General features: G+C 72.0%; 57 protein-coding genes and 1 pseudogene (2 of these 58 cut by a window edge). 24 read left to right on the top strand and 34 right to left on the bottom strand.

Annotated features, from left to right (window positions below):
- Positions 1 to 75: the 5' end (the start) of a DUF3099 domain-containing protein gene (locus HA073_RS00500; protein WP_013284780.1), read on the bottom strand. The gene continues 282 nt to the left of window position 1, outside the view; only the first 75 of its 357 coding nucleotides appear in the window; the start codon lies at positions 73 to 75; its stop codon lies beyond the left edge, outside the window.
- A gap of 107 nt (positions 76 to 182) precedes the next feature.
- Between HA073_RS00500 and HA073_RS00505 the strand changes: the two genes are divergently transcribed.
- The gene (locus HA073_RS00505) at positions 183 to 494 is read left to right on the top strand and encodes a hypothetical protein (protein WP_043325691.1); all 312 of its coding nucleotides are present in this window, start codon (positions 183 to 185) and stop codon (positions 492 to 494) included.
- Positions 484 to 795, top strand: coding sequence for a hypothetical protein (locus HA073_RS00510; protein ID WP_030502972.1), 312 nt, complete (start codon positions 484 to 486; stop codon positions 793 to 795). Before HA073_RS00505 ends, HA073_RS00510 begins: the two co-directional genes overlap by 11 nt.
- Before the next feature lie 4 nt (positions 796 to 799).
- Here HA073_RS00510 and HA073_RS00515 read toward each other — a convergent pair whose 3' ends face one another.
- Both HA073_RS00515 and HA073_RS00520 read right to left on the bottom strand, forming a co-directional pair.
- A complete protein-coding gene (locus tag HA073_RS00515) occupies positions 800 to 2,032 on the bottom strand; it encodes a low temperature requirement protein A (RefSeq protein ID WP_064447136.1) in 1,233 nt (410 codons plus the stop codon).
- 72 nt (positions 2,033 to 2,104) lie between these two features.
- The gene (locus HA073_RS00520; protein WP_043325693.1) at positions 2,105 to 2,689 is read right to left on the bottom strand and encodes an HhH-GPD-type base excision DNA repair protein; all 585 of its coding nucleotides are present in this window, start codon (positions 2,687 to 2,689) and stop codon (positions 2,105 to 2,107) included.
- Positions 2,690 to 2,790: 101 nt separating this feature from the next.
- Here HA073_RS00520 and HA073_RS31065 point away from each other — a divergent pair, with 101 nt between their 5' ends.
- From HA073_RS31065 to HA073_RS00535, 3 genes are all read left to right on the top strand, one after another.
- A complete protein-coding gene (locus HA073_RS31065) occupies positions 2,791 to 4,140 on the top strand; it encodes a DUF2716 domain-containing protein (protein WP_166455469.1) in 1,350 nt (449 codons plus the stop codon).
- Positions 4,141 to 4,271: 131 nt separating this feature from the next.
- Entirely contained in the window at positions 4,272 to 5,855 is a 1,584-nt protein-coding gene (locus tag HA073_RS00530; RefSeq protein WP_069089363.1) for a DUF262 domain-containing protein, read from the top strand.
- A gap of 1 nt (position 5,856) precedes the next feature.
- On the top strand, positions 5,857 to 7,056 hold the full coding sequence (locus tag HA073_RS00535) for a type II toxin-antitoxin system HipA family toxin (RefSeq protein WP_043325695.1): 1,200 nt from the start codon (positions 5,857 to 5,859) through the stop codon (positions 7,054 to 7,056).
- A gap of 74 nt (positions 7,057 to 7,130) precedes the next feature.
- Here the strand turns inward: HA073_RS00535 and HA073_RS00540 are convergent, their stop codons facing one another.
- Entirely contained in the window at positions 7,131 to 8,351 is a 1,221-nt protein-coding gene (locus tag HA073_RS00540) for a S8 family peptidase (RefSeq protein WP_043325696.1), read from the bottom strand.
- A gap of 180 nt (positions 8,352 to 8,531) precedes the next feature.
- Between HA073_RS00540 and HA073_RS00545 the strand changes: the two genes are divergently transcribed.
- On the top strand, positions 8,532 to 10,016 hold the full coding sequence (locus tag HA073_RS00545; protein ID WP_281604929.1) for a methyltransferase: 1,485 nt from the start codon (positions 8,532 to 8,534) through the stop codon (positions 10,014 to 10,016).
- Positions 10,016 to 10,438, top strand: a complete 423-nt coding sequence (gene dtd / locus HA073_RS00550; RefSeq protein ID WP_069089362.1) for a D-aminoacyl-tRNA deacylase — start codon at positions 10,016 to 10,018, stop codon at positions 10,436 to 10,438. The genes HA073_RS00545 and dtd overlap by 1 nt, the downstream gene beginning before the upstream one ends.
- On the opposite strand, the gene HA073_RS00555 is transcribed toward dtd, so the two are convergent.
- Positions 10,435 to 11,223 carry a sporulation protein gene (locus HA073_RS00555; protein WP_043330535.1) on the bottom strand — a complete coding sequence of 263 codons (789 nt, stop codon included), beginning with the start codon at positions 11,221 to 11,223 and terminating at the stop codon, positions 10,435 to 10,437. The two genes, dtd and HA073_RS00555, sit on opposite strands and share 4 nt — an antisense overlap.
- A 220-nt stretch (positions 11,224 to 11,443) precedes the next feature.
- Here HA073_RS00555 and sigB point away from each other — a divergent pair, with 220 nt between their 5' ends.
- From sigB to HA073_RS00575, 4 genes are all read left to right on the top strand, one after another.
- Complete coding sequence (sigB, locus tag HA073_RS00560) at positions 11,444 to 12,430, top strand: RNA polymerase sigma factor SigB (protein WP_043325701.1); 987 nt, start codon at positions 11,444 to 11,446, stop codon at positions 12,428 to 12,430.
- 104 nt (positions 12,431 to 12,534) lie between these two features.
- A complete protein-coding gene (locus tag HA073_RS00565) occupies positions 12,535 to 12,876 on the top strand; it encodes a helix-turn-helix transcriptional regulator (RefSeq protein ID WP_197494908.1) in 342 nt (113 codons plus the stop codon).
- The gene (locus tag HA073_RS00570; protein ID WP_064447132.1) at positions 12,873 to 13,364 is read left to right on the top strand and encodes an SRPBCC family protein; all 492 of its coding nucleotides are present in this window, start codon (positions 12,873 to 12,875) and stop codon (positions 13,362 to 13,364) included. The genes HA073_RS00565 and HA073_RS00570 overlap by 4 nt, the downstream gene beginning before the upstream one ends.
- Positions 13,361 to 13,768: a VOC family protein gene (locus tag HA073_RS00575; RefSeq protein ID WP_043325703.1), complete on the top strand. Its 408-nt coding sequence runs from the start codon at positions 13,361 to 13,363 to the stop codon at positions 13,766 to 13,768. The genes HA073_RS00570 and HA073_RS00575 overlap by 4 nt, the downstream gene beginning before the upstream one ends.
- Positions 13,769 to 13,898: 130 nt before the next feature.
- Here HA073_RS00575 and HA073_RS00580 read toward each other — a convergent pair whose 3' ends face one another.
- The 3 genes from HA073_RS00580 to HA073_RS00590 are packed head-to-tail and all read right to left on the bottom strand — an operon-like array spanning position 13,899 to position 18,565.
- Positions 13,899 to 16,454, bottom strand: a complete 2,556-nt coding sequence (locus tag HA073_RS00580; RefSeq protein WP_140946186.1) for a bifunctional GNAT family N-acetyltransferase/acetate--CoA ligase family protein — start codon at positions 16,452 to 16,454, stop codon at positions 13,899 to 13,901.
- Positions 16,455 to 16,478: 24 nt separating this feature from the next.
- Positions 16,479 to 17,660 (bottom strand): acetoin utilization protein AcuC, encoded by a 1,182-nt coding sequence (locus tag HA073_RS00585; RefSeq protein WP_166455470.1) that lies wholly within the window; start codon positions 17,658 to 17,660, stop codon positions 16,479 to 16,481.
- Between the two features lie 47 nt (positions 17,661 to 17,707).
- Positions 17,708 to 18,565 (bottom strand): sulfurtransferase, encoded by an 858-nt coding sequence (locus HA073_RS00590; protein ID WP_113971748.1) that lies wholly within the window; start codon positions 18,563 to 18,565, stop codon positions 17,708 to 17,710.
- A gap of 98 nt (positions 18,566 to 18,663) precedes the next feature.
- Between HA073_RS00590 and HA073_RS00595 the strand changes: the two genes are divergently transcribed.
- The gene (locus HA073_RS00595) at positions 18,664 to 19,350 is read left to right on the top strand and encodes a metal-dependent transcriptional regulator (RefSeq protein ID WP_030502956.1); all 687 of its coding nucleotides are present in this window, start codon (positions 18,664 to 18,666) and stop codon (positions 19,348 to 19,350) included.
- 6 nt (positions 19,351 to 19,356) lie between these two features.
- On the opposite strand, the gene HA073_RS00600 is transcribed toward HA073_RS00595, so the two are convergent.
- The 7 genes from HA073_RS00600 to HA073_RS00635 all read right to left on the bottom strand — a co-directional run bounded on the left by HA073_RS00600 (position 19,357) and on the right by HA073_RS00635 (position 22,772).
- Complete coding sequence (locus HA073_RS00600; RefSeq protein ID WP_064447128.1) at positions 19,357 to 19,905, bottom strand: hypothetical protein; 549 nt, start codon at positions 19,903 to 19,905, stop codon at positions 19,357 to 19,359.
- Positions 19,906 to 19,991: 86 nt separating this feature from the next.
- Positions 19,992 to 20,225: a DUF5522 domain-containing protein gene (locus HA073_RS00605; protein WP_069089357.1), complete on the bottom strand. Its 234-nt coding sequence runs from the start codon at positions 20,223 to 20,225 to the stop codon at positions 19,992 to 19,994.
- Between the two features lie 58 nt (positions 20,226 to 20,283).
- Entirely contained in the window at positions 20,284 to 20,934 is a 651-nt protein-coding gene (locus tag HA073_RS00610) for a class I SAM-dependent methyltransferase (RefSeq protein WP_064447126.1), read from the bottom strand.
- Between the two features lie 73 nt (positions 20,935 to 21,007).
- Complete coding sequence (locus HA073_RS00615) at positions 21,008 to 21,967, bottom strand: DUF2332 domain-containing protein (RefSeq protein WP_166455471.1); 960 nt, start codon at positions 21,965 to 21,967, stop codon at positions 21,008 to 21,010.
- A 49-nt stretch (positions 21,968 to 22,016) separates the two neighbouring features.
- On the bottom strand, positions 22,017 to 22,196 hold the full coding sequence (locus tag HA073_RS00620) for a hypothetical protein (RefSeq protein ID WP_064447124.1): 180 nt from the start codon (positions 22,194 to 22,196) through the stop codon (positions 22,017 to 22,019).
- 211 nt (positions 22,197 to 22,407) lie between these two features.
- On the bottom strand, positions 22,408 to 22,587 hold the full coding sequence (locus tag HA073_RS00630; protein ID WP_069089355.1) for a hypothetical protein: 180 nt from the start codon (positions 22,585 to 22,587) through the stop codon (positions 22,408 to 22,410).
- A complete protein-coding gene (locus tag HA073_RS00635) occupies positions 22,584 to 22,772 on the bottom strand; it encodes a hypothetical protein (RefSeq protein WP_064447123.1) in 189 nt (62 codons plus the stop codon). The genes HA073_RS00630 and HA073_RS00635 overlap by 4 nt, the downstream gene beginning before the upstream one ends.
- Before the next feature lie 129 nt (positions 22,773 to 22,901).
- Here HA073_RS00635 and HA073_RS00640 point away from each other — a divergent pair, with 129 nt between their 5' ends.
- The 3 genes from HA073_RS00640 to HA073_RS00650 are packed head-to-tail and all read left to right on the top strand — an operon-like array spanning position 22,902 to position 24,156.
- Positions 22,902 to 23,744 (top strand): helix-turn-helix transcriptional regulator, encoded by an 843-nt coding sequence (locus HA073_RS00640; protein ID WP_047891729.1) that lies wholly within the window; start codon positions 22,902 to 22,904, stop codon positions 23,742 to 23,744.
- A 9-nt stretch (positions 23,745 to 23,753) separates the two neighbouring features.
- Positions 23,754 to 23,921, top strand: coding sequence for a DUF397 domain-containing protein (locus HA073_RS00645; protein WP_082931024.1), 168 nt, complete (start codon positions 23,754 to 23,756; stop codon positions 23,919 to 23,921).
- A 52-nt stretch (positions 23,922 to 23,973) separates the two neighbouring features.
- Positions 23,974 to 24,156: a DUF397 domain-containing protein gene (locus tag HA073_RS00650; protein WP_082931023.1), complete on the top strand. Its 183-nt coding sequence runs from the start codon at positions 23,974 to 23,976 to the stop codon at positions 24,154 to 24,156.
- A gap of 70 nt (positions 24,157 to 24,226) precedes the next feature.
- Here HA073_RS00650 and HA073_RS00655 read toward each other — a convergent pair whose 3' ends face one another.
- Both HA073_RS00655 and nrdR read right to left on the bottom strand, forming a co-directional pair.
- Positions 24,227 to 27,124 (bottom strand): vitamin B12-dependent ribonucleotide reductase, encoded by a 2,898-nt coding sequence (locus tag HA073_RS00655; RefSeq protein WP_043325710.1) that lies wholly within the window; start codon positions 27,122 to 27,124, stop codon positions 24,227 to 24,229.
- A 34-nt stretch (positions 27,125 to 27,158) separates the two neighbouring features.
- The gene (nrdR, locus tag HA073_RS00660; RefSeq protein ID WP_013284751.1) at positions 27,159 to 27,659 is read right to left on the bottom strand and encodes a transcriptional regulator NrdR; all 501 of its coding nucleotides are present in this window, start codon (positions 27,657 to 27,659) and stop codon (positions 27,159 to 27,161) included.
- 489 nt (positions 27,660 to 28,148) lie between these two features.
- Here nrdR and lexA point away from each other — a divergent pair, with 489 nt between their 5' ends.
- Positions 28,149 to 28,931 carry a transcriptional repressor LexA gene (gene lexA, locus HA073_RS00665; protein ID WP_043325711.1) on the top strand — a complete coding sequence of 261 codons (783 nt, stop codon included), beginning with the start codon at positions 28,149 to 28,151 and terminating at the stop codon, positions 28,929 to 28,931.
- Between the two features lie 58 nt (positions 28,932 to 28,989).
- Here lexA and HA073_RS00670 read toward each other — a convergent pair whose 3' ends face one another.
- Complete coding sequence (locus tag HA073_RS00670; protein ID WP_166455472.1) at positions 28,990 to 30,693, bottom strand: hypothetical protein; 1,704 nt, start codon at positions 30,691 to 30,693, stop codon at positions 28,990 to 28,992.
- 50 nt (positions 30,694 to 30,743) lie between these two features.
- On the bottom strand, positions 30,744 to 32,234 hold the full coding sequence (gene hflX / locus HA073_RS00675) for a GTPase HflX (protein WP_231915529.1): 1,491 nt from the start codon (positions 32,232 to 32,234) through the stop codon (positions 30,744 to 30,746).
- A 169-nt stretch (positions 32,235 to 32,403) separates the two neighbouring features.
- On the opposite strand from hflX, the gene HA073_RS00680 reads away from it, so the two are divergent.
- Positions 32,404 to 33,876, top strand: coding sequence for an NAD-dependent malic enzyme (locus HA073_RS00680; protein ID WP_013284747.1), 1,473 nt, complete (start codon positions 32,404 to 32,406; stop codon positions 33,874 to 33,876).
- Between the two features lie 794 nt (positions 33,877 to 34,670).
- Here the strand turns inward: HA073_RS00680 and dapF are convergent.
- From dapF to HA073_RS00695, 3 genes are read right to left on the bottom strand one after another with little or no spacing between them, the layout of a single operon-like run.
- On the bottom strand, positions 34,671 to 35,570 hold the full coding sequence (dapF, locus tag HA073_RS00685; RefSeq protein WP_166455473.1) for a diaminopimelate epimerase: 900 nt from the start codon (positions 35,568 to 35,570) through the stop codon (positions 34,671 to 34,673).
- Positions 35,571 to 35,577: 7 nt separating this feature from the next.
- Complete coding sequence (miaA, locus tag HA073_RS00690) at positions 35,578 to 36,483, bottom strand: tRNA (adenosine(37)-N6)-dimethylallyltransferase MiaA (protein ID WP_104114425.1); 906 nt, start codon at positions 36,481 to 36,483, stop codon at positions 35,578 to 35,580.
- Positions 36,480 to 37,199 carry a hypothetical protein gene (locus tag HA073_RS00695; RefSeq protein WP_166455474.1) on the bottom strand — a complete coding sequence of 240 codons (720 nt, stop codon included), beginning with the start codon at positions 37,197 to 37,199 and terminating at the stop codon, positions 36,480 to 36,482. Before HA073_RS00695 ends, miaA begins: the two co-directional genes overlap by 4 nt.
- 205 nt (positions 37,200 to 37,404) lie before the next feature.
- Between HA073_RS00695 and HA073_RS00700 the strand changes: the two genes are divergently transcribed.
- Positions 37,405 to 38,613: a DUF349 domain-containing protein gene (locus HA073_RS00700; protein ID WP_064447113.1), complete on the top strand. Its 1,209-nt coding sequence runs from the start codon at positions 37,405 to 37,407 to the stop codon at positions 38,611 to 38,613.
- 332 nt (positions 38,614 to 38,945) lie between these two features.
- Positions 38,946 to 40,568, top strand: coding sequence for a cellulase family glycosylhydrolase (locus HA073_RS00705; RefSeq protein ID WP_166455475.1), 1,623 nt, complete (start codon positions 38,946 to 38,948; stop codon positions 40,566 to 40,568).
- Positions 40,569 to 40,659: 91 nt separating this feature from the next.
- On the opposite strand, the gene miaB is transcribed toward HA073_RS00705, so the two are convergent.
- Positions 40,660 to 42,159: a tRNA (N6-isopentenyl adenosine(37)-C2)-methylthiotransferase MiaB gene (miaB, locus tag HA073_RS00710; protein ID WP_166455476.1), complete on the bottom strand. Its 1,500-nt coding sequence runs from the start codon at positions 42,157 to 42,159 to the stop codon at positions 40,660 to 40,662.
- A gap of 52 nt (positions 42,160 to 42,211) precedes the next feature.
- On the opposite strand from miaB, the gene HA073_RS00715 reads away from it, so the two are divergent.
- Entirely contained in the window at positions 42,212 to 42,439 is a 228-nt protein-coding gene (locus tag HA073_RS00715; protein ID WP_043325723.1) for a DUF2277 family protein, read from the top strand.
- A gap of 79 nt (positions 42,440 to 42,518) precedes the next feature.
- Here HA073_RS00715 and HA073_RS00720 read toward each other — a convergent pair whose 3' ends face one another.
- On the bottom strand, positions 42,519 to 42,998 hold the full coding sequence (locus tag HA073_RS00720) for a hypothetical protein (protein ID WP_043325725.1): 480 nt from the start codon (positions 42,996 to 42,998) through the stop codon (positions 42,519 to 42,521).
- A gap of 213 nt (positions 42,999 to 43,211) precedes the next feature.
- Positions 43,212 to 44,201 carry a selenide, water dikinase SelD gene (gene selD / locus HA073_RS00725; RefSeq protein ID WP_064447111.1) on the bottom strand — a complete coding sequence of 330 codons (990 nt, stop codon included), beginning with the start codon at positions 44,199 to 44,201 and terminating at the stop codon, positions 43,212 to 43,214.
- A gap of 198 nt (positions 44,202 to 44,399) precedes the next feature.
- Between selD and HA073_RS00730 the strand changes: the two genes are divergently transcribed.
- From HA073_RS00730 to HA073_RS00745, 4 genes are read left to right on the top strand one after another with little or no spacing between them, the layout of a single operon-like run.
- Complete coding sequence (locus tag HA073_RS00730) at positions 44,400 to 45,155, top strand: amino acid ABC transporter ATP-binding protein (protein WP_030504151.1); 756 nt, start codon at positions 44,400 to 44,402, stop codon at positions 45,153 to 45,155.
- 52 nt (positions 45,156 to 45,207) lie between these two features.
- Complete coding sequence (locus HA073_RS00735; RefSeq protein WP_043325728.1) at positions 45,208 to 46,086, top strand: glutamate ABC transporter substrate-binding protein; 879 nt, start codon at positions 45,208 to 45,210, stop codon at positions 46,084 to 46,086.
- Positions 46,087 to 46,122: 36 nt separating this feature from the next.
- A complete protein-coding gene (locus tag HA073_RS00740) occupies positions 46,123 to 46,830 on the top strand; it encodes an amino acid ABC transporter permease (RefSeq protein ID WP_043325733.1) in 708 nt (235 codons plus the stop codon).
- A complete protein-coding gene (locus HA073_RS00745; protein ID WP_166455477.1) occupies positions 46,827 to 47,795 on the top strand; it encodes an amino acid ABC transporter permease in 969 nt (322 codons plus the stop codon). Before HA073_RS00740 ends, HA073_RS00745 begins: the two co-directional genes overlap by 4 nt.
- Positions 47,796 to 47,851: 56 nt before the next feature.
- On the opposite strand, the gene rny is transcribed toward HA073_RS00745, so the two are convergent.
- From rny to HA073_RS00785, 9 genes and pseudogenes are all read right to left on the bottom strand, one after another.
- Positions 47,852 to 49,618, bottom strand: a complete 1,767-nt coding sequence (gene rny, locus HA073_RS00750) for a ribonuclease Y (protein WP_030504155.1) — start codon at positions 49,616 to 49,618, stop codon at positions 47,852 to 47,854.
- Positions 49,619 to 50,337: 719 nt separating this feature from the next.
- Complete coding sequence (locus tag HA073_RS30395) at positions 50,338 to 50,583, bottom strand: 3-keto-5-aminohexanoate cleavage protein (RefSeq protein WP_240925450.1); 246 nt, start codon at positions 50,581 to 50,583, stop codon at positions 50,338 to 50,340.
- 66 nt (positions 50,584 to 50,649) lie between these two features.
- Complete coding sequence (locus HA073_RS30400; RefSeq protein ID WP_281604940.1) at positions 50,650 to 51,042, bottom strand: 3-keto-5-aminohexanoate cleavage protein; 393 nt, start codon at positions 51,040 to 51,042, stop codon at positions 50,650 to 50,652.
- Between the two features lie 88 nt (positions 51,043 to 51,130).
- Complete coding sequence (locus HA073_RS00760; protein ID WP_166455478.1) at positions 51,131 to 51,823, bottom strand: regulatory protein RecX; 693 nt, start codon at positions 51,821 to 51,823, stop codon at positions 51,131 to 51,133.
- 11 nt (positions 51,824 to 51,834) lie between these two features.
- Positions 51,835 to 52,884 carry a recombinase RecA gene (recA, locus tag HA073_RS00765; protein ID WP_013284729.1) on the bottom strand — a complete coding sequence of 350 codons (1,050 nt, stop codon included), beginning with the start codon at positions 52,882 to 52,884 and terminating at the stop codon, positions 51,835 to 51,837.
- 185 nt (positions 52,885 to 53,069) lie between these two features.
- Complete coding sequence (locus tag HA073_RS00770) at positions 53,070 to 53,270, bottom strand: DUF3046 domain-containing protein (RefSeq protein WP_030504158.1); 201 nt, start codon at positions 53,268 to 53,270, stop codon at positions 53,070 to 53,072.
- Positions 53,261 to 54,573 (bottom strand): annotated as a pseudogene (locus HA073_RS00775) (MFS transporter). The gene HA073_RS00770 and the pseudogene HA073_RS00775 overlap by 10 nt, the downstream one beginning before the upstream one ends.
- Before the next feature lie 67 nt (positions 54,574 to 54,640).
- Positions 54,641 to 55,783, bottom strand: coding sequence for an acyl-CoA dehydrogenase family protein (locus HA073_RS00780; protein ID WP_166455480.1), 1,143 nt, complete (start codon positions 55,781 to 55,783; stop codon positions 54,641 to 54,643).
- 20 nt (positions 55,784 to 55,803) lie between these two features.
- Positions 55,804 to 55,995: the end of a hypothetical protein gene (locus HA073_RS00785; RefSeq protein ID WP_166455481.1), read on the bottom strand. 267 nt of this gene lie beyond the right edge of the window; only the last 192 of its 459 coding nucleotides appear in the window; its start codon lies beyond the right edge, outside the window; its stop codon occupies positions 55,804 to 55,806.

Genomic DNA, 55,995 nt, shown 5'->3' on the forward strand with positions numbered 1-55,995 from the left:
CCGGCTGTTGAGCTGGTCGTCCTGGCTGCGCGGGGCGTCGGTGATCAGGATCGGCTGGTACGCCTGACGCTTCACCACGGACCTCCTACGAGGGGATACGGCCCATCCTGTCACTCCGGACGGATGATCGGCGAAATTCGTGACGAGCGGTCGCGTGTTACGTGGGTGGTACGCTTCGATCCGTGGCCAACCGGTTCAGCTTCACCGACGAGGCGCTGGCGAACCTGCGGGTCTACGACGTCACACCCGGGGAAGTCTGGGAGGCCCTGCACAGCAGGCACCGGGTCATCCGGCACCTCGGTGACGACGTGATGGTGGTCTACGCCACCGAGCACCGCGGCCGGCGACTCGCCGTGCTGCTGGCCGAGGCCGACGGCACCGACAACGACTGGGACATCCTCTCCGCCCGCGAACTGAGCGACGTCGAGGCCAAGCGCTACGACGAGGCGGTGCGGAACTCACGCCGACGAGGAGGCGGTCACGATGCACCGTGACGAGGCGACCAAGCGGTTCCACGCCGGGGGCGACACGTTCGCCGACCTGATCGACGACACGTCACCGGCCCAACTGCCCACCCCCGACACCGACGTGCCGATGGTCAGCCGGTCGGTCCGGCTGCCGCTGGAGACGTACGAGCGCGTCCGCGCCGCCGCCGACGCGCGCGGCATCGGCGTGACCACGCTGATGCGGCAGTGGATCGAGGCCGGCCTGGCCGACCTGGACGACTCGGCCACCGTCTCGCTGGCCGACGTACGCCGCGCGCTGGCCTCGCTCTCCCGCCCGACCGCCGCCTGACAACTCACGCCTCGGGGCCACCCTCGCCGAGCGCCTCCCGCCCGATCGGCGAGGCGGAGGACTCCGGCGGCCGGTGCCAGGCCCGGCGGGCGTCGGCGAACGCGACGAGCGCCAGCAGGACGGCCACCGCGCCGAGCGCGAACATCGCCGGCACGGCCACCAGCGCGGGCAGGAGCAGCACCAGGGCCAGCAGCCCGGCCAGCCGGGGGCGGGACACCCGGCCGAAGATCTCGTACTCGAACCGGGAGCGGGCGGCCAGGAACAGCGCCGGACCGCCCACCACGAAGACCAGCCAGTCGGGCCGGGCCGTGTCGTACGGGTGGGCGATGACCAACTCGTAGCCGACCGCCGCGCCGATCACCCCGAGCACCATGAAGAGGTGGGTCTGCGCCGCCGACTCGGCCAGCCGTCCCGGCGTGCCGGCCGTCCGCAGCGCCTGCGCGAGCAGGTGGCCGGCCCGGTAGAAGTAGATCCGCCAGAGCAACGCCGTGATCACGAACGAGATCGCGAACGCCACCGCGGCGTCGCCGGAGAACTCCTTGCCGCTGTAGGTCACGCCGATCACCAGGATCGACTCGCCGAGCGCGATGAGGAAGATCTGCTGGTAGCGCTCGGCGAGGTGCTCCCCGGCGACGAGCCACTGCCGGACCCGCGAGGCCCCGAGCCGGGGCAGCGGCCAGCCCAGGAGCGTGCCGAGATGGTCCACCGCCAGCGCGACGACCCACAGCGCCAGGCGCGGACCGGGCATCAGCGCGCCGGCGAGCCAGAGCGGGGCGCTGAATCCCGCCCAGGCGGCCAGCCGCAGCGGGACCATGCGGCGCGGATGCCCCCGCAGCGCCACCGCGATCAGCAGCGGCCGGCCGACCATCACCGCGACGTACGCGAGCGCGAACGGCAGCGCCCGTTCCTCCAGCGCCCGGGGCAGCGTCACCCCCAGCACCAGGCTGCCGAACATGGTGCCGACCACCACGACCTGGATGACCGTGCGCTCCGGCTCGTACCGGCTGGTCACCCAGGTGGTGAGGGTCCAGACCTGCCAGAGCACCAGGAACAGCAGCAGGGTCTTGCCCACGTCGGCGGCCACCGCACCGGCCGAGCCGTCGAGCCCGTCGATCAGGCGCTGCGAGACCCGGGTCAGCGCGAACACGAAGACCAGGTCGAAGAAGAGCTCCAGGAAGGTGGCCCGGCCGGGGCTGGACGCGGTACGCAGCAGCGCCCCGCCCCGCTGCTCGGTCATCGTCCGCCCCCGTCCCCCGTCCTGGCAACAAACGACAGGGGCGGCGGGCCGGTTGCGGCGGCGGGCGGCGGATCAGCCCTTCGCGGCCTTCGCCTCCGCCTTCATCCGCTGCTTGAACTCGCGTACCCGGCGCAGCGACTCCGGATCGGTCACGTCCGCCACCGACCGGTGGGCGTCCGCGTCGCCGTAGTCACCGGCCGCCTCGCGCCAGCCGTCCGGAGTGACTCCGAACCGCTTCCCGAGCAGCGCGACGAAGATCTGCGCCTTCTGCCGGCCGAACCCGGGCAGCTCGCCGACCCGGCGCAGCAGTTCCCGCCCGTCGGCCACGTCCGACCAGAGCCGGGCCGGGTCGCCGTCGTAGCGCTCGACGAGCATCCGGCACACCTCCTGCACGCGGGCCGCCATCGCCTTCGGGAAGCGATGCAGCGCCGGCGGCCGGGCGAAGAGCTCCACCAGCGCCTCCGGGTCGTACCCGGCCAGTTCCGCGGCGTCCGGCTCGTGGCCGAGCCGCTGCGCCAGCACGTACGGGGAGGAGAACGCTTTCTCCATCGGCACCTGCTGGTCCAGCACCATGCCGAGGAGCAGGGCCAGCGGGCTGCGCGCCAGCAGTTCGTTGGCCTGCGGGTCGATGGGCAGTGACAGCGTCATGGCGAACATGCTGTCACCCCGCATCGGCCGACGACGGGGACACGCGTACGGCACACAGGAGGAATACTTACGGATCCAGTACGGGAACGGGGGAACAGCCGGTGCCGTCCGTGGCCGATGAGTTGCTCGCCGCCTACGACACTCAGTTGCGGGCCTGGACACCGCCGGCCCTCGGCCCACTCGGAGTCGTCTTCGAGCAGGATGGACCCGTCGTACGGGCGCATTTCGGCACCCACGGCACGGTGGACCACCGTGACCTGCCCGGGGCCGGGCTGGGCGCCCTGATCCGGCGGCAGCAAGAAGCCTTCGCCGCAAGCGGCGAGCCGGTCGAGTGGAAGGTCCACGCGTACGATCCACCGCAGCTCGCCGAGCACCTCGTCGCCGCCCGATTCACCCCCGGCTGGGAACGTCACGTGCTGGTGGCTCCGATCGACTCCCTGCCCTCCGCACCGTTTCCGCTTCCCGTCGGACAGCGCGTCCGGGAGGTCACGTTCGGGGAGCACCCACTGCTGGCGCGGGTACAGGCGATGGCTGCGGCCTCCGGCCCGCACCGGACGACGCTGGCGCAGTCGGAGGCGGACGGCGACGCCATCGGCTGGTGCCGAAACCTGGCGGTGCGAGAACTCGACGGATGGGCTCTGGCAGCCGGCTGGGCCATCCTCGTCGACGGCACCGAGTTCGTCTCCATCGGCGGCATGACCTTGCCTGAGCCCGCATTCCTGCCCGGTTGGCGGGCCTGGATCGACCTGCGTACCCGGCACCCGGGGGATTCTCGTCCGCCGGATGGCTGCCGATGGCGATACGTTGTCGCGGAGGCCACCGGTGATCTCCGGGCGATGCTTCTCGGCGTGGGCTTCCATGATGTGACGACGGTCCGTTCCTACCACTGGTCTCCCCCGAACCCGCCGGCGCGGGAGCGTCCGGTGGTGCTGGTCTTCGACGATCCGCAGGGGGATGAGATCTGGGGGCGCTTCGCCTCTCAGTGGGAGTTCTCGGCCGCGACGCAGGCTCATCCTCGGCTGGTGGAGCCGCCGGAGTCGGTGGCCTGGCACCTCGCCGCGATCGAGGAGGACGAGGCAGGCATCGCGGCACTGGAGTCGATCGTCCAGCGCGGCCTGCGGGCCACCGTTCGCCCCGGCGAGCGCGTGTATGCCCTTCATCCGTTCGTCCAGGGATACCACTTCGACCCGCGACGGACCGGCGGGCCGGGGCAACCGCCTACGCCGCGCTGCGCCTTCCCGGACCGCGGCGACCACCGCCTTTTCACCACAGCCGACCTGCGGCTGGGCACGTTCGGCGACCCGTGGGGCCAATCGCTCTGCGTCTTCGGCGGTGATCTGCTCGCCGAGGTCGAGGCCGACCTCACCGCCCTGCTCGGAACCGTTCTCCGCCGTGGGGGCCGTCCCGTGGGCAACATCTGGAGTTTCGGCTCGGACGGGCACAGCGTCAGCGGCCCGTGAACGTCTCCCTGGGTTGCCGCTCTGGTCGGCGGTCGTGGGTGCCGACTCTCCGACAGGAGACATCGAGTGCCTGAACAAGCCGCGAGGAGCAGAACGGTTACCCTCGGTGCGTCGTCCCAACGGAGGTTGCCGTGCCGAGTCTGGAGAGGCCCCGCGTCGAGTACCGCACGCCCGAAGATCTGGTCCGGGACGTCACGGCAGGGCTGGTGCGGATTCCCCCCTTTCAGCGCTCCTTCAAGTGGGAGGGATCGGACATCGTCCGGCTCTTCGACAGTCTGTTGCGCGGATTTCCAATCGGGAATCTGCTTCTCTGGCAACGCCCCGCACCGGCCCAGCGGCTCCAGGTGGGGCCGCTCGACATCGAGGCTCCCGAGGTAACCGCCGCCCTCTGGGTGGTGGACGGGCAGCAGCGCATCGTGTCCATCGTCGGCGCGCTGACCATGGCTGACCAAGCTGTCGATCCACGATTTCGCATCCACCTCGATCTCGACACCGGCGAATTTCACACCGCCGGCACCCGTCAACGGCCCCCACGTACCTGGGTGCCCGTCAGCTTCCTGCTCGACACCGCGGTCCTGCTCCGCTGGATGCGCGACAACTCGTGGCTGTCAGAGAGTCAGCTAGCGCTGGCCGACCAAGCCGCCAAAGCGATCCGCGAGTACCAGATCCCGACCTACGTGGTGCACTCCGCCGATGAGCACGCGCTGCTCGAGATCTTCACGCGGATGAACTCGACCGGCAAACGCCTGACCAAGTCCGAGGTCTTCCAGGCTCTGCATGCCGGCGCCGTCGGCGACGAGTTGAGCAGCCTGCACGAACTGGGTCAGGTTCCCGCCGTCCTGGGATTTGGCGCGCTTGACGATCGGTTGACCCTCCGCTGCGTCCTGGCGTACCGAGGTGGAGACATCTTCCGGGAGGACTTCCGCCAGGAGTTCGGGCCGCGGGACGACCCGGGCGAGACGCTGCGCGAGGTCGCCGCACGACTGCGTGAGGCCGTCGAATTCCTCCGCGGTACCTGCGGCATCCCACACATCAGGCTGCTGCCCTACTCCCACGTGCTGCCGATCCTGGTCCGTTTCATCCGCTTGCACGGCGTACCGGCCGGCCGGCCGGCGACTCTGCTTCGACGCTGGGTCTGGCGGAGCGCGGTCGCTGGAACGCGGGCCCGCGCAGTGAGCGTCGCGGACATCCGCAGCCAGGTCGAGGCGGTCGGCACCTCCACCGCGCAAGCTGCGGCAACGAACCTGCTGCGGCAGGTGCAGCAGTTCCCGGATTTCGTCGCGGAACTGGACAAGGTCCACTTCAATCACGCGATGGCGAAGCTCAACACGCTCGGGTTGCTCTCTGCCGAACCTCGCGACCCGTTCCGGGGCGAGATTCTGGACGTCAGCCGCCTGCTCGACCAAGGGAGCCCGTTGAGACCACTCCTGGCCGTCAGTGGACACGCTGGCGGAACGATCGCCAACCGGTTCATCCTGCCGCCCGGGGAACGCCCGTCACCGCAGCTCCTCGCGTCGGCTGAACCGGCCGTCGCCGCCAGCCACCTGATCGACGAGCAAGCGCAGGAACGATTGGCGCGCGAAGACTGGCCAGCCTTCCTCGAGCTACGCGGCAGGTCGTGCGAGCGGACCATCACCGAGCACGTCAACCGCATGGCCGAGTGGGGCGCGCGGGACGGCCGCGCGATGGCTGACATTCTCCGACCGGTCGCCTGACATGGCAGTCGTCACTGCCGAAGTACGGCTGCACGGTAGACAGGTAGGCGAGCTGAGGTTCCGGCAGGGCGGCTCGGAGTTCAGCTACGACGACGATCTCGCCTCGCCCCGGCACCAAGTGCTGGGGCAGGTCTTCGAGGACGATCCGCGGGCGATCCGGCGGGCGAGGGTGGGCCTGCCCGCCTGGTTCGCCAACCTCCTGCCGGAGGGTGCCCTCCGCCGCCAGATCGTCCGGGAACTGGGCGGGGGGAACATCGGCGACTTCACGCTGCTGCTACGTGTGGGCGGCAACCTGCCGGGGGCGGTGACGGTTCACGCCGATGTCGAGCCGGCGGATGACGTGATCTCCAACGCGCTGGATGAAGCGAACCATCCTCTGCGGCATTCCCTGGCAGGCGTGCAGCTCAAGTATTCGATCTCCGCAGACCGCCTGGCTGTTCCCGTGAGCGGGCAGGGTTCCTGGTGGATCGTGAAGCTGCCCGACCAGGGCCTGCGAAATCTTCCCGTCAACGAGTACCTCACGATGAGTTGGCTTCGCGCGGCTGACTTCCCGGTGCCGCCGGTGGACCTGATCCGGGCGGATGCCGTGAAGGGTCTCCCCGACGGAATGATCGATCCCGGTGACCTCGTCTACCTCATCCGGCGGTTCGACCGGTCGACCACCGGGCGTATCCACGTGGAGGACTTCGCCCAGGTTGCGGACATCGGGCCGATGTTCAAGTACAGCGAGTCGGGCGCGAGCTACGACACGTTGGCCGCAGCGATCCTCCAACTCACCGGAGAGGACGGCTACCTCGACTTCATCAGCCGCTTGGTCGCGATGCTGGTGGTCGGAAACACCGACGGGCACCTGAAGAACTGGGCCCTGATCTATCCGGACGGCCGCACGCCACGCCTGGCTCCGGTCTACGACTTCCACTCACTGTCGGTCTATTCCCGTTACCGCTGGTCGCCGTTGGCGCTCAGCCTCGGTGCCGAGACCGTCCCGGCGCTCATCGACCAGGAGCACTTCCACCGACTGGCGGACGGTGCAGGCGGTGATCCGGGCCGCACACTGGAGACGGTCGCCCGGACGGTGGACCGCCTCCGCGAGGCGTGGCACAGCGGCCTGATGAACGAGACTCATGCCCGTTTTCCGGCCCTGGCCGACCACTACTCCCAGCGGCTGACGAGCCTGCCGATCTGCCAGTCCGCTCACTGACGTGACGCGGCCCGGCGGACCTCTGGGAGGTCCACCGGGCCGCGGCCCACGGTGTGGTCAGGTCACCCGTGTCGTCAGTTGACGACGAAGAGCAGCCGGTTCGGCGAGCCCGAGCCCGGGCTGGTCACCTTGCCGGTGGTGGCGTTGCTGGTCAGGTAGCTGGCCACCTGAGCCGGGGTGTAGGAGGTGTTGGCGGACAGCACGAGCGCCGCCGCGCCGGCCACGTGCGGGGACGCCATCGAGGTGCCGCTGATCGAGTTGGTGGCGGTGTCGCTGGTCCGCCACGCCGAGGTGATCGACGAACCCGGGGCGAAGATGTCCACGCAGGAGCCGTAGTTGGAGTAGGAGGCACGGGCGTCGGTGCTGGTGGTGGCGCCCACCGTGATCGCCGCGGCGACCCGGGCCGGCGACGAGTTGCAGGCGTTGGCGCTGGAGTTGCCGGCCGCGAGCGCGTACGTGATGCCGGAGTTGATCGAGTTGGCCACCGCGTTGTCCAGCGTGGTGCTGGCGCCGCCGCCGAGGCTCATGTTGGCCACGGCCGGCTTCACCGCGTTCGAGGTGACCCAGTTGACGCCGCTGATCACGCCGGCGGTGGTGCCGCTGCCGGAGCAGTTGAGCACCTTGACGGCCACCAGGCGCACGCCCTTGGCCACGCCGTACTTGGTGCCGCCGACGGTGCCGGCGACGTGGGTGCCGTGGCCGTTGCAGTCGGTGTTGTTGGTGTCGACCGTGTTGGTGCCCCAGGTGGCCCGGCCGCCGAAGTCGCTGTGCGTGGTGCGGATGCCCGTGTCGATGATGTAGGCGCGCACGTTGCTGGCGGTGTTCGGGTAGGTGAAGGTGCTGTTCAGCGGCAGGTTGCGCTGGTCGATCCGGTCCAGGCCCCAGGTGGCCCCGGTCTGGGTGCCCTGGGTGGTCATGACGCGGTCCTGCTCGACGTACGCGACCGCCGGGTCGGCGGCGAGCCGGCGCGCCTGGGCGGCGGTCATCTTCGCGCTGTAGCCGGTGAGAGCGGAGCTCCACACCGTGCCGACGTTGCCGCCGTAGCGCTTGGCCAGGCCGGCGGCCCGGTCCGGGACGGCGGTACGGGCGGCGAGGGTGTTCGCGGTGCCGACCGCGTCGCCCTTGAGCACGACCACGTAGCTGCCGCTGACGGCGTCGGCGGCACCGGCGTACCGGATCTCCCCGGTGGGCGCGGCGAGAGCGGGCGTGGAGGCGGCGGCGGCGAAGGCCGCGGCGGCGGCCGTGACGGCGAGCGCACGCAGCGCGCGGCGCCGGGGAAGGGACACGTCGGGCATCGTCTGGCTCCCTACCGGGGCAGCCCGGTTTGTGGCCGGATCACCCCATCGACGGATGTTGGCAGGAATGCTAACCAGAGATCGACAAACATGAAAGAGATAGTTGCCGATAGATACGGTCCACGTTATGGATCGGCGGGTGCGCGCCACGCCGGACGGCGCCCGAGGCAGGATGAGCACGTGGACCGTCACGACATGCTGCTCTCCCCCGCCGGGGTCGACGCGCTGCGCACCGCGCTGACACTCGCCCGCTTCACCGCCAACGGGATCGCCGACCGCCTGGGCCCGCAGGGCACCGGCGGCGTGGCCCGCAACGACTACCGGGCCGCGCTGCGCGCCACCGAGGACCGGGACCGGCTGGCCACGCTGATCCGCGTCTTCATCTGCGACCAGACCGAGCCGGAGGCGGCGGTCGCCGACGCGCTGGCCCCGCTGGCGCTGGACGAGGCGCTGGCCGGGGGCATCGTCGAGCGGCACGGCGACGGCCTTCGCGCCGCTGTCGACCTGGAGCCGTACGGCGACGACTGGTGGGTGCTCGCCGACGTGCCCGCCAGCGCCCGGCCCGGCCGTCCGCTGCACGCCGAGCACGTGCTGGGCATCGGCGGCGCGACCCAGACCCTGATCTCGGCGGCCGTACGCCCGGTCGTGGACACCGCGCTCGACCTCGGCACCGGCTCCGGCGTACAGGCGCTGCACCTGGGCACCCACGCCCGCCGGGTCACCGCCACCGACGTCTCCGAGCGGGCGCTGCGGTTCGCCGCCACCACCGCCGCCCTCAACGGACAGGACTGGGAACTGCTGCGCGGCGACATGGTCGCCCCGGTGGCCGGACGCCGCTTCGACCTGGTGGTCAGCAACCCGCCGTTCGTGGTCGGGCCGGGCACAACCACGCACGTCTACCGGGACTCCGGGCGGGTCGGCGACGCGATCGGCGCGGAACTGGCCGCCGCCGCGCCGGACCTGCTCACCGAGGGCGGCACCATGCAGTACCTGGCGAACTGGGTGCACGTCACCGGTGAGGACTGGGCCGAGCGGGTCACCGGCTGGTTCGCCGGCACCGGCCTGGACGCCTGGGTCATCCAGCGCGAGGTGGCCGACCCGATGGCGTACGTGAACCTCTGGCTGACCGACGTCGGCGAGAGCGCCGACCCGCAGCGGATGGCAGCCTGGCTGGACTGGTTCGACGCGCACAAGGTGGAGGCGATCGGTTTCGGCATCGTCTCGCTACGCCGCTCCGGCCACGCCCAGCCGGTCGTCCGGGTGGAGGACCTGCGCCAGCGGGTCGAGCCGCCGCTGGGCGACCGGATCGGCGAGTGGTTCACCAGGCAGGACTGGCTGCGCGCCCGGGACACCGAGGGCCTGCTCGCCGCCCGCTACCGCGCCGCCGAAGGGCTCCAGCTCCGGCAGGAGGCCACCATGGGCGACGACGGCTGGGCGGTGGACCGGCAGGTCCTGGCCATGCCGCGCGGGCTGCGCTGGTCGGAGGAGATCGACCCGCTGGTGCTCGCCCTGGTCGGCGGCGCGGACGGCCGGCTGCCGCTGCGCGACCAGCTCTCGCTGCTGGCCGCCGCGCACGACGTGACGCCGGACGAGCTGGCCGAGGCGGCCGGGCCGATCGTGGCGCACCTGGTCGAGCGCGGCATCATCGAGCCGGTGACCGACTGATGCGGGCGGTGGTGCAGACGGTCGGCCGGGCCCGGGTGACAGTCGACGACGAGGTGACCGGTGAGATCACCGACGGGCTGCTGGTGCTGCTCGGCGTCACCCACACCGACACCCCGCAGGTGGCCGCCACGATGGCCCGCAAGCTGCACGAGCTGCGCATCCTCGACGACGAACGCAGCGCCGCCGACGTCGGCGCGCCGCTGCTGGTGGTCAGCCAGTTCACGCTCTACGGCGACGCGCGCAAGGGCCGGCGGCCGAGCTGGACCGCGGCCGCTCCCGCCGAGGTGGCCGAACCTCTGGTGGACGCGGTGGTCGAACAGTTGCGCGCCCGGGGCGCGAAGGTGGAGACCGGCCGCTTCCGCGCCCACATGCTGGTGGAGAGCGTCAACGTCGGTCCCCGGACCCTCGTGCTCGATCTCTAGAAGAACAGCCCACGGCGGGACAGCGACTGCCGCAGCCAGCCGTCGAGCTGGGCGGCCCAGTCGGTCTGCTCCGCCGTGGCGTGGTCCACCGTGAACCGGCCGAAGGCGTCGCGGCCCTCGGTGAACAGACCGCCCCGCTTGTCCAGCTCCAGCACCACGTGCACCTGCTGCGGATCGGTGACGAAGGTGACCTCGAGCTGGTTCATCGCGCCCGCGTACTGCGGCGCCGGGTAGAACTCGATCTCCTGATAGAAGGGCAACTGCTGGCGTACGCCGTAGATGTGCCCACGCTCGACGTCGGCGCGCGCGAAGCGGAAGCCCAGCCGCAGCAGCGCCTCCAGCAGCCGCTCGTGGGCGGGCAGCGGGTGCACCGACACGGCGTCCATGTCGCCCTTGTCCACCGCCCGGGCCACCTCCAGCTCGGTACGCAGACCCATCGTCATGCCGTGCAGGTGCTGGCCGTACAGGTCGGTGAGCGGGGTCTCCCAGGGCACCTGGTAGCGGAACGGCACGTCGTAGCGCTGCCCCGGCTCCAGCCGGAACGCGCCGGTCATCTGGGCGCGGCCGAACTCCTGGTTGACGTCGTACTCCGAATCGGAACTCTCCACCTCGACCCGGGTGACCAGACCGAGCGCGACGTAGCTCACGTCCACCGGGTGGTCGCCGCCGACCACCTGGATCCGGCCCTCCAGAACGCCGCCCGGGCGACAGTTCGGGTTGGCCAGGACCGTCTCCACCGACGGTCCGCCCACACCCATCGCCTGCATGAGCCGCTTGAAGACCACCACGTTCTCCGATCATCAGTGCCGGGCCGGCCCCGACGGCCGGTCGGTGGCACGGTAACCGCGCCGGACAAGGGAATGCCGGATTCCCACGTGGATTCCTGTCGGGTCCCCGATCGCCTCACTCCCGTCTCACGCCCCGACCGCCAAGCTGTTTGTCATCGGCCCCCACCGCGTGGGCGGCACGGGACCGGTAGGCACGTCGGACACGGGGAGAACAGAGATGACCCAGCAGATGATCGAGCACCAGGACATGGACGTCACCCTCACGGACCTCGACGCCACCGACGAGCGCGGCGTCTCCACCGACCTGGTCCGGGCGTACCTGAACGGCATCGGCCGCACCAAGCTGCTCACCGCGGCGCAGGAGGTCGAGCTGAGCAAGCGGATCGAGGCCGGCCTCTTCGCCGAGGAGAAGCTGGCCACCTGCACCCCCGTCTCCGCCGAGCTGCGCGCGGACCTGGCGCTGATCGCGGCCGAGGGCCGCGCCGCCAAGGACCACCTGCTGGAGGCGAACCTGCGGCTGGTGGTGAGCATCGCCAAGCGCTACACCGGTCGCGGCATGGCCTTCCTCGACCTCATCCAGGAAGGCAACCTCGGCCTCATCCGCGCCGTCGAGAAGTTCGACTACACCAAGGGCTACAAGTTCTCCACCTACGCCACCTGGTGGATCCGCCAGGCCATCACCCGCGCCATGGCCGACCAGGCCCGCACCATCCGCATCCCCGTGCACATGGTCGAGCAGGTCAACCGGATGGTCCGGGTACGCCGTGAGCTGTCCGTGTCGCTGGGTCGCGAGCCCACCGTGAGCGAGGTGGCCGTGGCGCTGGAGATCCCCGAGTTCCAGGTGATCGAGCTGATCTCCTACGACCGGGAGCCGGTCAGCCTGGACCAGGCCGTCGGCGAGGACGGCGAGAGCGCGCTCGGCGACTTCGTCGCCGCCGTCGACCCGCGTACCGAGCCGGGCGACGCCGCCACCAACGGCGAGCTGCGCAACGAGGTCCGGATCGTGCTGGCCACGCTGTCCCAGCGGGAGCAGGCGGTGATCCGGCTGCGCTTCGGCCTGGACGACGGCCGGCAGCGCACGCTGGACGAGGTGGGCCGCGAGTTCGGGCTGTCCCGGGAGCGGATCCGGCAGATCGAGAAGGTGACGCTGCTGAAGCTGCGCGACCCGGAGCGGGCGAACCGGCTGGAGGCGTACGCCTGCTGATCCACCCCTGCCCCGACAGGCCCCGGCGGTTCGCCGGGGCCTGTCGCGCTTGACCGGGGCACCTCCCAGCGTATAGAACCGAATGGTTACACAACCAGGAGGTTATGAACGTGCCCCCGGATCTGCTCGACGCCACCTTCGCCGCGCTCGCCGACCCCACCCGGCGGGCCATCCTCGCCCGGCTGGCCGCCGGGGAGGCCACAGTCACCGAGCTGGCCGAGCCGTTCGCGATGAGCCAGCCGGCCGTCTCCAAGCACCTCAAGGTGCTCGAACGCGCCGGCCTGGTCACCCGCGGCCGGGACGCGCAGCGCCGCCCCTGCCGGCTCGACGCCCGGCCGCTGCGGGAGGCCGTGGCGTGGCTGGCGAACTACCGGGACTACTGGGCCGAGAGCTACGCGCGCCTGGACGAGGTGCTCGCCGAACTGACCGCCGAGGAGCAGCGGTGACCGGCCTGACCGTGACCCTGCACGGCGACCGGGAGATCCGGCTCAGCCGCGACTTCGCCGCTCCCCGGCATCTGGTGTTCGCCGCCTTCACCCGCCCCGAACTGCTGATGCGCTGGTGGGGCGCACGCGGCTGGCATCTCGTCGAATGCGAGGTGGACCTGCGGGTGGGCGGACGCTGGCGGTTCGTCTCCCGCGGGCCGGACGGCGACCTGATGGCCCAGGGCGGCACGTACCGGGAGATCGACCCGCCGGCGCGGCTGGTCTGCACCGAACTCTTCGACGACCAGTCCTACCCGGGCGAGACGCTGGTGCGGCACGACTTCACCGGCTCGGCGGACCGGACGACAGTCGTCACCCACCTGCGCTACGCCACCCCGCAGGGCCGCGACACCGTCCTGCGCTACCCGATGATCCGCGGCCTGAGCGAGGCGTTCGACCGGCTCACCGCCGTGCTGCACACCGACTCGACAACAGGAGCGACAACATGAACTGGACGCTGGAAGTGGTGGTCGTACCGGTCTCCGACCTGGACCGGGCCAAGGAGTTCTACGCGCAACGGCTCGGCTTCGCCGTCGACCACGACACCGATCTCGGCGGGATGGGGCGGATCGTGCAACTCACTCCCCCGGGCTCCGGCTGCTCGATCGTCCTCGGCCGGGGCGTCGTGCCGGAGATGCCGCCGGGCTCACTCAAGGGCCTGCAACTCGTCGTGGCCGACCTGGAACGGGCGCGCGCCGAACTGGTCGAGCGGGGCGTCGAGGTGAGCGAGATCCAGGTGATGGGCCAGAACCCGCACCCGGTGCCGCACCCGCTGGACAACGTCGGCTTCGTCTTCTTCCGTGACCCCGACGGCAACGGGTGGTCGGTGCAGCAGATCTCCGCCCGCGGCTGAGCGCTGCGGCGCCCGCGGTCGGGCGCGGCGGCGCGCGGCCGTCGCGCGGGCGGGCGCTGCGGGTCGCGCGGGCGGGCGCTGTTAAGAAGGGGCCCTTCCTCTACCGGAGGCGTTAATAAGGGGCCCTTCCTTACAAGCGGCGGGGGCCGGTGTCCGGGCGCGCGACCTCCGCGCCGGTGCGCACGGTGGCGTGCAGCACCGAGATGCCGTCCGGCCGGGCCAGCACCGGATTCAGCGTGAGCGACCGCACCCGGGGCTGCTCGTCGGCGAGCCGCCCGACCCGCACCAGCAGGTCGACCAGCGCCGCCCGGTCCACCGGCGCGGCGCCCCGGTGCCCGCGCAGCAGCGGCGCGGCCCGGGGCTCGTCGACCAGTTCGGCGGCGTCCCGGTCGGTCAGCGGCACCGCCCGCCAGGCCCGGTCGCCGAGCAGCTCGGTCGCCACGCCACCGAGCCCGAACCCGACCACCGGCCCGAACGCCGGATCCTCCACCAGCTCCACCACGCACGCCACGCCGGGCGCGACCATCGGCTGGACCAGCACCTCCGCGCCGAACGCCGGGGCCATCTCGGCGTACGCGCGGCGCAGCGCGGCGGCGTCGGCCAGGTCGAGGCGTACCGCGCCGAGGTCGAGGCGGTGCCGCAGCCCGGGGGCGGCGGCCTTGAGCGCCACCGGCCAGCCGAGCCGCTCGGCGGCGGCCAGCGCCTCCTCCGTCGTCGTCGCCGGGACCGACTCCACCACGTCGATGCCGTACGCGCGCAGCAACGCCGCCGCGTCGGCTCCGTCGGGCCGCAGCGCGGCGTGCCCGGCCGTCCGGTCCACGTCGGGAAGTTCCGGCAGCACGCCGGCGGGCCGCCGGAGCCAGTCCGCGTACGCGGTGACCCGGCCCAGCGCGCGTACCGCCTCCTCCACGCTCGGGTACGCCGGCACCCCGGCCGGCACGAGCCCGGCAAGGAACGTCGCCACCACCGGCTTGCCGGTGACCCGCGCGTCGGGCAGCGCCGAGGCGAAGTCGGCCACCGGGTCGGCGAGCTGGCCCGGCAGCGGCGGCGCGAACACCGCCACCACGGCGTCGACCCGCTCGTCGGCGACCGCGTCACCGAGCGCGGCGGCGTACGCGGCGGCCCCGGCGCTCGGCCCGACGTCCCGCGGGTACCCGTCGGCGACCGTCAGTCCCTGAGCGGCGCAGGCGGTGGCGGCCAGCCCGGTCAGCGCCGACGAGTTGCCCACGACCGCGACGCGCCGCCCGGCGGGCAGCGGCTGGTGGGCCAGCAGCACACCCACGTCGAGCAGCTCGGACACGGTGTCCACCCGGATCACCCCGGACTGGGCGAACAGCGCGCTCACCGCCGCCGCGTCCAGCGCGGGCGCCTCCCCCACGCCCGGCGGCCGGGCCAGCGAGGCGAGCGCCACCACCGGCTTGCTGCGGCCGATGCGCCGGGCCAGCCGGGCGAACTTGCGCGGGTTGCCGAACGTCTCCAGGTAGAGCGTGATGACGTCGGTGGCCGGGTCGTCCTGCCAGTACTGCAGCAGGTCGTTGCCGGACACGTCGGCCCGGTTGCCGGCCGACACGAAGCTGGACAGGCCGAGCCCACGGCGGGACGCCTCGGCCAGCAGCGCCACCCCGAACGCGCCGGACTGGCTGAACACGCCGACCCGGCCCGCCGCGGGCAGCACCGGGGCGAGCGTGGCGTTGAGGCGTACCGCCGGGTCGGTGTTGGCGACGCCGAGGCAGTTCGGGCCGACCACCCGCATGCCGGCCAGGTGCGCGGCGCGGACCAGCGCGCGCTGCGCCGCCGCGCCGGCCGGGCCGGACTCGGCGAACCCGGCCGAGATCACCACCAGGCCGTGCGCGCCCGCCCGGGCCGCGTCGCGGACCACGTCGGTCACCGCGTCCGGCGGGACCGCCACCACGGCCAGGTCGACGTCCTGGCCGGCGTCGGCCGCCGACGGGTACGCGGGCAGCCCCGCCACCGTCGCCGCGCTCGGGTGCACCGGCACGATCGCGCCGGTGAACCCGCCGTCGCGCAGGTGCCCGAGCAGCGCCGCGCCGACGCCCTGGCCGGTGGTGCTGGCGCCGTAGACGGCGATGCCGCGTGGCGCGAGCAGCCGGGCGATCGAGCGGGCCTCGGTACGGTGCTCCCGGCCGCGCTGCACCTCGAGCGTCGCCTCGGTCGGCGCGATCGGGAAGGTCAGGTGCACCACGCCGTCGGCGTACTGGCGCTGGACCTGGTAGCCGAAGTCGGCGAAGACCCGCAACATCGCCCCGTTGGCCGGGAGCACCTCGGCGACGAAGTGCACGATGCCGTTGCGTCCGGCCGCGTCGGCCAGGTGCTCCAGCAGCACCGAGCCGATGCCCCGGCCCTGGTAGGCGTCCTCGACCACGAACGCCACCTCGGCCTCCGGCGAGGCGGGGCCGAGGCGCTCGTACCGGCCGACGGCGACGATCCGCTCGCCGGCCAGCACCACGAACGCCTCCCGGTCGCGGTGGTCGACGTTGACGAAACGCTTCAGGTCGCGTTCCGGGATACGCGGGTACGGCGAGAAGTAGCGCAGGTAGCGGGTGCGCTCGGAGAAGCGGCCGTGCATCGCCACGATCTCGGGCGCGTCCTCGGGACGGATCTGTCGCAGCTGGACGGTCGTACCGTCGCTGAGCAGCACGTCCACCGGTTGTTCGACGGTGGTCACCGGTCGGTCCTCCCTGCCGCCGGCTCAGTCGCGCGGGTCGTGCGGGTCGAGCCCGAGCAGCGGGAAGACCGCCTTGCGGGTGGCCGCGACGGCCCGGTCCACCGCGTTCGGCTCGCCGCTGGGCTGCCACGGCAGGTACGACGGGTCGACGTCGTCGGTCATCCGCAGCGGCACCTCGTGCCCGGGTCGCCGCCGCGCGGCCAGGTCCCGCCAGCCCGGCGGGGTCAGCGTGGCCGGGTCGACCGGCTCGCCGGTGGCGATCGCGAGCAGGTGCGTCCAGGCCCGGGGCACCACCTCGACCAGCGCGTACCCGCCGCCGCCCGTGGCGATCCAGCGGCCGTCGCACAGCTCGTCGGCGAGCGCGCGCAGCGAGCGGTAGGTGGCCCGCTGCCCGTCCACCGACAGGTGCAGGTCGGCCAGCGGATCCTTGCGGTGCCCGTCGGCGCCGCACTGGGTGACAAGCACCTGCGGCCGGTACGCGCGCAGCACCGACGGCACGACCGCGTGGAACGCGCGCTGCCAGCCGGCGTCGCCGACCCCGGGCGGCAGCGGCACGTTGACGGCGGTGCCCTCCGCGCCCGGCCCGCCGGTCTCGTCCGGGAACCCGGTGCCGGGGAACAGCGCGAGCGGCGTCTCGTGCAGGCTGATGGTGAGCACCCGCGGGTCGCGGTAGAAGATCTCCTGCACGCCGTCGCCGTGGTGCACGTCCACGTCCACGTACGCGATCCGCTGCGCGCCGAGGTCGAGCAGGCGGGCGATGGCCACGGCCGGGTCGTTGTAGACGCAGAAGCCGGCGGCGCGGGCGGGCATGGCGTGGTGCAGCCCGCCGGCCACGTTCACGGCGCGGCGGGCGTCGCCGCGCCAGACCGCCTCGGCGGCGGCCACTGTGGCGCCGGCGATCAGCGCGCTCGCCTCGTGCATGCCGTCGAAGACCGGATTGTCCGAGGTGCCCAGGCCGAACCCGGCGAACAGCGGGTCGCGCGGCGCGGCCCGGACCGCGTCCAGATAGGCCGGATCGTGGACGCGGGTGAGCAGCGCGTCGTCGGCCGGCTCGGGCTTGACCAGCCGCACGCCGGGCCGGTCCAGCACCCCCAGCTCGCGGGCGAGCGCCATGGTCAGCTCGACCCGGACCGGGTCCAGCGGATGGTCGCCCATGTCGTAGGTGAGGAGAGCCTCGTCCCACACCACCACCGTGTCGTCGGCCATGCGGCCATCGTCGCACGTGGGCCCGGGTGCGCCCACCTGACGTACGCTCACCGGCCGGACGTGCCACCGGTGGCGACCGGACGGTCCGGGTCGGCCACCCACTCGCTCCACGAGCCGACGTACAGCGCGGCGTCCGGGCGGCCGGCCAGGTGCAACGCGAGCACGGCCTGCGCGGCGGTCACCCCGGAGCCGCAGTACGCGCCGACCGGCGCGCCCGCGTCCACCCCGGCGGCGGCGAACCGCTCCCGCAGCGCGTCCGCGTCCGGGAACCGCCCCTGCGTGACGTACTCCGGGGCGGGCAGGTTGACCGCGCCCGGCACGTGCCCGGCGACCGGGTCGACCGGCTCGTGTTCGCCCCGGTAGCGCGGCGCGGCCCGTACGTCGAGCAGCACCCCGGGCTCGGCGGCGGCGAGCCGGGCGGCCCGCGCGGCGTCCAGCACCGGCAGCGCGCCCGGCGTCACCGTCACGTCGCCCGGCGCCGGGGCGGGTACGCCGGTGTCGACCGGCAGGCCGGCTGCCGTCCAGGCCGGGTAGCCGCCGTGCAGCACCCGCACCTGCCGGTGGCCCGCCCAGCGCAGCGTCCACCAGGCCCGGGCGGCGGACATCCCGTCGCCGCCGTCGTACACGACAACGGGGTGACCGGCGCGGACGCCCGCCGCCCGCAGCGCGGCCTGCAACGCCGCCGGGTCCGGCAGCGGGTGCCGGCCGGCGGCGCCGGGCCGCCCGCACAGCTCGGTGTCCAGGTCGACGAAGACCGCGCCGGGCAGGTGGCCGGCGGCGTAGTCCGCGCGGCCGGGCGGGCCGGTGAGCCGCCAGCGGACGTCGAGCAGGGTCGGCGGATCGGCATGATCGAGTTCGGCGGCGAGCCGGTCGGGCTCGACCAGCAGGTCTGCGGTGGCGGACATGCGGTCCAGTCAACACCATCCGGGCCGCCACCTCCGGCTTCGCCTGCCGTCGATGGTCGGTGGTAACGGGTACCATCGGTGCCCGGGAGGCCGCTGACGTGAAGCACGACCTTGTTGACACGACCGAGATGTACCTGCGCACCATCCTCGAACTCGAGGAGGAGGGTGTGCCGCCGCTGCGTGCCCGCATCGCCGAGCGGCTCAAGCAGAGCGGCCCGACCGTCAGCCAGACCGTCGCGCGGATGGAGCGGGACGGCCTGCTCACGGTCGAGGGCGACCGGCACCTGAGCCTCACCCCGGCGGGTCGCAACACCGCCGTGTCGGTGATGCGCAAGCACCGGCTGGCCGAGCTGCTGCTGGTGAACGTGATCGGGATGCCCTACGAGGAGGCCCACGAAGAGGCCTGCCGGTGGGAGCACGTGATGAGCGACGCGGTGGAGAAGCGGGTCTTCGACCTGCTCAACCGCCCCACCCGCTCGCCGTACGGCAACCCGATCCCGGGCCTGGAGGAGCTGGGCGACCCGGGCCAGCCGACGGTCGAGGCCGGCGAGAGCGAGCGCAACCTGGCCTTCCCGGGCCTGTCCGGCCAGGTCGTGGTGCGCCGCATCTGCGAGAGCGTGCAGACCGACTCGGACGTGCTCCGGCAGTTGCACGCAGCCGGTGTCGACCCGGGCGCGACGGTGACCGTGGCGCAGGAACGCGACGGCGTCTCCATCGACCGCTCCGGCGACCGGGTCCGCCTGCCCCGCGAGGTGGCGTCCCGGGTGTTCGTCGCGGCCCGCTGACCCGGGTCAGAGCTGGCGGGTGTCGATCACCTTGGCCAGCGTGACCAGCTTGCCGGCCGTCTTGTCCGCCTCCGCCTTGGCGGTGCCGGTGGGGGCGGTCCAGCGCAGGGTGGCGAGCCGGCCCTCGGTGGCCAGCCAGCCGACCTCGGCGACCGGGCCCGCCTTCGCGGTCTTGGGCAGCGTGCGCCGGTAGCCGGCCTTACCCAGCTTGGTGATCTTCGTGGCGCCGCTGGGCTGCACGTCGAGGGTGAACGTGGCCGCGTCGATCGACGTCTCGGTGACCGACAGCGTCAGCTCCGGCAGCACCGCCCCGGCCGCGCGCACCACGCACGTGTGCGTGTCGCCCCGCTCGGTGGCGGCGGCCACGTCGAACTCGCCACCGGTGTGCTCGGCGATCACCGCGAAGTCGAGCAGCCGGCAGGCGCCGCCCGAGGAGGCGGCCGCGACCGCGACCGGTGGGCGCGGCTCCGTCGGCACGTCGACCGTCGGGGCTTCCTCGGCGCAGCCGGCGGCGAGCAGGACGGCCGGCACGGCCAGCCAGATTCGGGCACGCACGGGAGACCTCCGCGGTCGGCGGCGGGTCCGACCCGCCGGAGTTCCGTCGGACACCGTACGGCGTGCCCGCGCGGGGACGGAAGCCCCTAATCGGTTACGTACGGACAGTGCCGACATCCTCGCCCGCAGCACGTCCCTCGCCGGGCCAGGAAGCCCGCGCTGAGCACGAACAGTCCGGTCTCCGGGTCCAGGTAGCCGGCCTCCCCGGCGGCCAGGGCGGCGGCGTGCACGGCCAGGATCCGGTCCCGCCCCGGGTGATCCGGCGACAGCCGCGACGGGTGCGGTTCGGTAAGCGGCCGGTCCGCCAGCTCGTCACGCACCGCTGAAGTGTAAGGAAGGGCCCCTGCTTAACGTTTTCTGCATAGGAGGGGCCCCCTTTTAACATCCCCCACGGATGGTCCGCTCGGCCAGCAGGAACGCCTGGGACTGCCGCTCCGTGGCGACCGGCGCGCGGACCAGCGTCGCCGAGACCGTGAACCCGGCCGTCGCGAGTTGCGCGGCCAGTCGTTCCGGCGGCAGCCAGTGCACGTCGTACGCGACGTCGTGGCCGTACGCCCGCTCCAGCCGTACGCACCGGTCACCGGCCTTGACCGCGAGGAGCAGGTGACCGCCCGGGGCGAGCGCCCGGTGGAAACCGGCGAACACCCCGGGCAGCAGCTCCGGTGGCAGGTGGATGATCGAGTACCAGGAGACCAGCCCGGCCAGCGAGGCGTCGGGCACGGTCAGCTCGGTCAGCGAGCCCACCTCGAAACGCAGCTCCGGGTACGCGCGGCGGGCCACCGCCACCATGCCGGGCGACAGGTCGACGCCGCCGATGTCCAGGCCGAGCCGGTGCAGGTGGGCGGTGACGCGACCGGTGCCGCAGCCCACTTCCAGCACCGGCCGGCCCGGCCCGACCGTCTCGGCGTACGCGGCCAGCAGCGCCCGGTCCAGCGGTGGTTCCACCACGTCGGGCAGCAGCCGCGCGTAGTCCTCGGCGACCGTGTCGTACGCGGCCCGCGTCTCCACCAGCCACCCGGGTTCGCTCACACCCACCTGCCCCACCCCTCGATCATGAAGTTGACGGTCGCCGCGTCGGCGTGTCGCACCGCCAACTTCATGATCACGCGCTCGGGATTGGGGTGGGGGTGGGGAGCCAGGTGAGGGCCTGGCCGTGGCCTGTCGTCCAGGCCACGGGACGGCCGTCGAGGGCCAGGACGTTGTGGAAGCCGTCGGTGGGCGGCTCCGGCAGGTCGGCGTGGGGCAGCACCGACGGGTCCTCGTTGGCTATCCAGTGGCCGGGCAGGGTCCGGACCAGCGCGGTGAACGCGTACCGGCGCGCCTTCGGCACCTGGTAGAGCACCGAGCTGTGGAACACCACGAGCGTCGCCCCGGCCGGGGCCTGCTCGGCCAGCGCCGGCAGGTCGTCCACCAGGTCACCGCGTACCAGCAGTGGCGGATCGGCCGCCGCGACCGCCGCCGCGGCGCGCAGCCGGTCCCGGCGGTGCCGGTGCTCCGGCCAGATCAGCGCCTCCAGCCAGGCCACGTCGGCCGGGTCGGTGACGTCGAGCGGGTTCAGGTCCAGCCCGGCCCGCCACACCACCTCGGGCAGCCGTCGCGGCGGATCGGTCCCGGTCAGGTCACAGTCGAGCAACGGCTCGCCGTCGCCGATCCGCCGATCGCCGTAGCGGTAGGCGTACCGGTCCGGGTAGAGGCACAGCCCGGCGGAGGCGCCGACCTCCAGCAACGCCAGCGGCTGCGGCAACGCGGCGAGCACCGGCAGCAGAGCCGCGCAGCGTCCCGCCTCGTTCGTCTGCGTCGCCCGCACCCGCATCTGCGCCGCCACGTCCGGCCAGTGCCCCATCACGTACGCGCGGAACGCCGCCGGGTCGTCCACCGGCCCGCCGCGCAGCCGTACCACCCCGAACAGCAGGTTCGGCTGACGCTTGGCCGGTGGCAGCGTGTCGAGCAGGGCGAGCAGCTCCGGGTCACCGGCGACCACCCGCGACAACCGCTCGTACGCCGGGGACACGCCGCGCGCCTCACGCTCGGCGAACGCCCGATAGATGTCGGTCGTGCTCATCCCCCGAGCATTCCAGCTCGCGTACGCGATGGGCTGTGACAGTGGGCACCTACGGAAGTTTGGGCCGACGGGGACGAAGCCCTCGGGAGATCTCCTCCAGGTGCCGCTGTTGGTGCTCGCGCACCATGGCCTCCCAGACCTCCTGGTCGAAGTCCGGATCGAGCGGCACCCACCGGTGCGAGCCGTCGCAGTAGTGGAACCGTTCGTCGCCCGGCCGAATGACACTCATCGCACCCACCCGAGGAAGCGCTGATGCAACACCCCGGCCGGTACCCAGGTCAGATCCTCCGCCGCCCACACCAGATAGGACCCCATGTACAAGCTCAACGACACCGGCGCTCCGGCGAACTCGGCCCGCAGCTCGCGACGCCGCGTCGGGCAGGGCCACGGAGCGCCACACCCACCGCAGCTCCACACCGGAAGAACCGGCCCGTGGGTGGTCACCGGAGGCCGTCCAGGAAGCGCCGGGTGGCGGTCCGCGCCTGCCTGCGGGCCGCCCATTCGACCTGCTGACAGGGGTACGGGCACAGACGCGCCCACCATGCCCGGCACCCCGTGCAGAAGCCGTCGACGCCGGGTACGTGTACCGACAGGATCTGCCGGACCTGCGGCTCCGTCACGTCTGCTCCTCACCCGGCCAGTGGCCGCGACGGATCGGGATGCGATGGCGTGCGCGGCACGGCAGTTCCGCACCGCAGCGGCAGATCCACCGCCAGCGTCGCCAGGACCACACCGGACGGTGCCGCCGGGCGAGGGTCAGCGCGACCGCCAACACGTACTCCTCGTACGACACACGAGCACGCATGCCGCCTCCTACTTTGTTCATGCGCGGGTAATTTTGCGCGCGCATTTTCAGTCAGTCAACGATGTGCGCGCATGTCGTGCGGGCGTGTCGCGTGTCCACCGCACGCCGGCCGGCGGCACAATCACCGGCATGGAAAGTCCGACCTTCGTTCGCTTCCAGCTCGGGGCGCAGTTACGCAAAGCGCGAGAGCAGGCCGATGTCACCGCCGAGGAAGCAGCGGCGGCAATCGAGGTGACCGCGAGCACCCTGCGCCGCATCGAGGCCGGTCGGGTCGGTATCAAAGGCCCTGCGCTCAACGCGCTGCTTGATCGCTACGGCGTCACCGATGCCGAACTGCGCGACACGCTGCTGTCGATGGCGCGCACCGGGAAGCAGCGCGGCTGGTGGGCGAAATACGGGGATCTACCCTCGTCGTATCGGCAGTACATCGGATTGGAATCCGCAGCCGAGGAGGTGCAGACCTTCGAGACGCTTGTCGTGCCGGGCCTGCTCCAGACACCGGCATACTCGCGGGCGATGATGGCGGAGGATGCCTTCGAACCTTCACCCGAGGCGGTCGAGAGGCGAGTCGCCGTCCGGACGCACCGCCAGGAGCTGATCTCGTCGGGCAAGCTCCGCCTGGTAGCTGTACTGGACGAAGCAGTCCTGCACCGCCAGATCGGTGGTGCAGCCGTCATGGCCGACCAGCTCACCGCCTTGCTCGACGCCGGCAGCCGATGGAACGTCACGGTCCAGGTGATCCCGTTCCGGGAAGGTGCCTACGCTTCCATGCTGTCGAGCTTCCACATCCTCAACTTCGCTGACGGCCCCAGCGTGGTGTACATCGAGGGTTTGACGGGCGATCTCTACGCGGAGGGCGAGGATGTGCGCCGCTGTACGGTGGTGTTCAACAGCCTGCGCGCCGCGGCCCTGTCGCCAACCGACTCGGCGGCAATGATCAAAGCAATCCGAGGCGCGCTGCCCGTGGAGTAGGAGGCGGACGTGGACTCGCAGTGGCGCAAGAGCACCCGGAGCGGCACCAACGGAGCCTGCGTCGAAGCGAGATACGCCGACCAGGCAGTAGAAGTCCGCGACAGCAAGGATGCAGGCGGCGCGGTTCTACGCTTCAAGCGTCAGCCGTGGCAAGCGTTCCTCCGCACCCTGCGCTGAGCGCCCACCTCGGCGGTGCTCGTGCCAGGCGCTGGCAGGAAATGGAGGTGGCATGACAGACCGGATCGGCATCAAGTGGCGCAAATCGAGTCGCAGCGACAACAACGGCGGAGCGTGCGTTGAGATTGCCGCAGTCAACGGGAGCATCCTGATCCGCGACAGCAAGGATGCGTCCGGCCCGGTTCTGCGCTTTGGGCGTCAGCCGTGGCAGGTGTTCCTCCGTACCCTGCGCTGAGCCCGACTCGCCAAAGCACGCGCGAGCGCGGCAGGGAGGTCCCTGCCGCGCTCGCGTCTTCGGTCGGTCGTCAGCTGCAGCCGCTGGTGGAGCCGCAGCCCTCGCAGACGTAGCAGCTACCGGCGGGCCGCATCTTCGTGCCGCATGTGAAGCAGAGCGGCGCGTCGGCGGCCTTGCCGATCACGGCCTCCAGCAGCTCCGTGCTGGAACCCACCACCGGAGCGGGCTTGACCGCGGCGACGTCGGCCATCTCCTGCGCCGGCTGCGCGACCGGGCCGGTCTTCGGCTCCGGCGCCTCGACCGGGGCGGAGGCGGCCATCGCGGTGAGGTCCGCACCGCTCGCCTCCGCCTCCGCCTCGGCCGCGAGCTGGGCGGCCCGCTCCTTGGCGGTGAAGATGCCCAGCTCGGCGCGGCGGTCGTACGGCAGGAAGTCCAGCGCCAGGCGACGGAAGATGTAGTCCATCACCGAGGCGGCCATCCGCACGTCCGGGTCGTCGGTCATGCCGGCCGGCTCGAAGCGCATGTTGGTGAACTTGCTGACGTACGTCTCCAGCGGGACGCCGTACTGGAGACCGATGGAGATGGCCACCGAGAAGGCGTCCATCACGCCGGCCAGGGTCGAGCCCTGCTTCGACATCTTGAGGAAGACCTCGCCGAGACCGTCGTCCGGGTACGACGAGGCGGTGAGGTAGCCCTCCGCGCCGCCGACCGAGAAGGAGATAGTCTCCGACGGGCGCTTCTTCGGCAGCCGCTTGCGCACCGGGCGGTACTCGACGACCTTCTCCACGACCTTCTCCGGCTCGGCGGCCGGGGCCTGGGTCTCGACGGTGCTCTTGTTCTTCTTCGCCGCCGACAGCGGCTGGCCGACCTTGCAGTTGTCCCGGTAGATCGCCAGCGCCTTGAGGCCGAGCTTCCAGCCCTCGAAGTAGATCTTCTCGACGTCCTCGACGGTGGCCTGCTCCGGCATGTTGACCGTCTTGGAGATGGCGCCGGAGATGAACGGCTGGACGGCCGCCATCATCCGCACGTGGCCCATCGGCGCGATCGAGCGCTCGCCCATGGCGCAGTCGAAGACCGGGTAGTGCTCCGGCTTGAGGCCCGGGGCGTCCACCACGTGGCCGTGGTCGGCGATGTGCTCGACGATCGCCTCGACCTGCTCCTCGGGGTAGCCGAGGCTGCGCAGGGCGCGCGGCACGGTCTGGTTGACGATCTGCATCGAGCCGCCACCGACCAGCTTCTTGAACTTCACCAACGCCAGGTCCGGCTCGACGCCGGTGGTGTCGCAGTCCATCATCAGGCCGATGGTGCCGGTCGGGGCGAGCACGCTGGCCTGCGAGTTGCGCCAGCCGTGCTTGTCACCGAGCTTGTTGCCCAGCGTCCACTGCTTGGTCGCCTCGCGCTGCACGGCGGTGCCCACGGTGCCGGTCGGCTTGATCGCGTCGTTGGCGGCGGCGTGCTTGCGCATGACCCGCTTGTGCGGCTCGGCGTTACGGGCGTAGCCGTCGTACGGCCCGACGATGCCGGCCAGCTCGGCGGACCGGCGGTAGGCGGTGCCGGTCATCAGCGAGGTGATCGCGGCGGACACCTCCCGGCCCTGCTCCGAGTCGTACGGCAGGCCGGAGGCCATCAGCAGCGCGCCCAGGTTGGCGTACCCGATGCCGAGCTGCCGGTAGGCGCGGGTGGTCTCACCGATCTTCTCGGTCGGGAAGTCGGCGAAGCAGATCGAGATGTCCATCGCGGTGATGACGAACTCGACCGACTTGACGAACTTCTCCACCTCGAAGCCGCCGTCGGCGCGCAGGAACTTCATCAGGTTCAGCGAGGCCAGGTTGCACGAGGAGTTGTCCAGGTGCAGGTACTCCGAGCACGGGTTCGACGCGGTGATCCGCCCGGTCTCCGGGCAGGTGTGCCAGTCGTTGATGGTGTCGTCGTACTGCAGGCCCGGGTCGGCGCACTCCCACGCGGCCTGGGAGATGGTGCGGAACAGCTTCTTCGCGTCGATCGTCTCGATGGTCTGCCCGTCGAGCCGGCCGCGCAGGTCGAAGCCGCCACCGTTCTCCACGGCGGTCATGAACTCGTCGGAGACGCGGACCGAGTTGTTGGCGTTCTGGTACTGCACGCTGACGATGTCGGCGCCGCCCAGGTCCATGTCGAACCCGGCGTCGCGCAGCGCGCGGATCTTGTCCTCCTCGCGCGCCTTGGTCGCCACGAACTCCTCGATGTCCGGGTGGTCGACGTCGAGGATGACCATCTTGGCCGCGCGCCGGGTGGCGCCGCCGGACTTGATGGTGCCGGCGGAGGCGTCCGCGCCGCGCATGAAGCTGACCGGGCCGGAGGCGGTGCCGCCGGAGGAGAGCAGTTCCTTCGAGGAACGGATGCGGGACAGGTTCACCCCGGCGCCCGAGCCGCCCTGGAAGATCCGCCCCTCCTCCTTGTACCAGTCGAGGATGGAGTCCATCGAGTCGTCGACCGACAGGATGAAGCAGGCGCTGACCTGCTGCGGCGACGGCGTGCCGACGTTGAACCACACCGGCGAGTTGAAGCTGAACACCTGGTGCAGCAGCATCCAGGTCAGCTCGTGCGCGAACACCTCGGCGTCGGCCGGGGTGGCGAAGTAGCCGTACTCCTCACCGGCGGTGCGGTAGGTGTCGACCACCCGGTCGATCAGCTGCCGCAGCGACCACTCCCGCTCCGGGGTCCCCACCGCGCCCCGGAAGTACTTGGTGGTCACGATGTTCGCCGCGTTCACCGACCAGGACTCGGGGAACTCCACCCCGCGCTGCTCGAAGTTGATCGAGCCGTCCCGCCAGTTCGTCATGACGACGTCGCGGCGCTCCCAGGTGACCTCGTCGTAGGGATGCACCCCCTCGGTCGTCCAGACGCGCTCGATCTTCAGCCCCGCCCCGGCCTTGTTCCGTGACCTGCTGGTCGTCACGCCCTCGCCCCCCTCGTCGGCACGGTCACCCACCGCGCCTCGTGTACCTGTCAGAAACCCGAAAATGTCAGCTGATCGCGCCGGCGGCGTCCGCCGCACCGGCACCGGCGCCCTCCCGGGCGCGCGCGGCGGCCCGCAGCGTCTCGATCTCCCGCTCGAAGTCGGCGAGCGAGTCGAAGGACCGGTAGACGCTGGCGAACCGCATGTAGGCCACCTCGTCGAGGTCGCGCAACGGGCCGAGGATGGCCAGGCCCACCTCGTGGCTGGGGATCTCGGCCGCCCCCTTGGCCCGTACGGTCTCCTCGACCTTCTGTGCCAGCAGCGCGATCGAGTCGTCGTCGACCGGCCGCCCCTGGCACGCCTTGCGCACCCCGCCGATGATCTTCGTACGGCTGAACGGCTCGGTCACCCCGCTGCGCTTGACCACCGCGAGCACCGCCTCCTCGACGGTGGTGAACCGTTTGCCGCACTCCGGGCAGGACCGCCGCCGCCGGATGAGCTGGCCGTCGTCGGCCTCCCGCGAGTCGACCACCCGGGAGTCGGCGTGCCGGCAGTACGGACAGCGCATGGGCCCGACCTCCTCCGTCGATCGCGGGCACACCTACCGGCTCCCGGGCACACGTCGGCACGGCGGAGTCATCGTCCGATGACCGTCGCCGGATGCGCGGTGCGGGAGTGCGTTCGGTAGTTGAACCCAACCTGTGGGCGACTTACGCCCGTGTGACTACTACATCTAGGGGTCGACCGTATGCCGAACCCCAAGCGAGGTCAAGTTGGCGGGCGTGTCCGGCGCGTCATCAGAATCACGGTCGGCGCGACCCCGCCGAGGAGCCCAACGGACGGCCTCCCGCGCTGGACACGGCCCGCCGCAATGGAACATCTGTACGAGCGGCGTACTCTTCTATCAGAACAACAGTTCGGAAATCCAGGAATTCGGCACGACACGCCGACAGCAGGTCGTACAGATGTTTGAAAATGACCGATCTCACCTATACGGTCAGACCACACGCACCACGAGCCGACGAGGCACCCCAGCGCCGACCAGGGAGGGACGGACGTGACCGAGGACCGGGCCAGCCGGCAGAAGAACCCGCAGCCGAACGACGGGGCGGGTCCTCCGGCGACCCGCCGCCCCCGCGCCGCCCGCAGCCGCACCGCCCCGGCGGCGGTACGCCCGGTCACGCCGGTGGTGAGCAGCTTCCCCGACCCGACGAGCGTCGACCTGACCGCCCGGCAGCGGCGGATCCTGGAGTTCATCCGCACCTGGGTCGAGCGGCACGGCTACCCGCCGAGCGTGCGCGAGATCGGTGAGGCGGTCGGCCTGGTCTCCCCGTCCAGCGTCGCCTACCAGCTCAAGGAGCTGGAGAAGAAGGGCTTCCTGCGCCGCGACCCGAACCGGCCACGCGCCGTCGACGTCCGGGCCCCGGGCGAGGCCGACGACGAGGCCGCCCGCGCGCAGCGCCCCACCCCGGCGTACGTGCCGATGCTGGGCCGCATCGCCGCCGGTGGGCCGATCCTGGCCGAGCAGGCGGTGGAGGACATCTTCCCCCTCCCCCGCGAGTTGGTCGGCGAGGGCGAGGTCTTCATGCTCCAGGTCAAGGGCGACTCGATGCTCGACGCGGCGATCTGCGACGGCGACTGGGTGGTCGTCCGGCAGCAGCCCAACGCCGAGGTCGGCGACATCGTCGCCGCGATGCTCGACGGCGAGGCGACGGTCAAGACCTACCGGCGGCGGGACGGGCACGTCTGGCTGATGCCGCAGAACCCGGCCTTCGACCCGATCCCCGGCGACGACGCCACCATCATGGGTCGCGTGGTGGCGGTGCTGCGCCGCATCTGACCCCACAGCAGCGCGAAAAGGGGGTGACCGTCGCGGTCACCCCCTTTTCCGTGTCGTCTCAGTAGCGGTCGCCCCGGTACTCCCGGCCACCACCGGACACCGGGCCGTACTGACCCCGGTCGTCGTAGCCGTCCTCGCGGCGCGCGCCACGCGGGTCCTGGCCGCGACGCGGCGGCTCGGCCCGGCCGCCGCCTCCGCGCGGCCCGCCACCGGGCTGCCCGCGGTAACCGGGCCCACCCGGGCCGCCGCCGTAGCCGCCACCCTGACCGCCACGACCTGAACCGCCCTGGCCGCCGCCGCCCTGGCCACCGCCGTAGACACCGCCACCGCGACCTCCGCCGCCGGCCGGGGCGCCACCGCCGTACACCCCACCACCCTGCGGACGGGTGCCGCCCGGGGGACGGCCACCGCCCTGGCCACGGCCGCCCTCCTGAGGGCCGCCGCCGTACACGCCGCCACCCGGCCGGCCACCGCCGTAGACGCCGCCCGAGGGCGGACGGTCGCCGTTCGCCGCGCCACCGTAGACGCCGCCCTGGCCCCCGCCGTAGACCCCGCCGCGCGGTGCCTCCGGCCGTTCCGCCGACGGGAACCCGCCGTTCACCGGGAACTCGCCGCTGCGCTCGGGCTCCTCGGCCGCAGCCCGCGGCGCGGGCTTGCGCCGCGACCGCAGGATCCCGAAGACGCCCGCGCCGACCAGGAGCGCGCCGATCACCCCGACCGCCGCGATCAGGTACGTGATCTCGTCGAGTGAGAGCCCTTCGAGCCAGGACTTCTCGGCGGCCGCCTTCGTCTCGGCCTTGCCGCCGTTCGGGAGCGCCTCCGCGCCACTGGTGGACGGCGTGTAGCTGAGAATGTCGATCGGATCCGAGTCGTCCAGCGTCCCGCCGTCGGAGACGGTGACGAACAACTTGCCGTCGGGCGTGTACGAGATCGCCTCGCCGAACGGGTCGGCCAGCGGGGTGATCCGGGGCTTACCTGTGGTCAGCGCCTTGACGATGTCGCCGCCGGACACATCGAACTCGAACGCGTCGGCGTACGTGCGCAGCACGACCTTGCTGCCGTCGGGTGAACGGGCCGCGCCGGTCACCAGCGCTCGCCCGGGCGACCCGAGCTTGTTCTCGGTGTCGGTCTTCGGCAGCGTGACCTCGCCGACCTTCTTCATCGGGATCGGCTCGGGGTCGCCGGCGGTCTTCAGCTTCACCGTCGGGGTGAAGATCTCCGACTTGCCGGACAGGTCCTTGGTGATCACCAGCGGCATGTTGTCGTCGCCGACGAGCAGGGCCTCCGCGTCGTGCGGTTCCTTGCCCGGGTAGCTGAGCCGGTGCAGCACCGGCTGCTTCGCGCCGCTGAGCGGCATCGTCCAGACCGCGACCCGCTCCCGGCGGGTCTTCTTCTCCACGTTGTCGCCGGTGTCGGCGATCCAGAGCGTCTTGCGGTCCGGGCTGAGCGCCAGGTCCTCGGTGTCGAAGGGCCCGTCACCGGAGTACCGGACCTCCTTCTCGACCTTGCACTTGGCGTCCAGGTAGAAGACCCGCTTGCGGCTGGGGTCGTCGGTGCCGTCGTTGATCACGACGTACCCGCTGCTGGTGGCGATCAGGCCGGACAGCTCGCGGAGGCGGTTGTCCTCGACCGTGCACTTCTTCTTGGGAGCCGCGGCCAGCACGGGGGCCGCGGCGGGAGCCGCCGGGGCCGGCCCGGCCGGCGCCACGACCGCGCCGACCAGGCCGAGCGCGAGCGTGACCGAGGAGACAACGTGCCGCATGACGCTCAGTGTCGCACGACGCGGGTTTCCGGCGGGTGACGCCGGACGGCTCACCGTCCGGCGCCCACCCGCTCGTCGCTGGTCAGCCGATCCCCCGCCCGGTAGGGCGCGAGCTCGGCGGCGAGCCCCTGGCCCACCCGTACGTGCAGCAGCGTGCCTTCGGGCAGGTGAGCGGTGCTGAGCACCTCACCCTGCCGGTGCGCCCGGGCGACCAGGTCACCCCGGTCGTACGGGAGCACGACGCGCACCTCGACGGCCGGCCGGGGCAGCCGGCGCTCGACCGCCTCGCGCAGCTCGTCGATCCCGCGGCCACTGTGCGCGGAGACGAACACGGCGTCCGGCCACAGCCGCTTGAGCCGCAGCATCGTCTCCTCGTCGGTGGCGTCGGTCTTGTTCACCACCAGGAGCTCCGGCAGCCGGTCGGCGCCCACCTCGGCGAGCACCTCGCGTACCGCCCGGACCTGCTCCTCCGGGTCCGGGTGGGTGCCGTCGACCACGTGCACGACCAGGTCCGCGTCGGCGACCTCCTCCAGCGTCGAGCGAAACGCCTCGACGATCTGGTGCGGCAGGTGCCGGACGAAGCCGACCGTGTCGGACAGCGTGTAGAGCCGCCCGTCGGACGTGGTGGCGCGGCGGGTGGTCGGGTCCAGCGTGGCGAACAGCGCGTTCTCCACCAGCACGCCCGCCCCGGTGAGGCGGTTGAGCAGGCTGGACTTGCCGGCGTTGGTGTAGCCGGCGATGGCCACCGCCGGCACCGCGTTACGGGTGCGCCGGGAGCGCTTGGTCTGGCGTACCGTCGCCATGCTCTTGATCTCGCGGCGCAGCCGCGCGATGCGGTGGCGGATACGCCGACGGTCGGTCTCCAGCTTGGTCTCACCGGGACCGCGCAGGCCCACGCCGCCGCCGGCGCCACCGCCGCGACCGCTACCGCCGGTCTGCCGGGACAGCGTCTCGCCCCAACCGCGCAGGCGCGGCAGCAGATATTCGAGCTGGGCCAGCTCGACCTGCGCCTTGCCCTCCTTACTCTTGGCGTGCTGGGCGAAGATGTCGAGGATCAGGGCGGTCCGGTCGACCACCTTGACCTTGGTGCGCTGCTCCAGGTTGCGCAGCTGCGACGGCGACAGCTCACCGTCGCAGATGATGGTGTCGGCGCCGGTGGACAGCACCACCGCGCCCAGGTCGTCGACCTTGCCGCGGCCGATGTACGTGGCCGGGTCGGGCCGGTGCCGGCGCTGGATCAGCCCTTCGAGCACCTGCGAGCCGGCCGTCTCGGCCAGCGCCGCCAGTTCGGTGAGGCTGTTGTCGGCGTCGGTCTGGGTGCCCTCGGTCCAGACGCCGACCAGGACGACCCGCTCCAGCCGCAGCTGGCGGTATTCGACCTCGGTGATGTCTGTGAGTTCGGTGGAGAGGCCGGGGACCCGCCGCAGCGCCTGCCGCTCCGACAGCTCGTACTCGCCCGTGGTGGCCTCGAGCTCGTCGTCGGTGTAGGGATGGAAGGTCTCCTGCTCGCGCAAACTGCGTCTCCTGTCCGTTATGTGCATCGCCGAGAATTTTCGGCGCGTGACAGCAATCCTGACATGTGACAACGCCCGGCGCACCTGCCTTATGCCCGTGACGCTACTGACCGGTAGCGGGGGCGGATGCCGGGCGACCTGCGCGGGCGAGTAGAAATGCCAGTCGAGCCGCTCAGCGCCGACGGAGGAGTTTCTCGTGGCCAACACACGACTGCCGAGTGCCGGATTCTCCATCACCATCCGGATCGCGGTACCCGCCGACGCCTCCTCCATCGGCCGGCTCACCACCGCCGCCGGCGAGGCCGGGGCCATCGTCACCGCGCTGGACGTGGTCGACTCCGACCCCGCGCACGTGATCGTCGACCTCACCTGCGACACCGCCGACGCCGGGCACGCCGACCAGGTCGTCGACGCGCTCACCGCGCTCGACGGGGTGGACGTCCGCAAGGTCTCCGACCGCACGTTCCTGCTGCACCTCGGCGGCAAGATCGAGGTGACCCCGAAGGTCGCGCTGCGTACCCGCGACGAGCTGTCCCGCGCGTACACCCCGGGCGTGGCCCGGGTCTGCATGGCCATCGCGGAGAACCCGGCCGACGCGCGCCGGCTCACCATCAAGCGCAACACCGTCGCCGTGGTCAGCGACGGCACCGCCGTGCTCGGCCTGGGCAACCTCGGCCCGGCCGCGTCGCTGCCGGTGATGGAGGGCAAGGCCGCCCTGTTCAAGCGCTTCGGCGGGGTGGACGCCTGGCCGGTGGTGCTGGACACCCAGGACACCGACGAGATCGTGGCGATCGTCAAGGCGATCGCGCCCGCGTACGGCGGGATCAACCTGGAGGACATCGCCGCGCCACGCTGCTTCGAGATCGAGGCCCGGCTGCGCGAGGCGCTGGACATCCCGGTCTTCCACGACGACCAGCACGGCACCGCGATCTGCGTGCTGGCCGCGCTGACGAACGCGCTGCGCGTCGTGGGCAAGCAGCTCGCGGACGTCCGGGTCGTGGTCTCCGGCGCCGGCGCGGCCGGCACCGCGATCATGAAGCTGCTGCTGCGCCAGGGCGTGGGCGACATCATCGCGTACGACCGCCAGGGCGCCCTGCACCGCGGCCTGCCGGACCTCAACCCGGCCTGGCAGTGGCTGGCCGAGAACACCAACAAGGAGAACTACTCCGGTGACCTGGCCGGTGCGGTACGCGGCGCGGACGTGTTCATCGGCGTGAGCGCGCCGAACCTGCTCACCGGCGAGGACGTCGCCGCCATGGCGAAGGACTCGATCGTCTTCGCGCTGGCGAACCCCGACCCGGAGGTGGACCCGCGCGAGGCGCGCAAGTACGCCGCCGTGGTCGCCACCGGCCGCTCCGACCAGCCGAACCAGATCAACAACGTGCTCGCCTTCCCCGGCGTGTTCCGCGGCATGCTCGACGCGCACGCCGAGGAGTTCACCGAGGAGATGGCGCTCGCCGCCGCCCGGGCCATCGCGGACGTGGTCGGCGAAGACAAGATCAACCCGACGGTGATCGTACCCAGCGTCTTCGACTCCCGGGTCGCCCCGGCGGTGGCCGCCGCGGTACGGGCCGCCGCCCAGAACCCGGCCGCCACGCCGGCGCCGGCGGCCGACCCGGGCCCGGCCGACCTGCCCGAGATCGCCGCCAACGCCAGCGCCACCCCCTGACGCGTCCCTCCCGCTCGCGGCGCCCTCTCGCAGGGCAGCGCCTCCTCGCGGGACAGCGCCTCCTCGCGGGACAGCGCCTCCTCAGGGCAGCGCCTCCTCGCGGGACAGCGCCTCCTCAGGGCAGCGCCTCCTCGCGGGACAGCGCCTCCTCAGGGCAGCGCCTCCTCGCGGGGCACGCCCCTGCCGGGTCGGAGACACGAGCGCGCGTGTTCCGGGCACGCGCACGGCTTCTGGGTGCACGTGCCGATTCGGGCACACCAGCAGCTTCCGGGACAGGGGCGTGGCTTCCACCGCACGCGAGTTGCCCGGCTCAGACGCTCTTCTCAGCACACGCGCGCACTTCTTCGGCTACGCACGCCACCCGCGCCCGAGTGGACGCGCGTCGCCCGACGCGCGTCCACGCGAGATCTTGGAAGGAAATGGCAGCCAGAGGGGCCCCAATCTTCCAAGATCCACAACAGCGCCCCACCCCGAGGGGAACAAGTCAGACAAATGACCCTCACCCCGGCTTGCTCGACTCCACTTCCCCGAAGTGGCGGCATCATCGCCCTTGATCAACACCAGTTCCCCGAAGTGGTGCCATCAGAGGCTCCGCGACACCACCACTTCGGCGAGCTGGTGTTGATCATGCCGGGCGGCAGCGCGCCAGGGGGACGGACGGACAAGGCCCCGCGTGCCAGGGCCGCGAACACCCCAAGTTGACCAAGGAGTTCGTGTCACTGGAACGCCGGAAATCCCCCGCAAACTCCTTGATCAACCGCGAAGGGGGGGCGCCGCAGACGGAGAGGGCGCGGTCAGGGGGTCAGGGCGGACGGGGTCAGGGTGCCGGTGGCCACCAGGACCGCCGGGCCCGACAGCCAGCACGAGTCGGCTGTCACGGTGACCGTCAGGCGTCCGCCCGGTACGTCCACCGCCACCGTGCCGGTGTCGAGCCCGGCGTCGCGCAACGCCACCGCGCCGACCGCGCACGCGCCGGTGCCGCAGGACAGCGTCTCGGCCGAGCCGCGCTCGTAGACCCGCATCAGCACGTGCGCGTCGGCGCCGGTCACCGGCTCCCCGGGCGTGGTGAACTCCACGTTCACCCCGGCCGGGAAGGTCCCGGCGTCCACCTCGGGCGCGCGGGTCAGGTCGAGCGCCGTCAGCTCCAGCGCGGCCGGCAGCGCGCACACCAGGTGCGGGTTGCCGACGTCCACTGCGGCACCGGGCAGCGTCAGCCCGCCGAGCGTGGCGGTCGCCGTGTCGTACAGCCGGGGGCGGCGCATCTCGACCGCCACGTCCGCGCCCTCGACCCGGGCCCGCACCAGACCGGCGCGGGTGGCGATCGGCAGCGTCCCGCCCGACGAGGACGAGGAGGACGAGGAGGACGACGAGGACGAGGAGGACGACGAGGACGAGGCGGCGGCCAGCGAACGGTCCAGCAGGTAGCGGACGAACACGCGGGCCCCGTTGCCGCACATCTCGGCGAACGAGCCGTCGGAGTTCCAGTAGTCCATGAACCACTCGGCCTCGCCGGCGAGCGCGACGCCCTCGGGGTGCTTGGCGGCGCGTACGACGCGCAGCACGCCGTCGCCGCCGAGCCCGCGCCGCCTGTCGCAGAGCGCGGCCACCAGGCCGGGTGTCAGGTCGAGCGTGCCGTCCGGGTCGGGCAGGATGACGAAGTCGTTGCCGGTGCCGTGACCCTTTGTGAACTCCACGCCCCCATCATGGCCGATGCTCGGCGACCACCCGCAGGGCAGTGTCGAGAAACCCGGGCGACGCCGAGTCCAGCCAGTGCACGCGCGGGTCACGCCGGAACCAGGAACGCTGCCGCCGGACGAACCGGCGGGTCGCGCGGACGGTCTCCTCGTGCGCCTGCGCCTCGGTCAGCTCCCCGGCCAGGAACCGCAGCACCTGCTGGTAGCCGAGCGCCCGACTGGCGGTACGGCCCTCGGGCAGCCCTTCGCCGACCAGCGCCCGCACCTCGTCGACCAGGCCGTCGGCCCACATCCGGTCCACCCGCAGCGCGATCCGCTCGTCCAGCGACGCGGTGTCCAGGTCGACGCCGAGCTGCACCGACGGGTAGTACGGCGTGGGCGACGGCAGCGACGCGGTGAACGGCGCGCCGGTCAGCTCGATCACCTCCAGCGCCCGCACGATCCGCCGTCCGTTCGTGGGCAGGATGCTCGCCGCCGCCCCCGGGTCCGCCTCGGCCAGCCGCGCGTGCAGCGGCAGCGGGCCGACAGCGGCCAGCTCCGCCTCCAGCCGCTGCCGCAGCGCCGGGTCGGTGCCGGGGAACTCGAACTGTTCGAGCACCGCCCGCACGTACAGCCCGGAGCCGCCGACCAGCAGCGGCACCCGCCCCCGGGCCAGGATGTCGTCGACGGCCGCGCGGGCCAGCGCCTGGTACTCCGCGACGCTCGCCGGCTCGGTCACCGGCCAGATGTCCAGCAGGTGATGCGGCACACCCTCGCGTTCGGCCGGCGTCAGCTTCGCGGTGCCGATGTCCATGCCCCGGTAGAGCTGCATCGAGTCGGCGTTGACCACCTCGCCGCCGAGCGCGTGCGCCAGCGCGATGCTCAGCGCCGACTTCCCGGCCGCGGTCGGCCCGACCACCGCCACGACGGTCATGCCCGCTCCCAGTTCGCCACGAAGTAGGCCACGCCGTAGGGCGCGTCCTGGTAGCTGACGTCACCACGCCAGTCGCCGCCCGCCGCCCGGGCCGCTCCGGCCAGCACCTGCCACGGCGCCCGCCCGGCGACCCTCAGCTCCGCCGACAGCACCGGGTCCAGGTCGCGCAGCGCCGCCGTGTCCGCGCCGGCCAGGGCAACCGCAACCCCTTCGTCGTACGCCTCGGCGCGCGGATCGTCGTACCCCGGCGCCTTGACGCCGCGGCAGGCGGACCCGTCACCGAGCACGAGCAGCGCGACCCGCGGATCGTCGTCGGCGATCAGGCTCGCGCCGAACGCCGCGCACTGCGCCGGTGTGGCGTCGTGGGCCACCGACCGGGCCAGGCGGGGCAGCTCGGTGCCGGAACGGTTGAGCAGCCAGGCGCCGACGGTCAGGCTCAGCGGCAGGCGCTCCGCGCCGGAGCAGGAGATCTTCCACAGCCGCACCGGCCGGTCCAGCCCGAAGCCGCGCAGGGAACCCCAGTCGGCGGCGTTGAACCGGACGGTCTCCGGCCCTGCTCCGACGAGCAGGACCGCCTCGGGCCCGGCGGCGAGCAGCCGTGCGACAGCGGCGTCGGCGGCGGCGCGCAGGTCGTCCAGCTCGGGCGCGGCGGCGCCGGCCAGCTCGGGCACGATCAACGGCGGATGGGGGCAGACTGCGGCGGCGACCAGTGGCACGCCCCCAAACCTATCGGGATCCGCCGGTGCGTCCCCGCGCCGATCCGGTCATCGAGGGCGTACGACACCGTATGGTCACGGTCGACGGCAGGCGCTCGACACGGACCGGGTCGGACCTGTGACAATGCCGGGAGAAAGTTTGCTGCGCCGTGGCGGCGATTCGAGGGGACTGTCCCCCCGACGCCGGGAGAACGAGGATGGGCACATGAGCGACTGGACTGCCTTCGGACGGGTGGACGAGGACGGCACCGTCTACGTCAAGACGACCGAGGGCGAGCGGGTGGTCGGATCCTGGCAGGCGGGCGCACCGGAGGAAGGGCTCGCCCACTTCGCCCGGCGCTACGCCGATCTGGTGACCGAGGTCGACCTGACCGAGGCCCGGCTCAACTCGGGCGCGGCTGATGCCGGCCACTCCCTGACCACGATCCGGCGGATCCGCGGTTCGCTGGCCGAGGCGCACGTGGTCGGTGACCTCGACGCGCTGGCCGCCCGGCTGGACAAGCTCGCCGTCGTCGCCGAGGAGAAGGCCGGCGAGGCCAAGGCGGCCCGCGAGGCCGCCCGCGGTGAGGCGCTGGCGCGCAAGACCGCCCTGGTCGAGGAGGCCGAGAAGCTGGCGGCCGAGTCGACCGGCTGGAAGACCGCCGGGGACCGGCTCAAGGAGATCCTCGACGAGTGGAAGACCATCCGCGGCGTCGACAAGAAGACCGACGGTGAGCTGTGGAAGCGGTTCGCCGCCGCGCGGGACGGCTTCACCCGCCGCCGGGGCGCCCACTTCGCCTCCCTGGACCAGCAGCGCAAGCAGGCGCAGACGGTCAAGGAGGAGCTGGTCGCCGAGGCGGAGAAGCTCAAGGACTCCACCGACTGGGGCGTCACCGCCGGGCAGCTCAAGGACCTGATGGCCCAGTGGAAGGCCGCGCCGCGCGCCGCCAAGGAGGCCGAGCAGAAGCTCTGGGAACGGTTCCGGGCCGCGCAGGACGAGTTCTTCAGCCGGCGCAGCGAGGTCTTCTCGGCACGCGACAACGAGCAGCGCGCCAACCTGGAGCGCAAGCAGGCGCTGCTGGCCGAGGCCGAGGCGCTCGACGTCGACGCCGACCCGAAGGGCGCCCAGGCGAAGCTGCGGGAGATCCAGGCGCAGTGGCACGAGGCCGGTCGCGTGCCCCGCGAGGCCGCGTCCGGGCTGGAGCGCCGGCTGCGGGCCGTGGACGACAAGGTCCGCGAGGTGATGGACTCGGCGTGGCGGCGTACCTCCAAGGAGGACAACCCGCTGCTGGCGCAGATGCGCGCCCAGGTCGCCGAGGCCGAGGACCGGCTGGCCCGGGCCCAGGCCGCCGGTGACGCCCGCCGGATCAAGGAGGCCGAGCAGGCGCTCGCGTCGAAGCGGCAGTTCCTCCAGCTCGCCGAGCAGGCCGGCTGACGCATGCACCCCGGCCCGGGCAGGCCGGCGGACAGACACATCGGGTGAGCCCCCGGCCGTTCCGGCCCGGGGGCTCACCTGCGTCCGGGCCGGGTTGACGCATCGAGGCGGGCTGATCAGAATGAGCGGCGGAGCCAGGTTCAGGCACCGGCACGAGGGCACCGACGGCTGATCTCGCCGTCGACGATCGCCGGTGCGACATCTCGCGGTTGGCCGTCCACACGACACGGCCCGGCGCGCGCTGCGCGCGTACTCGATGACGAGCGGGACGTGCCTCCTGGTCCTGCCGCCCGCGGCGCCTGCGCGGCGCGGGCATCCGAAGTGGAGCTCCCATGCACCGACGCACCGCCCTCGGCGGCGCCCTGACGGCGCTCGCCACCGCTGCGGCCGGCGTTCTCGTCGCCGCCGCCGTCTCCACCACACCGGCCGCCGCGGCGGCCGGTGGCACCGGCACCGGTTACCTGCACACCAGCGGCAACAAGATCGTCGACAGTACCGGCGCGACAGTCCGGCTGACCGGCATCAACTGGTTCGGGATGGAGACCGACAACAAGACGTTCCACGGGCTGTGGTCGAGCAACCCGTGGCGCGGCCAGCTCGACACCATGGCCCGGCTGGGCTACAACACGCTGCGGATTCCGTACTCGAACGACGCGCTCAAGTCCGGCGCGACAGCGACCGGCATCAACGACTTCGTCAACCCGGACCTGATCGGGCTCTCCCCGCTGCAGATCCTCGACAAGGTCATCGACTACGCGGGCAGCAAGGGGATGCGGGTCATCCTGGACCGGCACCGGCCCACGTCGGCCGGGCAGTCGCCGCTCTGGTACACCTCGACCGTCTCCGAGGCGACCTGGATCAACGACTGGAAGATGCTGGCCCAGCGCTACGCCGGCAACACCACAGTGATCGGCGCGGACCTGCACAACGAGCCGCACGCCGAGGGCACCAACCCGGCCGCCACCGGCGCCTGCTGGGGCTGCGGCGACACCGCCCGCGACTGGCGGCTGGCCGCCGAGCGGGCCGGCAACGCGATCCTCGGCGTGCAGCCGAACTGGCTGATCTTCGTGGAGGGGGTGAGCTGCCCGAGCGGCGGCCTGTCGAACGTCTGGGACAACGACCCCAGCAACGACGAGGACTGCGGCTGGTGGGGCGGCAACCTGTCCAAGGCCGGGCAGTTCCCGGTCCGGCTGAACGTGGCCAACCGGCTGGTCTACTCGCCGCACGAGTACGCCACGTCGGTCTACCGGCAGGCCTGGTTCGACGACCCGACGTACCCGGCGAACATGCCGGCCATCTGGGACAAGTACTGGGGTTACCTGTACAAGCAGAACATCGCGCCGATCATGATGGGCGAGTTCGGCACCACGCTGCAGGACCCCAAGGACAAGATCTGGCTGCAGAACCTGATGGCGTACACCGGTACCGGCGTGAACGGCATGTCGTTCACGTACTGGTCGTGGAACCCGAACTCCGGTGACACCGGCGGCATCGCCAACGACGACTGGACCACTATCAACCAGCCGAAGCAGGACATCCTCACGCCGTACCTGATCCCGCCGTCCGGTGGTGGCGGCACCACCAGCCCGTCCCCGACCGGCACGCCGAACACGTCACCGGCGCCGACCACCCCGCCGCCTCCGGTGACCGGTGGCTGCACCGCCACCTACAAGCAGATCAACTCCTGGGCGGGCGGCTTCCAGGGTGAGCTGACGGTCAAGAACACCGGCACCGCCGCGGTGAACCCGTGGTCGGCCACCTGGACCTGGCCGTCCGGGGTGACGCTGGCGAGCGGCTGGAACGCCACTGTCACGCAGTCCGGCACCACTGTGACGGCGGCCGCGCCGGCCTGGGCGTCGTCGCTGGCGGCGGGCGCGTCGGTCACCGTCGGCTTCACCGCCAACGGCACCGCCGCCGCCCCCGCCACGGCCAAGCTCAACGGCACCGCCTGCTGATGCAAGGAAGGGCCCCTTATTAACGCCTGAGGTAGAGGAAGGGCCCCCTTTTAACACCAAGTGTTAAAAGGGGGCCCTTCCTTGCATCCGGTCAGTGGGCGGCGCAGCCGCCGGTGGGGGCGGGCGCCGCGGCCGGCGCGCCGATCGTCGGCAGGCCCAGCAGCACCCCCGGGGTACGCGGGACCTGTCCCGCCTCGGCCGCGTCACCGGCCCGGGTACGCCGATGCGCCAGCGGCGCACCGTCGGCGTTCAGGTGGTGCGGTGCGGCGTACGTGACGACTGTGTGCACGATGTCGCCGGGGCGGATCTGCCCGGCCAGCTCACCGGTGGCGAAGTGCACGAGCCGGCCGTCGCGGGCACGGCCGGACATCCGGCCGGTGCGCTCGTCCTTGCGGCCCTCGCCGACCGCCACCAGCACCTCGACGGTCTCTCCGACGAGCTTCTTGTTCTCCGCCCAGGTGATCTCCTCGACGCAGGCGATCAGCCGCTCGTAGCGCTCCTGCACGACCTGCTTGGGCAGCTGCCCGTCCATCGTGGCGGCCGGGGTGCCGGGGCGCTTGGAGTACTGGAACGTGAACGCCGAGGAGAACCGCGCCTCCCGGACCACGTCGAGCGTGCGGGCGAAGTCGGCCTCGGTCTCGCCGGGGAAGCCGACGATGATGTCGGTGGTGATCGCCGCGTCCGGCATCGCCGCCCGGACCTTCTCGATGATCCCCAGGTAGCGCTCCGACCGGTACGAGCGGCGCATCGCCCGCAGCACGTCGTCCGAGCCGGACTGCAACGGCATGTGCAGCGAGTGGCAGACGTTCGGCGTCTCCGCCATCGCGGCGATCACGTCGTCGGTGAAGTCCTTCGGGTGCGGGCTGGTGAACCGCACCCGCTCCAGCCCGTCGATGTCGCCGCAGGCGCGCAGCAGCTTGCCGAAGGCGTACCGGTCGCCGAACTCGACGCCGTACGAGTTGACGTTCTGCCCGAGCAGCGTCACCTCCAGCACGCCGGCGTCGGCGAGCGCGCGCACCTCGGCGAGGACGTCGCCGGGGCGGCGGTCCTTCTCCTTGCCGCGCAGGGAGGGCACGATGCAGAACGTGCAGGTGTTGTTGCAGCCGACGGAGATCGAGACCCACCCGGCGTACGTCGACTCGCGCCGGGTCGGCAGCGTGGAGGGGAAGACCTCCAGCGACTCCAGGATCTCCACCTCGGCCGCGGTGTTGTGCCGCGCCCGGTCCAGCAGCGCCGGCAGCGAGCCGATGTTGTGCGTGCCGAAGACGACGTCCACCCAGGGCGCCTTGCGGACGATGTCGCCCCGGTCCTTCTGGGCCAGGCAGCCGCCGACGGCGATCTGCATCCCGGGGTGCTTGGCCTTCACGGGGCGCAGATGACCCAGGTTGCCGTAGAGCCGGTTGTCGGCGTTCTCCCGGACCGCGCAGGTGTTGAACACCACCACGTCGGGCTGCTCGTCGGCCTCGGCGGCGCGCACGTACCCGGCGTCCTCGAGGAGGCCGGAGATGCGCTCGGAGTCGTGCACGTTCATCTGGCAGCCGTACGTACGCACCTGGTAGGTGCGCGGGCTGCCCGCGGCTGCGGTAGTCATGACCCGGACAGCGTATCCGGGTGGAGCTGATCGGATCGAACGAGGAGGAGCCGTGTGCCGGAGCATCAAGACCCTGCGTGAGCCGTACGTCCCGGTGGTGACCGAGGAGGACATCCGCGCCGCCGCGTTGCAGTACGTCCGGAAGATCTCCGGATTCCGTACCCCGGCGGCGCACAACGCGGCCGCGTTCGACGCCGCGGTGGACGCCGTGGCCGCCGCCACCGCGACGCTGCTCGACCAGCTCGTGGTGCGGGGCCAGCAGCCGGCGACCCGGGACTGAGCCCGGGGCCGCCACGGCTCGCCGCCGGGCGGGGGCACGGCGGCGAGCGCCGGTCACCGCCTCCGGCCGGCGCTCGCGGTCAGGCGGCGGCGAGCGCCGGGGCGACCGTGTCGGGAGCCCAGCGGGAGCGGTGGCACTGCGACCAGCCCCGGCAGCGCGGGTCGGCCTGCGTGCAGAGCCGGTGGTGGCTGAGCACCTCGCCGTCGTCGGTGTCGGCCACGTCGAAGTGCACCGGGCGGATCGTGCCGTCCGGCGCGAACAGCAGGTGCCGGCCGGCGTCGAGCGTGTCGTCGCGCATCAGGCAGTTGCGGCCCAGCAGCCGGGCCAGCGCCGCGAGCGCGGGCAGCTCGGCCAGGCTCTCGGGCACGCCGTAACAGTCGACCACGGTGCCGTACAGCCCGGGCGCCTCCCACACGTCGCAGACCACCGCGTACGCGGGGAGCCGCATCGGGTCGGCGACGGCCATGGGCATCACCACCCGGCCGAGCGCCTCGGCCAGTGCCGGGTAGACCTCCACCGGCTCGCCGCCGTCGATTCTCCAGTTCCACAGCTCGGTCATGCCGCCTCCTCGCCGCGCTCGTTTCCACCGGCCTCCGGATCGGGCCTTACTGACGATGGTGGGGGGCATTTGCCCTCAGCCGGGCGCAAGTTACCGGTCTGTGACCATTCCGGGCAAAATTCCCTCGGGCGACGTTGCCCAGAGTAGCTGGAAGATGACAGTTTATCGGGTACGGTGCCGCGTTCGCGTTCCCGCCGCGCCCGACCGGCGCGTTCAGCGAACCCGGATCAGGTGCTCCGAGGCCGGCAGCAACTCACCGATGACGGTTCCACCGGGCACCTCACCGGCGACCAGCAGGCCGCCCGAGGTCTGCGCGTCGGCCAGCAGCAGCCGCTCTCCCTCGTCCGCGTCGCCGAAGTCGGTCCACGGGTTGACCCACTCCAGGTTGCGCCGGGTGCCGCCGCTGACGTACCCGTCGCGCATCGCCTCCCGCGCGCCCGGCAGGTACGGCACCGCCGCCGCGTCGATCGCCACCGTGAGGCGGCTCGCGCGGGCCAGCTTCGAGGCGTGCCCGAGCAGGCCGAAACCGGTCACGTCGGTGCCGCAGCGGATGCCGGCGGCCACCGCCGCGCGGGCCGCGTCCCGGTTGAGCCGGGCCATCGACTCGACCGCCTCGGGGAAGCGCTGGCCGGTCTGCTTGTGCCGGGTGTTGAGCACGCCCACGCCGAGCGGCTTGGTCAGCGACAGCGGCAGCCCGGCCCGCCCGGCGTCCAGCGTGATCAGCTCCTCCGGCCGGACCACGCCGGTGACCGCCAGGCCGTACTTCGGGCCGTCGTCGTCCACGCTGTGCCCGCCGGCCAGGTGGCAGTTCGCCTCCCGGGCCACGTCCAGACCGCCGCGCAGCACCTCCCGGGCCATCTCCGGCGGCAGCACGCCGCGCGGCCAGCAGAGCAGGTTGAGCGCGACAAGCGGGGTGCCGCCCATCGCGTACACGTCGGAGAGCGCGTTGGCGGCGGCGATGCGCCCCCAGTCGTAGGCGTCGTCGACCACCGGGGTGAAGAAGTCGGCGGTGCTCACCAGGCCCGTACGCTCGTCCAGCCGGACCACCGCGGCGTCGTCGCCGTTCTCCAGGCCGACCAGCAGGTCGGCCGAGCCGCCGGTCGCGCCGAGGCCGGCGACCATCGCCTCCAGCTCGCCCGGAGGGATCTTGCAGGCGCAGCCGCCACCGCGGGCGTAGTCGGTCAGCCGGATCGCGTCGGTCATCACCTCATGATCTCTGGCCAGCGCCTTCGGCGCCACTCGGCCCACCCGGACGGCGACAAAATTCGGACGTGCCGGTATGCAGGTGACCGGTGTTACCGCTCCGTGACCATCTGAGTTGCGTACTGCCACATCACCCCGCCTACAGTTGCCCAACCGGGGGTCGATCGACCCCCAATTCCGGCATGGACGACAGGGACGGTGGACGACGTGACGACGGGCGACCCGCTGATCGTGCTCGACGGGGTCAACAAGTGGTTCGGGCCGCTGCACGTGCTCGACGACGTGTCCCTCTCCGTCGGCCGGGGCGAGGTGGTCGTGGTGATCGGCCCGTCCGGCTCCGGCAAGTCGACGCTGTGCCGCACGATCAACCGGCTGGAGCCCATCGACAAGGGCACCATCACGTTCGACGGGCAGCCGCTGCCGGCCGAGGGCAAGCCCCTGGCCAAGCTGCGCAGCGAGGTCGGCATGGTCTTCCAGTCGTTCAACCTCTTCGCCCACAAGACCATCCTGGAGAACGTCACGCTGGGGCCGGTCAAGGTGCGCAAGGAGAAGCCGGCCGCCGCCCGCGAGCGCGGCCTGGCGCTGCTCGACCGCGTCGGCATCGCCAACCAGGCGGACAAGTACCCGGCGCAGCTCTCCGGCGGTCAGCAGCAGCGGGCGGCGATCGCCCGCGCGCTGGCCATGCAGCCCAAGGCGATGCTCTTCGACGAGCCGACCAGCGCGCTGGACCCGGAGATGGTCGGCGAGGTGCTGGACGTGATGACGTCCCTGGCGAGCGAGGGCATGACCATGGTCGTGGTGACCCACGAGATGGGCTTCGCCCGGCACGCCGCCAACCGGGTGGTCTTCATGGCCGACGGGCAACTGGTCGAGGACGCGCCGCCGGCCGAGTTCTTCGCGAACCCGCGCAGCGAGCGGGCCAAGGACTTCCTCTCCAAGATCCTCACTCACTGAGCGTCCGTAGTTGGAGTCGTCCCGGCGGCTCCGTCGAAGAAGGAGATTGAGTATGCGTTACAAGCGCGTGGCGGCGGTTGCCGCGGCGGCGACTCTGGCGCTCGGCCTGTCCGCCTGCGGTGGCGACAGCGACGACGAGGGCACCGGCGCCGGCAGCAAGGACTTCGCGGCCGGCAGCACCATGGAGCGGCTGAGCAAGGCCCAGAAGATCAAGGTCGGCACCAAGTTCGACCAGCCGGGCTTCGGCCAGAAGGGCCTGTCGGGCAAGCCGGAGGGCTTCGACGTCGAGGTCGCCAAGCTGATCGTGAAGGCACTCGGCATCCCCGAGGACAAGATCGAGTACGTCGAGACGCCGTCGAAGGTCCGCGAGGACGTCATCGTGAACGGCACCGTCGACCTGGTCGCGGCCACCTACACGATCAACGACAAGCGCAAGGAGCGCATCGCCTTCGCCGGGCCGTACTACGAGGCCGGCCAGAACATCATGGTCCGCAAGGACGAGGCGGCCATCACCGGCCCCGACTCGTTCAAGGACGGCACCAAGAAGGTCTGCTCGGTCACCGGCTCCACCCCGGCCGAGGAGATCAAGAAGTACGTCAAGGACGTCGGCACGCAGCTGGTGCTCTTCGACACCTACGACAAGTGCCGCGACGCCCTGAAGGGCAAGCAGGTCGACGCCGTCACCACCGACAACGTCATCCTGCTCGGCTACATCGCCAAGGACGAGGCGTCCTTCAAGATGGCCGGCGACAACTTCACCAAGGAGCCCTACGGCATCGGTGTCAAGAAGGAGGACACCGACTTCCGTAACTTCATCAACGACACGCTCGACAAGGCGTTCCAGGACGGCAGCTGGAAGAAGGCGTGGGACGACACCGCCGGCAAGTTCGGCGCCACCCTGGGCGACCCGCCCGCCGTCAACCGCTACTGATCCGCTAGATCCGGAGGGTGGGGAGGAAACCGACCCGTGAATGTGCTCATCGACAAGTTCGACGTCTTCGCGGGCGGGTTCTGGCTCACCCTCCAGATCTGCTTTCTCGCCGCGATCGGCGCCCTGATCCTGGGCGCCGTCGTGGCGGTGCTGCGAATCTCGCCGGTGCCGCCGCTGCGCGCGGTCGGCACCACGTACGTGAACATCTTCCGTAACCTGCCGCTGACAGTGGTGCTGTTCTTCGCCGCGTTCGGCCTGCCGGCGCTGGGCTCCAACGCCGACTTCCTGCGTATCCCGGGCCTGGATTCGATCTTCAGCCGGCTCGGCACCGACCTGCCCTACTTCCGGTTCGGCCTGATCGCGCTGGTCCTCTACACCGCCGCGTTCGTCTGCGAGGCCCTGCGCTCCGGCGTGAACGCGGTGCCGCCCGGGCAGGCCGAGGCGGCGCGTTCGCTGGGCCTCACCTTCGGCCAGAACCTGCGGCACGTCGTGCTCCCGCAGTCCTGGAAGGCCTCGGTGGTGCCGCTCGGCTCGGTCATCATCGCGATGATCAAGAACTCCGCGCTCGTCGGCTTCTTCGGCGTGGTCGGTGACCTCTCGCAGACCGCCGATCAGCTCACCTCCGCCGGCGGCTACCCCTTCATTCCGGTGGCGATCGGCATCTCCGTCGGATACCTGATCATGACGGTCCCGCTCGGCGCCCTGCTGGACCGGATCGAGAAGCGACAGGCGGTGGCCCGATGAGCCAGCAGACCAGCGTCCTCTACGACGTTCCCGGGCCGCGCCAGCGACGCGTCACGCTCATCAGCAGCCTGGTCGCCGTCGTGGTGGTGCTGGCCGGCGCCTACCTGTTCATCTACCGGCCGCTTGCTGACAAAGGCCAGTTCTCGATGGAGCTGTGGGGGCCGCTGGTCGACCCCTCGAACGAGAACTTCCCGCTCGTCTGGGACCGGATCGGGTACGGCCTCAAGAACACCCTGATCGCCGCCGCGCTGGCCATCGTCTCGTCGCTCGTCGTCGGCACCCTGCTCGCCGTCCTGCGGATCCAGCTCAAGAGCCTGACCCGGCGGCGCTTCACCGGAGCCGCCGCACCTGTGGCGTACCTGCTGCGCGGGCTGAGCTGGGTGCTGGCCGCCGTGACCCGGGTCTGCGTCGAGGTGTTCCGCGGCCTGCCGGTCGTCATCACCATCTTCTTCGTGGCGCGCGGCTTCCCCGAGTTCGGCGCCTCGTTCGACAACCTCTGGTACCTCGTCATCGGCCTGACCATCTACAACTCCGTGGTCATCGCCGAGATCCTGCGCTCGGGCATGGAGGGCCTGCCCTCCGGGCAGGCCGAGGCGGCCTCGGCGATCGGGCTCTCCCCGTTCCAGACCACCGGGCTGATCCTGCTGCCGCAGGCCTTCCGGATCATGCTCCCGGCGCTGATCAGCCAGCTCGTGGTGGTGCTCAAGGACACCTCGCTGGGCTTCATCATCAGCTACGAGGAGACGCTCAACATCGGCAAGCAGATCATCGGCGTCCTGGGCAACCCGATCCAGGTGTACGTGGTGATCGCCGTGCTGTTCATCGTCATCAACTACTCGCTGTCGAAGCTGGCCCAGTACGTCCAGCACCGGCTCTCCCAGGGCCGCAAGAGCGCCGGCACCCCGGCGCCGGCCCCGCCACCGGCCGCGCTCACCTCGCAGGCCGAGGGTGCCGGCGGCGTCTGACCCGCCACACGTGAAAGGGCTGGCCGTGAACGGCCAGCCCTTTCGTGTTCCCCGGTCTAGCGGGCGATCTCGGTGACCCGGGACTCGCGCACCACAGTCACCCGGATCTGACCCGGATAGGTCAGCTCCTCCTCGATCTGCTTGGCCACGTCCCGGGCCAGCACCGCCGCGCCGATGTCGTCCACGTCGTCCGGCTTGACCATCACCCGGATCTCCCGGCCCGCCTGCATGGCGAAGACCTTCTCCACGCCCAGCTTGCCGGCCGCGATCTCCTCGATCCGCTCCAGCCGCTTCACGTACGCCTCGAGGCTCTCCCGCCGCGCGCCCGGCCGCCCGCCCGAGCAGGCGTCCGACGCCTGCGTCAGCACCGCCTCGATGGTCTGCGGCGGCACCTCGTTGTGGTGCGCCTCGATGGCGTGCACCACGTCCTCGCTCTCGCCGTACTTGCGGGCCACGTCCGCGCCGATGATGGCGTGGCTGCCCTCCACCTCGTGGGTGAGCGCCTTGCCGATGTCGTGCAGGAACGCGCACCGCTTGATCGTCGGCACGTCCAGCCGCAGCTCGGCCGCCATCACGCCGGCGATGTGCGCGGTCTCCACCAGGTGCTTGAGCACGTTCTGCCCGTACGACGTCCGGTAGCGCAACCGGCCCAGCAGCGTCACCAGTTCCGGGTGGATCTCGGTGATGCCGACCTCGACCAGCGCGTCCTCGGCGGCCCGGTGGCACAGCTCCTCCACCTCCTGCCGGGCCAGGTCGTAGACCTCCTCGATCCGGTGCGGGTGGATCCGGCCGTCCAGGACCAGCTTCTCCAGCGTGACCCGGCCGACCTCCCGGCGTACCGGGTCGAAGCAGGACAGCAGCACCGCCTCGGGCGTGTCGTCGATGATCAGGTTGACGCCGGTGACCGACTCGAAGGCGCGGATGTTGCGCCCCTCCCGGCCGATGATGCGCCCCTTCATCTCGTCACCGGGCAGGTGCAGCACGCTGACCACGCTCTCCGCGGTCTGCTCGCTGGCGACCCGCTGGATGGCGTCCACCACGATGTTGCGGGCGCGCTGCTCGGCGCTACCCCGCGCGTCCGCCTCGATCTCCCGGACCAGCAGCGCGGCCTCCCGCTTCGCCTGCCCCTCGATCGACTCGACAAGCTCGGCGCGGGCCGCGTCGGCGGTCAGGCCGGCCACCCGCTCCAGCTCCCGGCGGCGCTGCTCCTCCACCTCGGTCAGCGTCCGCTCCCGCTCGGCCAGGGCGGCCTCCCGGGCGGCGAGCGCCGCGGTGGCAGCGGTGAGCTGCCGTTCCCGCTCGGCCAGCCGCTCCACCTCCTCGGTGTGCAGCCGTTCCCGCTCGTCCATCCGGGCGGCCCGGCGTTCCACCTCGGCCGCCTGCTCCCGGGTGGTGGCGGCCAGCACCGCCACCTCACGCTCGCCGCTGCGCCGCGCGGTGGCGCGCAACTGCTCGGCGTCCGCCTCGGCCTGCTTGTGCGCGCGCTCCAGCACGGTGTCCGCCTCGGCGCGGGCGTCGTCGAGCACCCGCCGCGCCTCGGCCCGGGCCGCCTTCGCCTCGGCCTTCGCGGCGGCCGCCTCGGCACGCGCCGCCGCGGCCGCTGACTTCGCCACGTCGATGGTGCTGTTCGCCTCGCTGGCGGCCGTACGCAGCGCCGCGAGGGACTGCTCCTGCCGGTCCTTCTCCGCGATGAAGGCCGGATCCTCCGGCGCGGGCGCCAGGCTGAGCCGCTTGAGGGTACGCACGCCGAACAGCACGGCGCCGACCACCACCACGACGAGCAGCAGCACCACCACGAGGAGAACGATGTCGAAGGCGCTCATCGAACCGCTCCGCCGGCCCGGCCGGCGTTGCCGGCTCGTCGATACCCGGTGGCCGGGCTGTCGCCCGCCGATGCGGGGTCGGGGCCGTGTGGCAGACCGCCGGTGAACCTGTGCCGCCCCGCCATGGCCGCCTCCCCCTGAACGTCGGCGCCGCAGGACACGCGCGAAGGACACGCGCCTGCGGCTCTGTACGCCCGACCGGAGCGGCTGGTTCTGGGCAGCTTTCCGTCGGCGGTGACCCGCGAGGGGCACCGCTGGCGGCCGGTTGCAGTTGTCGGAGGCCCCGAAAGGTTCCGGAGCTTCCGTCAAGGGCCGGTGTAGCTGGCCAAAGTGATGCTGTTCTGTTACGAGATCTATGTTGTGCGCTTAGCCTGCGCTGGTCGGGCAAAGTGAGCCTGTATGGCGAGGCTAGGTCGCGAGGGGCCGTTCGGTCAAGAAGTCATGATCAAACCACCCGGACGGAGAGAAGTTGCAGCGTCACTCAGTGGTGATCAGATGCCGGACAGGCCCGGACAAACCTCGCCGTCCGACACCGCCCCTCGCCGCTCCCGACCTGCTCAGGCCACCTCCCCCATCGACGCCGCGCACCACTCCCCCGCACGATCATGAGGTTGACGGGCGCGATCATGAAGTTGGCCTGGACAAAACGGACGGGAAGTGCCGTCAACTTCATGATCAACGGGGCAGGGGCGGTCGGGGTGGGTGGGTCAGTGGGTGGGTCAGTGGGGGGCGAGGGTGCGGGCTGTGGTTACCAGGGTGGCGTTGTCGCGGGCCTGGGTGCCGTCGGGCAGCAGCAGCGTGTCCTCCAGGCCGATCCGGGTGTGCAGACCCCGGCGGACCGCCTCGGCGTAGACCGGCCAGGTGGCGGGCCCCTCGCCGTGCAGCAGCACCGGCGGGCGCTGGTTGGGCAGCGCGGCGAGGATCGCCGCCGCGTCGGCGAGCGCCGTCTCGACCTGCTCGGCCATGCACTCGACCAGGATCCGCCCGGTGGGCGCGGACCAGCGGCCCCAGGCGTCGACCGCCGCCGGCGTCTACAGGCCGGCCTCGACCATCACGCCACGCTCGTGCAGGGCGGCGGCGACCTGGGCCGCCCCGGGTTCGTGGGCGTTGACCGAGGCGAAGTCGGGCAGCACCGTCCAGGCGCGGACGGCGGCGACCCGCTCGGCCGGGTCCGGGACGATCCAGGCGCCGGTGCTCACGCCCACCGGCAGGCCGGGACGGGAAGCCCGGATGGCGGTGACCGCAGCGGCGATCACCGCCGGGTCGAGCGACTCGGCTCCGGCGTCGTCGCGCGGGTGCACGTGCACCGCCGCCACCCCGGCGGCCGCGCAGCGCACCGCGTCGGCGGCCAGTTCGGCCGGGGTGAGCGGCACGGCGGGGTGCTCGTCCCGCCGCCGGGTGCCGTTGAGACACGCCTTCAGCACGGTGTGCGCCTCCCCTCGGGACGGCGGCCGCGACACCGACCGCCGGTCGGTCGGTCAGTCGGTCAGTCGACGGCCGGTCGGCGGTCGGTCAGTCGAGCCGGCGGGAGTCGAGATCGTGCTCGGCGTCGGCCATCGCGTCGGCGTCGATGTGCTCGGCGAACTCGGCCGCCTCGGCACTCTGCGCGGCCAGCGCGTCCTTCACCGCCCGGATCGCCACCCCGGCCGGATAGCCCTTGCGCGCCAGCATGCCGACCAGACGCCGGAACACCGCGTCCGGCTCACCCCGGGTGCTGCGCAGTTTGCGGTCCACCAGGGCACGGGCGGTCTCCGCCTCGGTCTCCTCGTCCAGGTCGTCCAGGGCAGCGCCGGCCACCTCGCCGTCGACGCCGCGCTGGCGCAGCTCGTTGGCGAGCGCCCGGCGGGCCAACCCGCGGCCGGTATGCCGGCTGCTCACCCAGGCACGGGCGAAGGCCGCGTCGTCGACGATGCCCACCTCGTCGTACCGGTCGAGGACCTGCTCGGCGATCTCCTCGGAGATGCCGCGCCGGGCCAGCGCGCCGGCCAGCTCGGCCCGGGTGCGCGGGCGCACCGCGAGCTGCCGAAGGCAGATCTCCCGGGCCAGCTCGGCCTCGTCGCGCGGCGGAGCCGGAGCTTCCCCTGCGTCGGACTCCGCCGCGCGATCACGGCGTCCCCGGCGGGGCCGGGGCGTACCTGTGGCGTCGCCCGTACGGGGAGGACTGGCATCCCAGCCCCGGCCCGTACGGGCGCGTCGTCCTGCCACGGGTCAGCGGATCAGAAGTCGACCGGCGGCAGTTCCGGGCCACCGGCGGCGTCACCGGCACCACCGGTGCCGACGCCGAGCTTCTCCAGGATCTTCTTCTCGATCTCGGCCGCCACGTCCGGGTTCTCGCGGAGGAACTCGCGGGCCTTCTCCTTGCCCTGGCCCAGCTGGTCACCGTCGTAGGTGTACCAGGCGCCGGACTTGCGGATGATCGCCTGCTCCACGCCGACGTCGATCAGCGAGCCCTCGCGGGAGATGCCCTTGCCGTACATGATGTCGAACTCGGCCTGCTTGAACGGCGCGGCGACCTTGTTCTTCACGACCTTGACCCGGGTGCGGTTACCGACCACGTCGGTGCCGTCCTTGAGGCTCTCGATGCGGCGCACGTCGAGCCGGACCGAGGCGTAGAACTTCAGCGCCCGACCACCGGTGGTGGTCTCCGGGCTGCCGAACATCACGCCGATCTTCTCGCGGAGCTGGTTGATGAAGATCGCGGTGGTGCCGGTGTTGTTGAGCACACCGGTGATCTTCCGCAGCGCCTGGCTCATCAGCCGGGCCTGGAGGCCGACGTGGCTGTCGCCCATCTCGCCCTCGATCTCGGCGCGCGGCACCAGGGCCGCCACCGAGTCGATCACGATGATGTCGATCGCGCCGGAGCGGACCAGCATGTCGGCGATCTCCAGCGCCTGCTCGCCGGTGTCCGGCTGGGAGACCAGCAGGGCGTCGGTGTCGACGCCGAGGGCCCGCGCGTACTCCGGGTCGAGCGCGTGCTCCGCGTCGATGAACGCGGCGATGCCGCCGGCCCGCTGGGCGTTCGCGACCGCGTGCAGCGCGACTGTGGTCTTACCGCTGGACTCCGGACCGTAGATCTCGACCACCCGGCCGCGCGGCAGACCGCCCACGCCGAGCGCCACGTCGAGCGCGATGGAGCCGGTCGGGATGACAGCCGTCTGCACGACGGGCCGCTCCCCCAGCCTCATCACCGAACCCTTGCCGAACTGCTTGTCGATCTGAGCGAGAGCAAGGTCGAGCGCCTTCTCCCGGTCAGGCCCTGCTGCCATCGTTGCCACCCCTGCCTTCGCCGGCGTCTTTCCTGAGCTTCGCGTCACGCGGGACACGCTAGGCGCTGGGTCCGACAGAAAACCAGCCGACGGGCCGTGAGCTGTGGACGAGCACCCCGCTGTGGACAATAGCCGAACAGGTGTACGACTGGGCAAGCGACACGCGGGATCGATGAAAAGGCTGCTCAGCGTAGTCGGGCGGGCACCCGGTCGGGGTACGCGGCGACCACGGCGCGCCATACCACGTGCGTTTGCTCACCGGCCGCGAGCGCCTGCTCGATGGTCCGCCCACCGAGCTGGGACAGCACCTGGTCCCGGGCGATGCTGGCCGCGTAGCCGGGCCCGAACGCCTCCTCCAGCCGCGTCCAGAAGTCGGTCAGCCGCACGTGTTCAGTCCTCCTCGTCGAGTGGCGCCGGGCCGGGACGGCGCAGCGCCAGCGCCACCAGCGGCACCACGGCGATCGCCGCCAGCAGGGTGAGCGTCGGGTACCCCACGGCCCGCATCACGAACCCGCTCGCCGCCGCGGCGCCCGCCCCGGCCAGCCCCATGAGCAGGTCGGACAGCCCCTGCACACCGGGCCGGTCGGCGGTCGGCACCGACTCCGACAGCAGCGTCGAGCCCGCCACCATCGTGCCCGACCAGCCCAGCCCGAGCAGCGTCAGCCCCACCGACAGCGATGCCGTGTGGTGCCCGGCGGTGCCGGAGACCGCGCACGCGGCCAGCAGCAGCGCCACCCCACCGAGGATCACCGGCCGGCGGCCCACCCGGTCGGTGAGCCATCCCACCACCGGCGACAGCGCGTACATGCCGGCGATGTGCAGGCTCAGCACCAGGCCGACCACCGGCAGCACGTCCTCGTCGGAATGCCACTCGCCGAGGTGCACCGGGGTCATCGACATGACAGCGACCATCACCAGGTGCCCCACCGCGACAGCGGCGATGCCGAGGCGGGCGGCCGGCCGCCCGCGTACCGTGCGCCACGCGGCGACCATGCCACCGCGGCGGGTGACCGCCGGCGCGGCGCCCGGCGCCGGCTCGGCCGCCGCCAGCCGGCGCGCGGTGAGCAGCGGGTCCGGCCGCAGCAGGACCAGGAGTACGACGGCGGTCAGCGTGAACGCGACGGCGCTGAACGCGAACGGGCCGGACAGCGCCGGCAGGCCCCAGCCCCGGGTGGTCTCGTCGGCGAGCGCGGCGAAGTTCGGCGCGGCCACCGCGCCGATGGTGGTGGCCCACACGACCAGCGAGAGCTGCCGCCCCCGGCGCTGCGGCTCGGCCAGGTCCACCGCCGTGTAGCGGGCCTGGAGGTTGGCCGCCGTGCCGCCGCCGAACAGCAGCATGCCGACGAAGAGCAGCGGCACCAGGCGCGTCACGGTGGCGACCACCACCAGCACGCCGCCGACCGCGCCGACCGCGTACGCGAGAACCAGGCCCGGTCGCCGGCCACGCGCGGCCATGAGCCGGGTGACCGGGACGGCGAGCAGCGCGGCGCCGACCACCCCGGCGCTCTGCGCGAGCCCGGCCAGGGCGGTGCCGGCGACCCGGGCGGCGAGCAGCGCGCCCACCGAGATGCCGATGGTGACGCCGATGCCGCCGATGATCTGGGTGAGGAACAGCAGCCGGACGGTACGCCGCTGGATGCCGGCGACGTCGGGCCGGGGCGGGGCCGGCGCGGTCAGGTCGGTGGACATGCGCGCTCCTGGTGGGACGGGTGCCCCATCCTCCCGCACCGGCCCGCCCGGCCGGCACCCGGTTTCGCTACAGGCCGAGGCCCCGGCCGATGATCTCCTTCATGATCTCGGTGGTGCCGCCGTAGATGGTCTGCACGCGGCTGTCCAGCCACGCCTTCGCCACCGGGTACTCCGCCATGAAGCCGTAGCCGCCGTGCACCTGCACGCACCGGTCGGCCACCTTGGTCTGCAGCTCGGTGGTCCACCACTTGGCCTTCGCCGCGTCGGTCACCGACAGGCGGCCCGCGTTGAACTCGGCGACGCAGTGGTTGACGAACGTGCGCGCGATGGTGACCTCGGTGTCCAGCTCGGCCAGCAGGAACCGGTTGTGCTGGAACCGGCCGATCGGCCGCCCGAACGCCTCCCGGGAGCGGGCGTACTCGATGGTGAGCGCGAGCAGCTTCTCGCAGGCCGCCACCGCGGCGACGGCGATGCTCAGCCGCTCCCGGGGCAGGTTGGCCATCAGGTGGTAGAAGCCGTGGTTCTCGGTGCCGATCAGGTTCTCCGCCGGCACCCGGCAGTCGTCGAAGAACAGCTCGGCGGTGTCGTTGGCCTTCAGGCCGACCTTGGCCAGCCGGCGGCCCCGGCTGAAACCCGGCGTGCCGCTCTCCACCACGACCAGGCTCACCCCGTGGGCACCCTGGTCCGGCGCGGTCTTGACCACCACGACCACCAGGTCGGCCATCTCACCGTTTGTGATGAAAGTCTTCTGCCCGTTGAGGACCAGGCTGTCGCCGTCGCGCACCGCGCCGGTGCGGATGCCGGCCAGGTCGCTGCCCGCGCCCGGCTCGCTCATCGCGATCGCGGTGACCAGGTCGCCGGAGCAGAAGCCCGGCAGCCAGCGCTTGCGCTGGTCGTCGGTGGTCAGCTCGGTCAGGTACGGCGCGACCACGTCGTTGTGCAGCCCGAACCCGAGGCCCGAGCACCCGGACGCGACGATCTCCTCGTCGAGCACCGCGTTGAACCGGAAGTCGCGCTGCCCGCCGCCGCCGTACTCGGGGTCGACGTCGGGGCCGAGCAGCCCGGCCGCGCCGGCGGCCCGCCACACCTCCCGGTCGACGATCCCGTCGGCCTCCCAGCGCTCGTGGTGCGGCACCGCCTCCCGGGTCAGGAACCGGCGGCACAGGTCACGGAACTCGTCGTGGACGGGTTCGTAGAGATGCTGCTCCATGCCGGCAAGTCTGGCACCGCTCACCCGCCCTGGACAGAGACGAGCGCCGCTCGCAGCCGGCGCTCCCGCCAGCCGGTGCGTACGGCCACCGCCAGCACCACGACCAGGGCGAGCCCGAACCCGGCAGCGGTCGCTTCCCACCCGATGCGGAGCGCGAGCACGATCAGCGGGCCGAGCAACACGACGCCACCGGCCGCCCCGAACAGCGCGCC

Origin of the sequence: Micromonospora sp. CMU55-4 (assembly GCF_011602315.1) — a bacterium.
Taxonomy (GTDB): Bacteria; Actinomycetota; Actinomycetes; order Mycobacteriales; family Micromonosporaceae; genus Micromonospora; species Micromonospora chalcea.

Coding starts and splice junctions, on each gene's coding strand:
- HA073_RS00510 (WP_030502972.1), top strand. CDS start 484: ATGCACCGTGACGAGGCGACCAAGCGGTTCCACGCCGGGGGCGACACG.
- HA073_RS00515 (WP_064447136.1), bottom strand. CDS start 2,032: ATGACCGAGCAGCGGGGCGGGGCGCTGCTGCGTACCGCGTCCAGCCCC.
- HA073_RS00520 (WP_043325693.1), bottom strand. CDS start 2,689: ATGTTCGCCATGACGCTGTCACTGCCCATCGACCCGCAGGCCAACGAA.
- HA073_RS00535 (WP_043325695.1), top strand. CDS start 5,857: ATGGCAGTCGTCACTGCCGAAGTACGGCTGCACGGTAGACAGGTAGGC.
- HA073_RS00540 (WP_043325696.1), bottom strand. CDS start 8,351: ATGCCCGACGTGTCCCTTCCCCGGCGCCGCGCGCTGCGTGCGCTCGCC.
- dtd (WP_069089362.1), top strand. CDS start 10,016: ATGCGGGCGGTGGTGCAGACGGTCGGCCGGGCCCGGGTGACAGTCGAC.
- sigB (WP_043325701.1), top strand. CDS start 11,444: ATGACCCAGCAGATGATCGAGCACCAGGACATGGACGTCACCCTCACG.
- HA073_RS00565 (WP_197494908.1), top strand. CDS start 12,535: ATGAACGTGCCCCCGGATCTGCTCGACGCCACCTTCGCCGCGCTCGCC.
- HA073_RS00575 (WP_043325703.1), top strand. CDS start 13,361: ATGAACTGGACGCTGGAAGTGGTGGTCGTACCGGTCTCCGACCTGGAC.
- HA073_RS00585 (WP_166455470.1), bottom strand. CDS start 17,660: ATGGCCGACGACACGGTGGTGGTGTGGGACGAGGCTCTCCTCACCTAC.
- HA073_RS00590 (WP_113971748.1), bottom strand. CDS start 18,565: ATGTCCGCCACCGCAGACCTGCTGGTCGAGCCCGACCGGCTCGCCGCC.
- HA073_RS00615 (WP_166455471.1), bottom strand. CDS start 21,967: ATGAGCACGACCGACATCTATCGGGCGTTCGCCGAGCGTGAGGCGCGC.
- HA073_RS00620 (WP_064447124.1), bottom strand. CDS start 22,196: ATGAGTGTCATTCGGCCGGGCGACGAACGGTTCCACTACTGCGACGGC.
- HA073_RS00635 (WP_064447123.1), bottom strand. CDS start 22,772: ATGCGTGCTCGTGTGTCGTACGAGGAGTACGTGTTGGCGGTCGCGCTG.
- HA073_RS00640 (WP_047891729.1), top strand. CDS start 22,902: ATGGAAAGTCCGACCTTCGTTCGCTTCCAGCTCGGGGCGCAGTTACGC.
- HA073_RS00650 (WP_082931023.1), top strand. CDS start 23,974: ATGACAGACCGGATCGGCATCAAGTGGCGCAAATCGAGTCGCAGCGAC.
- nrdR (WP_013284751.1), bottom strand. CDS start 27,659: ATGCGCTGTCCGTACTGCCGGCACGCCGACTCCCGGGTGGTCGACTCG.
- HA073_RS00670 (WP_166455472.1), bottom strand. CDS start 30,693: ATGCGGCACGTTGTCTCCTCGGTCACGCTCGCGCTCGGCCTGGTCGGC.
- hflX (WP_231915529.1), bottom strand. CDS start 32,234: ATGCACATAACGGACAGGAGACGCAGTTTGCGCGAGCAGGAGACCTTC.
- miaA (WP_104114425.1), bottom strand. CDS start 36,483: ATGACCGTCGTGGCGGTGGTCGGGCCGACCGCGGCCGGGAAGTCGGCG.
- HA073_RS00700 (WP_064447113.1), top strand. CDS start 37,405: ATGAGCGACTGGACTGCCTTCGGACGGGTGGACGAGGACGGCACCGTC.
- HA073_RS00705 (WP_166455475.1), top strand. CDS start 38,946: ATGCACCGACGCACCGCCCTCGGCGGCGCCCTGACGGCGCTCGCCACC.
- miaB (WP_166455476.1), bottom strand. CDS start 42,159: ATGACTACCGCAGCCGCGGGCAGCCCGCGCACCTACCAGGTGCGTACG.
- HA073_RS00720 (WP_043325725.1), bottom strand. CDS start 42,998: ATGACCGAGCTGTGGAACTGGAGAATCGACGGCGGCGAGCCGGTGGAG.
- selD (WP_064447111.1), bottom strand. CDS start 44,201: ATGACCGACGCGATCCGGCTGACCGACTACGCCCGCGGTGGCGGCTGC.
- HA073_RS00735 (WP_043325728.1), top strand. CDS start 45,208: ATGCGTTACAAGCGCGTGGCGGCGGTTGCCGCGGCGGCGACTCTGGCG.
- HA073_RS00745 (WP_166455477.1), top strand. CDS start 46,827: ATGAGCCAGCAGACCAGCGTCCTCTACGACGTTCCCGGGCCGCGCCAG.
- rny (WP_030504155.1), bottom strand. CDS start 49,618: ATGAGCGCCTTCGACATCGTTCTCCTCGTGGTGGTGCTGCTGCTCGTC.
- HA073_RS30395 (WP_240925450.1), bottom strand. CDS start 50,583: ATGGCCGAGCAGGTCGAGACGGCGCTCGCCGACGCGGCGGCGATCCTC.
- recA (WP_013284729.1), bottom strand. CDS start 52,884: ATGGCAGCAGGGCCTGACCGGGAGAAGGCGCTCGACCTTGCTCTCGCT.
- HA073_RS00780 (WP_166455480.1), bottom strand. CDS start 55,783: ATGGAGCAGCATCTCTACGAACCCGTCCACGACGAGTTCCGTGACCTG.